50 protein-coding genes and 1 pseudogene (2 of these 51 cut by a window edge) are annotated in these 57,671 nt (G+C 38.7%); 42 read left to right on the top strand and 9 right to left on the bottom strand.

Annotated elements, in window-relative coordinates; all coding sequences use genetic code 11:
- The 21 genes from ssb to PO903_RS05500 form a co-directional block, all read left to right on the top strand.
- Window positions 1–71 carry the 3' end of a single-stranded DNA-binding protein gene (ssb, locus tag PO903_RS05600; protein WP_273592866.1) on the top strand. Its footprint begins 439 nt before the window's first position, so only the last 71 of its 510 coding nucleotides appear in the window; its start codon lies beyond the left edge, outside the window; its stop codon occupies window positions 69–71.
- 21 nt (window positions 72–92) lie between these two features.
- Window positions 93–368: a 30S ribosomal protein S18 gene (rpsR, locus tag PO903_RS05595; protein WP_069326395.1), complete on the top strand. Its 276-nt coding sequence runs from the start codon at window positions 93–95 to the stop codon at window positions 366–368.
- 225 nt (window positions 369–593) lie between these two features.
- On the top strand, window positions 594–1,616 hold the full coding sequence (locus PO903_RS05590) for an LCP family protein (protein WP_069326396.1): 1,023 nt from the start codon (window positions 594–596) through the stop codon (window positions 1,614–1,616).
- Window positions 1,617–1,784: 168 nt separating this feature from the next.
- Window positions 1,785–2,243 carry a CBS domain-containing protein gene (locus tag PO903_RS05585; RefSeq protein ID WP_069326397.1) on the top strand — a complete coding sequence of 153 codons (459 nt, stop codon included), beginning with the start codon at window positions 1,785–1,787 and terminating at the stop codon, window positions 2,241–2,243.
- Window positions 2,244–2,348: 105 nt separating this feature from the next.
- Complete coding sequence (locus tag PO903_RS05580) at window positions 2,349–3,287, top strand: DUF2232 domain-containing protein (RefSeq protein WP_069326398.1); 939 nt, start codon at window positions 2,349–2,351, stop codon at window positions 3,285–3,287.
- A gap of 11 nt (window positions 3,288–3,298) precedes the next feature.
- Window positions 3,299–5,293, top strand: a complete 1,995-nt coding sequence (locus tag PO903_RS05575; protein WP_069326399.1) for a DHH family phosphoesterase — start codon at window positions 3,299–3,301, stop codon at window positions 5,291–5,293.
- Entirely contained in the window at window positions 5,290–5,733 is a 444-nt protein-coding gene (rplI, locus tag PO903_RS05570) for a 50S ribosomal protein L9 (RefSeq protein ID WP_069326400.1), read from the top strand. Before PO903_RS05575 ends, rplI begins: the two co-directional genes overlap by 4 nt.
- 2 nt (window positions 5,734–5,735) lie before the next feature.
- Complete coding sequence (dnaB, locus tag PO903_RS05565) at window positions 5,736–7,097, top strand: replicative DNA helicase (protein ID WP_069326401.1); 1,362 nt, start codon at window positions 5,736–5,738, stop codon at window positions 7,095–7,097.
- 56 nt (window positions 7,098–7,153) lie between these two features.
- The gene (locus PO903_RS05560) at window positions 7,154–7,657 is read left to right on the top strand and encodes a hypothetical protein (RefSeq protein ID WP_273592865.1); all 504 of its coding nucleotides are present in this window, start codon (window positions 7,154–7,156) and stop codon (window positions 7,655–7,657) included.
- Between the two features lie 5 nt (window positions 7,658–7,662).
- Window positions 7,663–7,881 (top strand): hypothetical protein, encoded by a 219-nt coding sequence (locus PO903_RS05555; RefSeq protein WP_069326403.1) that lies wholly within the window; start codon window positions 7,663–7,665, stop codon window positions 7,879–7,881.
- A gap of 77 nt (window positions 7,882–7,958) precedes the next feature.
- Complete coding sequence (locus tag PO903_RS05550; protein WP_273592864.1) at window positions 7,959–8,348, top strand: GNAT family N-acetyltransferase; 390 nt, start codon at window positions 7,959–7,961, stop codon at window positions 8,346–8,348.
- A 316-nt stretch (window positions 8,349–8,664) separates the two neighbouring features.
- Window positions 8,665–9,951: an adenylosuccinate synthase gene (locus tag PO903_RS05545; RefSeq protein WP_069326405.1), complete on the top strand. Its 1,287-nt coding sequence runs from the start codon at window positions 8,665–8,667 to the stop codon at window positions 9,949–9,951.
- Window positions 9,952–10,261: 310 nt separating this feature from the next.
- Window positions 10,262–11,815: a peptidoglycan DD-metalloendopeptidase family protein gene (locus PO903_RS05540; protein ID WP_069326406.1), complete on the top strand. Its 1,554-nt coding sequence runs from the start codon at window positions 10,262–10,264 to the stop codon at window positions 11,813–11,815.
- 160 nt (window positions 11,816–11,975) lie between these two features.
- The gene (gene yycF / locus PO903_RS05535; RefSeq protein WP_137224800.1) at window positions 11,976–12,704 is read left to right on the top strand and encodes a response regulator YycF; all 729 of its coding nucleotides are present in this window, start codon (window positions 11,976–11,978) and stop codon (window positions 12,702–12,704) included.
- A gap of 1 nt (window position 12,705) precedes the next feature.
- Window positions 12,706–14,556 carry a cell wall metabolism sensor histidine kinase WalK gene (walK, locus tag PO903_RS05530; RefSeq protein ID WP_083243350.1) on the top strand — a complete coding sequence of 617 codons (1,851 nt, stop codon included), beginning with the start codon at window positions 12,706–12,708 and terminating at the stop codon, window positions 14,554–14,556.
- Window positions 14,553–15,884, top strand: coding sequence for a YycH family regulatory protein (locus tag PO903_RS05525; RefSeq protein ID WP_273592863.1), 1,332 nt, complete (start codon window positions 14,553–14,555; stop codon window positions 15,882–15,884). Before walK ends, PO903_RS05525 begins: the two co-directional genes overlap by 4 nt.
- A 21-nt stretch (window positions 15,885–15,905) precedes the next feature.
- A complete protein-coding gene (gene yycI, locus PO903_RS05520) occupies window positions 15,906–16,652 on the top strand; it encodes a two-component system regulatory protein YycI (protein WP_273592862.1) in 747 nt (248 codons plus the stop codon).
- Window positions 16,653–16,661: 9 nt separating this feature from the next.
- Window positions 16,662–17,468: an MBL fold metallo-hydrolase gene (locus tag PO903_RS05515; protein ID WP_069326410.1), complete on the top strand. Its 807-nt coding sequence runs from the start codon at window positions 16,662–16,664 to the stop codon at window positions 17,466–17,468.
- Between the two features lie 87 nt (window positions 17,469–17,555).
- The gene (locus PO903_RS05510; RefSeq protein WP_069326411.1) at window positions 17,556–18,809 is read left to right on the top strand and encodes a S1C family serine protease; all 1,254 of its coding nucleotides are present in this window, start codon (window positions 17,556–17,558) and stop codon (window positions 18,807–18,809) included.
- Window positions 18,810–18,859: 50 nt separating this feature from the next.
- Window positions 18,860–19,027, top strand: coding sequence for a CxxH/CxxC protein (locus PO903_RS05505; RefSeq protein ID WP_069326412.1), 168 nt, complete (start codon window positions 18,860–18,862; stop codon window positions 19,025–19,027).
- Between the two features lie 400 nt (window positions 19,028–19,427).
- On the top strand, window positions 19,428–21,386 hold the full coding sequence (locus PO903_RS05500; RefSeq protein ID WP_137224794.1) for an acyltransferase family protein: 1,959 nt from the start codon (window positions 19,428–19,430) through the stop codon (window positions 21,384–21,386).
- A 571-nt stretch (window positions 21,387–21,957) separates the two neighbouring features.
- On the opposite strand, the gene PO903_RS05495 is transcribed toward PO903_RS05500, so the two are convergent.
- On the bottom strand, window positions 21,958–22,503 hold the full coding sequence (locus tag PO903_RS05495) for a hypothetical protein (RefSeq protein WP_273592861.1): 546 nt from the start codon (window positions 22,501–22,503) through the stop codon (window positions 21,958–21,960).
- A gap of 182 nt (window positions 22,504–22,685) precedes the next feature.
- Here PO903_RS05495 and PO903_RS05490 point away from each other — a divergent pair, with 182 nt between their 5' ends.
- The 8 genes from PO903_RS05490 (at window position 22,686) to PO903_RS05455 (ending at window position 34,976) form a co-directional block, all read left to right on the top strand.
- Window positions 22,686–22,970, top strand: coding sequence for a TIR domain-containing protein (locus PO903_RS05490; RefSeq protein WP_273592860.1), 285 nt, complete (start codon window positions 22,686–22,688; stop codon window positions 22,968–22,970).
- A gap of 193 nt (window positions 22,971–23,163) precedes the next feature.
- The gene (locus tag PO903_RS05485) at window positions 23,164–24,702 is read left to right on the top strand and encodes a TIGR02677 family protein (protein WP_273592859.1); all 1,539 of its coding nucleotides are present in this window, start codon (window positions 23,164–23,166) and stop codon (window positions 24,700–24,702) included.
- A 22-nt stretch (window positions 24,703–24,724) separates the two neighbouring features.
- Entirely contained in the window at window positions 24,725–25,951 is a 1,227-nt protein-coding gene (locus tag PO903_RS05480; RefSeq protein WP_273592858.1) for a TIGR02678 family protein, read from the top strand.
- A 16-nt stretch (window positions 25,952–25,967) separates the two neighbouring features.
- A complete protein-coding gene (locus PO903_RS05475) occupies window positions 25,968–30,110 on the top strand; it encodes a TIGR02680 family protein (protein WP_273592857.1) in 4,143 nt (1,380 codons plus the stop codon).
- Window positions 30,111–30,136: 26 nt separating this feature from the next.
- A complete protein-coding gene (locus PO903_RS05470; protein ID WP_273592856.1) occupies window positions 30,137–31,549 on the top strand; it encodes a DUF2399 domain-containing protein in 1,413 nt (470 codons plus the stop codon).
- 401 nt (window positions 31,550–31,950) lie between these two features.
- The gene (locus PO903_RS05465) at window positions 31,951–33,384 is read left to right on the top strand and encodes a VanZ family protein (RefSeq protein WP_273592855.1); all 1,434 of its coding nucleotides are present in this window, start codon (window positions 31,951–31,953) and stop codon (window positions 33,382–33,384) included.
- Window positions 33,385–33,470: 86 nt separating this feature from the next.
- A complete protein-coding gene (gene rlmH, locus PO903_RS05460; protein ID WP_204825774.1) occupies window positions 33,471–33,950 on the top strand; it encodes a 23S rRNA (pseudouridine(1915)-N(3))-methyltransferase RlmH in 480 nt (159 codons plus the stop codon).
- 375 nt (window positions 33,951–34,325) lie between these two features.
- The gene (locus tag PO903_RS05455) at window positions 34,326–34,976 is read left to right on the top strand and encodes a DUF2306 domain-containing protein (RefSeq protein ID WP_273592854.1); all 651 of its coding nucleotides are present in this window, start codon (window positions 34,326–34,328) and stop codon (window positions 34,974–34,976) included.
- A gap of 129 nt (window positions 34,977–35,105) precedes the next feature.
- Here PO903_RS05455 and PO903_RS05450 read toward each other — a convergent pair whose 3' ends face one another.
- Window positions 35,106–36,080: a YndJ family transporter gene (locus PO903_RS05450; RefSeq protein WP_273592853.1), complete on the bottom strand. Its 975-nt coding sequence runs from the start codon at window positions 36,078–36,080 to the stop codon at window positions 35,106–35,108.
- A 230-nt stretch (window positions 36,081–36,310) separates the two neighbouring features.
- Between PO903_RS05450 and PO903_RS05445 the strand changes: the two genes are divergently transcribed.
- The 3 genes and pseudogenes from PO903_RS05445 to rlmH (PO903_RS05435) all read left to right on the top strand — a co-directional run bounded on the left by PO903_RS05445 (window position 36,311) and on the right by rlmH (PO903_RS05435) (window position 38,027).
- On the top strand, window positions 36,311–36,589 hold the full coding sequence (locus PO903_RS05445) for a hypothetical protein (RefSeq protein ID WP_273592852.1): 279 nt from the start codon (window positions 36,311–36,313) through the stop codon (window positions 36,587–36,589).
- Window positions 36,590–36,646: 57 nt separating this feature from the next.
- Window positions 36,647–37,366, top strand: coding sequence for an SDR family NAD(P)-dependent oxidoreductase (locus tag PO903_RS05440; protein ID WP_273592851.1), 720 nt, complete (start codon window positions 36,647–36,649; stop codon window positions 37,364–37,366).
- 196 nt (window positions 37,367–37,562) lie between these two features.
- Window positions 37,563–38,027: pseudogene (gene rlmH, locus PO903_RS05435) on the top strand (23S rRNA (pseudouridine(1915)-N(3))-methyltransferase RlmH).
- Between the two features lie 121 nt (window positions 38,028–38,148).
- On the opposite strand, the gene PO903_RS05430 reads toward rlmH (PO903_RS05435), so the two are convergent.
- Together PO903_RS05430 and PO903_RS05425 are read right to left on the bottom strand one after the other, a co-directional pair.
- Window positions 38,149–38,460: a nucleotide pyrophosphohydrolase gene (locus PO903_RS05430; RefSeq protein WP_273592850.1), complete on the bottom strand. Its 312-nt coding sequence runs from the start codon at window positions 38,458–38,460 to the stop codon at window positions 38,149–38,151.
- Window positions 38,457–40,103, bottom strand: coding sequence for a DUF2075 domain-containing protein (locus PO903_RS05425; protein WP_273592849.1), 1,647 nt, complete (start codon window positions 40,101–40,103; stop codon window positions 38,457–38,459). Before PO903_RS05425 ends, PO903_RS05430 begins: the two co-directional genes overlap by 4 nt.
- A 402-nt stretch (window positions 40,104–40,505) precedes the next feature.
- Here PO903_RS05425 and PO903_RS05420 point away from each other — a divergent pair, with 402 nt between their 5' ends.
- Together PO903_RS05420 and PO903_RS05415 are read left to right on the top strand one after the other, a co-directional pair.
- On the top strand, window positions 40,506–42,245 hold the full coding sequence (locus PO903_RS05420; RefSeq protein WP_273592848.1) for an ABC-F family ATP-binding cassette domain-containing protein: 1,740 nt from the start codon (window positions 40,506–40,508) through the stop codon (window positions 42,243–42,245).
- A 274-nt stretch (window positions 42,246–42,519) separates the two neighbouring features.
- Window positions 42,520–42,993: a DinB family protein gene (locus PO903_RS05415; RefSeq protein ID WP_273592847.1), complete on the top strand. Its 474-nt coding sequence runs from the start codon at window positions 42,520–42,522 to the stop codon at window positions 42,991–42,993.
- Window positions 42,994–43,027: 34 nt separating this feature from the next.
- Here the strand turns inward: PO903_RS05415 and PO903_RS05410 are convergent, their stop codons facing one another.
- A complete protein-coding gene (locus tag PO903_RS05410) occupies window positions 43,028–43,438 on the bottom strand; it encodes a MerR family transcriptional regulator (protein WP_273592846.1) in 411 nt (136 codons plus the stop codon).
- A 187-nt stretch (window positions 43,439–43,625) separates the two neighbouring features.
- Between PO903_RS05410 and PO903_RS05405 the strand changes: the two genes are divergently transcribed.
- The 3 genes from PO903_RS05405 to PO903_RS05395 all read left to right on the top strand — a co-directional run bounded on the left by PO903_RS05405 (window position 43,626) and on the right by PO903_RS05395 (window position 47,110).
- A complete protein-coding gene (locus PO903_RS05405) occupies window positions 43,626–44,738 on the top strand; it encodes an NADH-dependent flavin oxidoreductase (protein WP_273592845.1) in 1,113 nt (370 codons plus the stop codon).
- Window positions 44,739–45,008: 270 nt separating this feature from the next.
- Window positions 45,009–46,160 (top strand): PQQ-dependent sugar dehydrogenase, encoded by a 1,152-nt coding sequence (locus PO903_RS05400; RefSeq protein ID WP_273592844.1) that lies wholly within the window; start codon window positions 45,009–45,011, stop codon window positions 46,158–46,160.
- A 110-nt stretch (window positions 46,161–46,270) separates the two neighbouring features.
- On the top strand, window positions 46,271–47,110 hold the full coding sequence (locus tag PO903_RS05395; protein ID WP_273592843.1) for a P-loop NTPase family protein: 840 nt from the start codon (window positions 46,271–46,273) through the stop codon (window positions 47,108–47,110).
- 87 nt (window positions 47,111–47,197) lie between these two features.
- Here PO903_RS05395 and PO903_RS05390 read toward each other — a convergent pair whose 3' ends face one another.
- From PO903_RS05390 to PO903_RS05375, 4 genes are read right to left on the bottom strand one after another with little or no spacing between them, the layout of a single operon-like run.
- Window positions 47,198–48,010, bottom strand: coding sequence for an ABC transporter ATP-binding protein (locus PO903_RS05390; protein WP_273592842.1), 813 nt, complete (start codon window positions 48,008–48,010; stop codon window positions 47,198–47,200).
- A complete protein-coding gene (locus PO903_RS05385) occupies window positions 48,010–49,041 on the bottom strand; it encodes a FecCD family ABC transporter permease (protein WP_273592841.1) in 1,032 nt (343 codons plus the stop codon). The genes PO903_RS05390 and PO903_RS05385 overlap by 1 nt, the downstream gene beginning before the upstream one ends.
- On the bottom strand, window positions 49,038–50,078 hold the full coding sequence (locus PO903_RS05380) for a FecCD family ABC transporter permease (protein WP_083243353.1): 1,041 nt from the start codon (window positions 50,076–50,078) through the stop codon (window positions 49,038–49,040). The genes PO903_RS05385 and PO903_RS05380 overlap by 4 nt, the downstream gene beginning before the upstream one ends.
- The gene (locus PO903_RS05375) at window positions 50,071–51,147 is read right to left on the bottom strand and encodes an iron-siderophore ABC transporter substrate-binding protein (protein WP_069326431.1); all 1,077 of its coding nucleotides are present in this window, start codon (window positions 51,145–51,147) and stop codon (window positions 50,071–50,073) included. The genes PO903_RS05380 and PO903_RS05375 overlap by 8 nt, the downstream gene beginning before the upstream one ends.
- 343 nt (window positions 51,148–51,490) lie before the next feature.
- Between PO903_RS05375 and PO903_RS05370 the strand changes: the two genes are divergently transcribed.
- The 5 genes from PO903_RS05370 to PO903_RS05350 form a co-directional block, all read left to right on the top strand.
- Window positions 51,491–53,059: an SAM-dependent methyltransferase gene (locus PO903_RS05370; protein WP_273592840.1), complete on the top strand. Its 1,569-nt coding sequence runs from the start codon at window positions 51,491–51,493 to the stop codon at window positions 53,057–53,059.
- 527 nt (window positions 53,060–53,586) lie between these two features.
- Complete coding sequence (locus tag PO903_RS05365) at window positions 53,587–55,203, top strand: xylulokinase (protein ID WP_502921665.1); 1,617 nt, start codon at window positions 53,587–53,589, stop codon at window positions 55,201–55,203.
- Window positions 55,204–55,205: 2 nt separating this feature from the next.
- Window positions 55,206–55,901, top strand: a complete 696-nt coding sequence (locus tag PO903_RS05360) for an L-ribulose-5-phosphate 4-epimerase (protein WP_069326434.1) — start codon at window positions 55,206–55,208, stop codon at window positions 55,899–55,901.
- 90 nt (window positions 55,902–55,991) lie between these two features.
- Window positions 55,992–57,410 (top strand): L-arabinose isomerase, encoded by a 1,419-nt coding sequence (gene araA / locus PO903_RS05355; RefSeq protein WP_273592838.1) that lies wholly within the window; start codon window positions 55,992–55,994, stop codon window positions 57,408–57,410.
- A gap of 227 nt (window positions 57,411–57,637) precedes the next feature.
- Window positions 57,638–57,671 carry the start of a glycoside hydrolase family 43 protein gene (locus PO903_RS05350; RefSeq protein WP_273592837.1) on the top strand. It continues 962 nt past the right edge of the window, so the window shows 34 of its 996 coding nt (coding positions 1–34); it begins with the start codon at window positions 57,638–57,640; its stop codon lies beyond the right edge, outside the window.

Here is a 57,671-nt window from a genome sequence, read left to right as displayed (position 1 = left end):
GAGATAACCAGGACCCATTCTCTGATGACGGTAAACCGATAGATATTTCCGATGATGATTTGCCATTTTAATGAAAGAAAGGACTGAATGATATGAGCTTCAATAGACGCGAAAGCGGCGATGGAGAAGGCAGACGTCCAGGTGGACGCCGTGGCCGTAACAAACGTCGTAAAGTATGTTTTTTCACTGTAAACAAAATTAAGCACATCGACTATAAAGATACGGACTTGCTTCGTAAATTTATCAGCGAACGTGGTAAAATTTTGCCACGCCGTGTAACAGGTACAAGTGCAAAATACCAACGTATGTTGACTATCGCGATTAAACGTTCTCGTCAAATCGCATTGCTACCTTACACAACTGAGTAGTATATATTTATTACTATTATAAATATATGCAGATAAATCGTTGATTTGTCTGTTTCTATAGCGTACAGAATCATGTCTGGATTTCGAAGATGTGATCCTGTGCGCTTTTTATGTTGTAAAAATGTATTTTGAAGTATAATGAGCAAAACCATAAACCTGTGTCATAGTCGTTATCAAACGTTTAATGATGATAATACGGGTCTGTCTGAAAAGAGGAATGGATGAATGGCGAGAAAACGTAAAATAGCTATTGGAGCTGCAATTGCATTAGTGGTCGTAGCTGGAAGCCTGTTTCTGTTACGCAAACCTATCTCTGCATTGATGTTCGATTGGTTCGTAGCGGGCAGTATTGAAGATCAATTAGAGCAGACCTATCAACCTGTACGTCAAATTGGAGGCGAGCAAGAAGCCACCGAAGAACTTCCTGTACTGACAGAGCCGTTTTCGATGTTATTGGTCGGAAGTGATCAGCGAGATAACGAAACAGCACGTTCAGACACCCTTATCTTTGCTGTGATGCGTCCGTTGGAATCTAAAGTGTTATTGATCTCGATTCCGCGTGATACGTACACAGAAATTGTAGGCAAAGGCAAAAAAGATAAAATCAATCATGCTTATGCATTCGGCGGTATCGAAATGTCGATGGATACGGTTGAGAATCTAATGGATGAAAAGCTTAATTATTATGCAACGATTAACTTTCAAGGGTTGATCGATTCTGTAGATGCCTTAGGAGGCATAAAATTACCGATAGAAGAAGATATCGTCAATAAAGATCCTAACCATGAGCAGTTTACCATAGAAGGTGGTAAGCCTATTTATACAGGGCAGGATGCGCTTTATTATGTACGCTATCGAGAAGATAGTGATTTTAGACGTACCAAACGTCAGCAGATTTTTTTACAAGCCTTAGCAGATCAAGCGATACAACTTAACCAGATTGAAAAAATTCCTCAATTGTTGACTATCATGGGCAATAATTTCAAAACAGATATGCGCCCACAAACGATTACAGGCTTAGCGAGTCAAATACTGCGTAGTGGTAAGCCTGAAGTGACTTCATTTACGATTGCTGGCGATGGAGAATATGTAGATGGTGTCTATTACGAAGTGCCACGTGAAAGTGAAATTAAAGAAGCACGCGATTTGATCAATGAATGGATGAAATCAGACGCTTCTGATTCCGATATAAATAATAGGGATTCCGCAGACAGAGCCGCTGAGCCTGCTGACTCTCAGATTCACTAACTCGCTTTATTGTAGCGGCGATATCGCTTAAAATAAAAGAGAATCCTGAAACGAAGTATTTCTTATTACGTACTGTACAGGATTGAGCATAAACGTATGGAGTAAGAAATAAGGATTTAGAATAAGATCATGTTAGAGTTTTTGAGATGATGAGAGGAAGGATTTTTCATGAATATTGCGTTTTTTCTGCTACCGAAGCAGGAGGTCGTTTGTGTCACCCTTAATTCGACACTACGTCAGACGCTTGAAAGAATGGAATACCATCGTTATACTTCTGTACCTATGTTGAATAAAGATGGAGGCTACGCAGGTACAGTTACAGAAGGCGATCTGCTATGGTTTATGAAAAATTCAGAAGGTAAAGTGACTTTTGAGAACGCTTCTAAATTTCTCATGTCAGATGTACCTTTGCAAAAAGATAATAAACCTGTATCGATCGATGCCAATATGGAAGATTTGATCAATCTGGCAAAAGTGCAGAACTTTGTACCAGTTGTCGATGATATGAATCGTTTTATCGGTATTGTTAGACGTAGTCAGATTATAGAATATTGTGAGCAATTTGTACGTAGCGGGGAGTATAGCCCTGAAAAATCAAGAATGGCTAAGAATATGAAAGTTACGTAAGCGGTATTGATAAATCGATGTGTGTTTATTGGCGTTTATGCTATAATGATGAGTAAATCTTTTTTAGCTAATTGCTGAATAACATGTAGGTAAGAGGTGAATGTTTTGAAATTGCGCTGGACATCGGTGGCATGGAGTATAGCTTATTTGCTTCTGTTGCTGTCTTTATTAACTTCATTATCCATTATAACGATATTTTTTCTGATTGTGCCTGTAGTCGTGCTGTACTCGACACTAAACCTGCGCCAATTTATTATGCACCTGGTTCCGATCTGGTTGATTACGATGATCGTAGCGATTCAACTGGAAGGTAGGTTAGGCATTTATGTAGCGGTACTTGGTATATTCTTTATGGTACCTGGTATTGTTATGGGACGATTGTACAAGAAAAATGCTTCTGCTTTGCGAGTTATATTTACGACAGGCATCACCACCCTTGTAGAAATGTTGCTATTGCTCATTTTTGCTACTGTCGTTTATAAGTTTAATCTCGCCGTCTATGTTAAAGATATTGTAGAATTCTCTGTAGCTCCTATGCGAGCGATGGCAGATATCAATCCAGATATTGCTGATATTTTCTCACCGGAATTTGTGCGTGGATTATGGAACTATACGCTACAAATGATTCCTTTCGCATTGATTATTAGCTCATTTACAATGGTTGTGATCACCCATGCGATCTGTCGTCCAATTTTGGAAAGTATGAATTATTCGGTTTCTAAATTAAGACCTGCGCGTGAGTGGAGATTACCACGTTCTTTGATCTGGTATTATTTGCTTGCTGTACTTTTAGAGTATTTCGTAGCTAGCAATATAACAGGTGTATTGGCAGCGTTTGTGCTTAACTTTATGCCGCTGGTACATATTGCATTTACGATCCAAACGATCGGATTTGTATTCTTTATGGCGCATCATCGGAAATGGAATTCGTTTCTTCCGTTTCTATTATCTCTAGTGGTGGTATTGATTCCTCCACTTCGGATTGTTGGTATTATCGATCTAGCTTTCCCGCTCCGCGAATATATTACGAGACCGAAACGGTAAGGTGATGAATGATGCCTAATTTTTTGTTAAACCGCTGGCATGGTTATCGAACAGTATGGGCATCTCTGCTTATGCTGGTTCTGGTCATTTTGCTGTCTTGGTTCAATTGGATTATCGGACTGGCTGCACTTTGCTGTGTGATTTTGTTCGGTGTGTCTTTACTTCGTGCAGAGCTTACATTTCGACGGGAATTAGATGAGTATATTGCTGGATTATCTTTTCGGATCAGGCGTGTAGAAGAGGAAGCGGTCAGTACGCTTCCTTTTGGTCTTATTTTGTACGACAATCAATATACAGTTGAATGGCATAATCGGTATATCGGAAGTATGTTTGGACGCAAAACGTTGGTCGGTACATCGCTTGAAGAATGTTTTCCTCGATTTGTGGATGCTTATCAGCAGGCTAAAGAAGAAGCACGTAAAGAATCTTCGAAAGAAGTACGCTTTGAATTGCCACATGGACATTTGACGATCGAATTGATTATTTTACCGGATGAACGATTGATTTATTTGCAAGATGTAACGACATTTGCCGATCTGCGTGATCGTCATGAAGAAGAACGTCTAGCACTGGGTATTGTATTTTTAGATAATTTTGATGAAGCTTCACAAGGTATGGATGATCAACAACGAACTAGCTTAATCGCTCGTGTAGCGACACGAATTACTGATTGGGCTAAAAATTACGGCATTTATGTAAGACGATTATCCTCTGAGCGTTACTTATTGTTACTGAATCAGAAATCATTACGTGAATTGGAACAAAGTCGATTTGTGATTTTGGATGAGATTCGAGAAATGACAGCTGATCTCAAAGTGCCATTAACACTCAGTGTAGGTGTAGGATTCGGGGCAGGTAGTATCAGTGAGCTTGGTGAACTGGCACAATCCAGTCTGGATATGGCACTAGGACGCGGTGGAGATCAGGCAGCAGTCAAAGCAGATCAACGTCTATCCTTTTATGGTGGGAAGTCTAATGCAGTCGAGAAGCGTACCAGAGTGCGCGCACGTGTTATTGCTCATGCACTACGTGATCTCATGCTAGATAGTGATCAAGTTCTTATTATGGGTCACAAAATACCGGATATGGATGTTGTCGGTGCAGCGATCGGAATGCTCAAAGCAGCAGATATGTATGATGTAGATGCGTATATTGTGCTGGATAAAGTGAATCCATCAATTGAGAAAATGATGGAACGGATCGAACTGGATGAGCGCTTATCGGTACGCTTTATTACACCGGATGAAGCACTCAATGCGATGACTGAACAGACATTATTAGTTGTAGTCGATACGCATAAATCTTCGATGACGATTGAGCCGAAGTTAGTCGATCGGGCGAAGCGTGTTGTCGTAGTGGATCATCATCGTCGCGGAGAAGAATTTATCAATGATGCTGTTCTGGTCTATCTGGAGCCGTATGCTTCTTCTACCTGTGAACTTGTGACCGAGCTATTGCAATATATTCATGATAAAGTACAATTTACAACACTGGAAGCCACTTCGCTTCTAGCAGGTATTATTGTAGATACGAAGCATTTTGCACTACATACCGGTTCACGTACATTTGAAGCGGCAGGATTTTTACGTCGTAATGGTGCGGATACCGTATTGGTACAGCGAATGCTTAAAGAAGATTTAGGCGATTACATCGCCAAAGCTGAAATTATCAAACACGCCAAAATTATTCATAACCATGTGGCGCTAGCAGTAACCGAACCAGGTCATCAGGTTCCGCAATTGCTGATTGCACAGGTAGCAGATTCGCTGCTAAATATGAATAATGTACATGCTTCATTTGTGATTAGCGAGCGAATGGATGGCTTGATTGGAATTAGTGCCCGTTCTCTTGGTAAAATGAATGTACAGGTCGTGATGGAACGATTAGGTGGCGGCGGTCATTTGACCAATGCAGCTGTCCAGCTTGAAGGTAGTATTGAATATGCGGAGTCACGACTTCGTGAAGTACTAGATCAAATGGAAAAGGAAGAGGGGTTATTTGAATGAAAATTATTTTTCTGAAAGACGTAAAAGGTAGCGGTAAAAAAGGTGAAGTAAAAGAGGTGGCAGACGGTTACGCACAAAACTTCTTGATCAAAAACGGTCATGCTAAACCAGCAACAGGTGGTAATGTCAAAATTCTTGAAAACCAAGCAGCAGCGGTAGAACGCCAAAAGCAAGAAGAAAAAGAAGAAGCAGAAGTACTAGCTAAACAATTAGAAGCTTTGACGATTGATTTGAAAGCTAAATCAGGTGAAGGTGGACGCTTATTCGGAGCGATTACCAGCAAACAAATTGCAGAAGCTTTGAGCAAACAAGGACATAAAGTCGACAAACGTAAAATTGAATTGGATGAGCCTATTCGTACACTGGGTGTAACACAAGTTGCTGTAAAATTACATCATGATGTTAAAGCAACGCTCAAAGTCCAAGTTACTGAGGAGTAAAAATGGGCGGCGAAATGTTTTACGATCGGGTTCCGCCACAGAATGTAGAAGCGGAACAGGCGGCACTCGGAGCGATCTTGCTTCAGTCGGAAGCGTTAATTACAGTGATGGAACGGGTAGACAGCGAGGATTTTTACGATAAATCACACCAACTGATCTATGAAGCAATGGTTAATCTCGGTGAAGAAAATCAGCCGATAGATCTGATTACATTAACTTCGTTATTACAAGATCGATCACAGTTAGAAGATATTGGCGGCGTTAGTTATCTGGCGAAGCTTGCTCACGCAGTTCCAACAGCAGCTAACGTTGATTATTACGCTCAAATTATCGAAGAAAAGTCGATGTTACGTCGATTGATTCGAACTGCAACACAGATCGTAAGCGAAGGATATGGTGGCGGCGAAGATGTCGGCAGTATGCTTGGCGATGCCGAACGACGGATTTTGGAAATTTCTAATCGCCGTACAGGTAGTGGCTTTATTGCGATTCGTGATGTGTTGATGGAAGTATTTGAACGGGTTGAAATTCTACATCAGAACAGTGGAAATACAACAGGTATTCCGTCTGGATTCGTTGATTTGGATAAAATGACAGCTGGATTTCAGCGAAGCGATCTGATTATTGTGGCTGCTCGTCCTTCGGTAGGTAAAACGGCATTTGCACTAAATATTGCGCAAAATGTAGCGGTACGTGCCAAAGAAACGGTAGCTATTTTCAGTCTAGAGATGTCGGCTGCACAGTTGGTACAACGTATGATCTGTGCGGAAGCCAATCTGGATGCCAATGTAATGCGTACCGGTGAATTCAAAGGTGATGAAGATTGGGCGAAGCTCACGATGGGGATTTCTTCTCTGTCTGAAGCCGAAATCTATATTGATGATACACCCGGAATTACCGTTTCAGAGATTCGTGCTAAATGTCGTCGTCTGAAAAAAGAAAAAGGTCTGGGTATGATCGTAATTGATTATCTTCAGCTCATTTCGGGACGCGGTAAAGCAGGCGAAAACCGTCAGCAAGAGGTCTCTGAAATCTCGCGTACACTGAAGCAAATTGCTCGTGAATTGTCTGTACCGGTTATTGCCTTGTCTCAGCTGAGCCGTGGTGTAGAGCAACGTCAGGATAAACGTCCGATGATGTCTGACTTGCGGGAATCCGGTTCGATTGAGCAGGATGCGGATATCGTTTCTTTCTTGTATCGTGATGATTATTATAATGCAGATACAGAAAAGAAAAATATTATCGAGATTATTATCGCCAAACAGCGTAATGGTCCGGTAGGTACTGTTGAACTTGTATTTTTGAAAAACTTTAATAAATTCGTGAACTATGAACGTGTGCAATCGGATATGTTTGCAGGTTAGCGATAAATAATATTATTTTAATAGTGATTGAGTACAGATATAGAGGAGTGTATAGAGTGCCTTGGATTCTTGAAGATACAGCGGGTGTTATTATATTTGCTGAATTTTTTCCTTTAACTGAATCTGATCTTCCACACATTTCTGCTAAATTAGGTTGGGAATCTTCATTTGATTGGAGCCTTTACTTACAATCTAACTCTATATTTACCGCTCTGAAATTAGTCGACAGCCATGGTGTTATTCATGGCTGTTTGGCATATCGAAAAGATCAGAATAATTTGTTTGTAGAACTTGCTTTAGTTGAAAAATCTCCGCCACATCGACGTGGAGTTTCTTATATTAATATAGGTAAGGTTTTGTTTGCATGTGCTTATAAAATTAGTTTTGATGCAGGGTTTGATGGTTTTGTAGTGCTTACACCCAAAACAAATTTAATTGATTATTATGAACGTGTATATCGTGCTCAGTTCGTTGGACATATAGATCATCACCCACGTTATTTGCTTGATCCAGCTATAGGTAAATCTTTGATTATGGTATACTACAGAGAGAGGATGTGATGCCAATGACAAACAAAATACGACGTGGAAATTATGGATATTCTGCTTTGCAAAAGGCAAGATCAGTGATACCTCGTAGATACTCACGCCTATACGGTAAGTCGGAGCAAGACATGAATACTGTTCATACCCTTACTATGCATGCACCTTTATCTGAAGATGGAGCCAAACAGATCGGTTCCAAATTAGAAGAGCTACGCAAACAATTGAAAATCAATATATAAAAAGAACTGCTCAGGCGGTTCTTTTCTTTTGTAGAATCACTATTAAATGCTAACTTCCTTTTGAAGGAGCGTAATAAATGAAAAAACCAATAACCATCAATCTATCTATAGAACCTCACGAAGTACCAGATATGCGTGAAGCGGTAGGGTGGGAGCGTCGAGAGCAAGATTATCCTGCTTTATTAGAACGTTGTCAGTTTTATGCAGGCGCGAGAGATGAAAACCAGCGACTAATTGCATTTGGATATATCTCAGGTATGGGCTTACAACATGGTTATTTAGAAGATATTCTGATCCATCCGGATTACCGTCATCAGCATCTTGGGACAAGCTTGGTACGTACACTATTACAACAAGCCCGGTACAATCAAATTGAAATTGTAACGTGTACGTTTACAGAAGAACATGCTTATTTTTACCAAAAATGCGGTTTGACGTTGAGTAAAGGTGGAGTATGGAGAAGTTAAGCGAGTATTTCCGAACGATAATATTTTTAATTGAATGTATTGTTCGCTTTTCATTTGACTTTAAAAAAGCAGCCTGTTACACTGATAATGGTGTTGAAAAGCTTACATTGCTTTAGTAAGTCTTTGCGTTACAGCACTGCTACGCCCTTCCACTGCGAAACGGATCATTATCATTGGCGCACGTCTGACCGTTCCTCGCAAGGAAGTTTTCATGCTGTCTGGCTGTTTGCATTATATTCGCTGTTGATCAGTTGTTTTTTTGCAACGGACAGCTCAAATTCACGGTGTATAAAAACACCTACGGAGGAATGATTTCATGTCAACTGTAGTCGTTGTGGGAACGCAATGGGGAGACGAAGGCAAAGGTAAAATTACCGACTATCTTTCAGAGAGTGCTGATCTTGTTGCACGTTATCAAGGTGGTAACAACGCAGGTCACACCATCCTAATCAATGAGAAAAAATTCAAATTAACGATGATTCCTTCTGGAATATTTTACGAAGATAAAGCTTGTGTGATCGGTAACGGTATGGTTATTAATCCATCTGCATTGATCGAAGAAATTAAATATGTGCATGACAATGGGTTTACGACGAAGAACTTAACAATCAGCGATCGTGCTCACGTGATTATGCCTTACCATATGGTACTTGATATTTTGGAAGAAGATCGCAAAGGTCCTAACAAAATTGGTACAACTCGTAAAGGGATTGGCCCTTGTTATATGGATAAAACCGCTCGTTCGGGTATCCGTATTGCTGATTTGATGGATGCAGAAGAATTTGAAATTAAATTGCGTCATCAAGTGAAAGAAAAAAATCAAGTGATTACTCAAGTCTATGGCGGCGAGCCTGTAGAAGTCGAAGAAATCTTGAAAGATTACTTGGAATATGCAGAATTTTTACGTAAGTATGTACAAGATACATCTGTCGTATTGAATGATGCTATTGATGCTGGCAAACGTGTTCTTTTTGAAGGTGCACAAGGTGTGATGCTGGATATCGACCAAGGTACATATCCATTTGTTACTTCATCTAATCCTTCTGCTGGTGGAGTATGTATCGGTTCCGGTGTAGGTCCTTCCAAAATTCAACAAGTCATCGGTGTAGCGAAAGCATACACGACTCGTGTGGGTGATGGTCCGTTCCCTACGGAATTGAATGATGCAACAGGTGATACCATCCGTGAGAAAGGTCATGAATACGGTACAGTAACGGGTCGCCCGCGTCGTGTAGGTTGGTTCGATAGTGTGGTTGTTCGTCATGCTCGTCGTGTAAGTGGAATCACAGGATTGTCTTTGAACTCGTTGGATGTATTAACAGGTCTGGATACAGTGAAAATCTGTACAGGATATAAATACAAAGGTGAGTTTATTACCCACTATCCTGCAAGTCTTAAAATGCTTGCTGAATGTGAAGCAGTATATGAAGAAATGCCAGGTTGGAGTGAAGATATTACAGGCGTGAAGACATTGGACGAATTGCCAGAGTCTACACGTAACTATGTAAGTCGCGTATCTGAACTTACAGGTATTCCAATTGCTATTTTCTCAGTTGGACGTAACCGTGAGCAGACGAACCAAGTAGCACCGATTTATATCTAATATTGCTTTAATCCTAGTAAGTCTTATAGATGAAGCATAAACTATAGCTATATTCAGAGAAGGCATCCGTGAGGGTGTCTTTTTTGCTGTTCTTTAATCTAGTTCATTTAGAAGTGAAATGTTAATGAAGAGTAAAGTTGAAAATTTTGTCGAGATTATGGTAAAGTAAACGGGGAGTAGAAAAGGTTAATTTTTTGACACTTTTAAATGACAAATTTTAATAATTAGCATATATCATACACATAATTAACTGAACTTCACTAATAAAGTATCTAACCATGAACAGGGATAAAGATAAAAGGAGACGGTCATGAAAGGGTTTAAAAGTAAACTGGGGATGGGGAACACGCCCGAGCAAGATCAGTCGCGTGATCCACAGTTAGAAGTGCAGAGTGAACAGCAATCTACCGATCAGCCAGAAACATCTTCACCATGGTATACGATCACAGTAGATTCGATTCGTCAGGGAAAACATAAAATGCGTCGTCGGCTGATGATCGCTGCTGGAAGTCTAGTGGTTGTCGGGGGGCTTATTTGGGCAGGTACACAGTATGTGACTGCGAATACAATTCCATATTATGTGGTGTCTGTTAAAGGACAAGCGATTGGAACGATTTTGCATCAGGAAGAATTACAGCAACTCTTTACTACAAAGCGTGCTGCGTATCAAAAGAAATATCCAAAAGCGACAATGGTACTGAACACTAATGGTATAACAACAACTGAAGAACGTGCATATAAAGCACAGGTTAATTCTGCAAATACACTCAAAACACTGGACGGTATGCTAACGGCATATGCTAAAAGTGTAGATGTCAATATAGATGGTAAAGTGATCGGTGTTGTCAAAGATCAAAAAGTGATTGATGCAGCACTAGAACAGGTCAAAAAGAAGTATACGAAAAAAGCAGTATCTGCTAAAGCATCTACCAAAACCTCAAAGAAAGCTTATCCTAAACAAGTCACAGGCTTAGAATCAGTAACATTGAAACAAAAAGTATCAACGACTGAAATCAAAGCTAATCCAAATAAATTGTTAAGCAGTACTCAGTTAGCGAAAGTGATGATGACTGGCGTAGAATCACCAACTACTTATGTAGTGCGTGAAGGTGATACGATTAGTTCTATTGCAGCAGATCATGATATTACACAAGAAGAAATTTTTGCGAATAATCCGAAAATCGACGAAATGGCGATGCAGATCGGTGATGAACTGATGTTAACTGTGCCGCAACCTCCAATTACTGTAACTACATTTGAAGACTATTCGGAGCAAATTGTGACAGAACCAGCTGTAGAGATTCGCAAAAGCGAAACGATGCGTGAAGGAGAGTCTAAAGTTGTCGCTCAAGGTAGTAAAGGACTCAAACGAATCGATTATCGTGTGACCAAGCAAAATGGTCAAATGCTTCGCGAAGAATGGTTAGGTCAGGAAGTGACCAAGAAATCATCGCCTAAAGTGATCATCAAAGGAACTAAAGTGGTACAAGGCGAAGGTTCAGGTAATTTCATGTGGCCTGTATCCGGTGCGAGCGTGACCAGTCCGTATGGACAACGTTGGGGCAAAACGCATAAAGGGATCGATCTGGTAGGTAGTTCTTCGGTAATGGCAGCCGATGATGGCGTGGTCAGCTATGCAGGAACGATGACGGGTTATGGAAATGTCATTATTATTAATCATAACAATGGCTATGAGACGCTATATGGTCATTTGAGCCAGATTGATACAAGCACTGGAGCGATTGTCGAGAAAGGACAACATATCGGCGTCATGGGTAACACAGGGCATTCAACAGGAACTCATTTACACTTTGAAGTGCATACAGGTGGGGTGATCCAGAATCCACTAGGATACTTACCATAAATCGAATAGAATGGATTCCATACAGCTTCTATATACTTTGAGTATAGAAGCTGTATTTTTATATCTATAGATTGAAATTGCCTGATACCAATGATGTCGTGGAGTAAAGGGATATGTTAAAATGAAAGCATAACAGGCAGGCATGGGGTGAATAATACAAATGCAGGGAAAAATTTTGGTTGTCGATGATGAACAACCGATCGCAGATATATTAAAATTCAATTTAGAAAAAGAAGGTTACGAAGTTATCTGTGCATTTGATGGAATAACGGCTGTTGAATTAGCATTTGCAGAAGAACCAGATTTGATCTTATTGGATCTGATGTTACCGGGAAAAGACGGCATGGATGTATGTCGGGAAATACGCACACGTATGCATATGCCTATTATTATGTTAACTGCTAAAGATGCTGAGATTGATAAAGTGCTCGGGTTAGAACTAGGTGCAGATGATTATGTCACTAAGCCGTTCAGCACACGCGAATTATTAGCACGGGTCAAAGCACAGATTCGTCGTCAGCAAAAATTAACAGCTGTACCAACTGCACCAGCTGCCAAAGAAGAAGAGAAAAAAGGGCTCCGTTTGATCGAGCTATTTATTGATACCGATATGTATATGGTGTATAAAGAAAATCAGCCACTTGATCTTACTCATCGCGAATACGAATTGGTGTATTATATGGCGAAAAATGCAGGGCGAGTGATGACTCGTGAACATTTACTGCAAGCGGTATGGGGATTTGAATATTTTGGCGATGTACGTACAGTCGATGTGACGATTCGTCGTTTACGTGAAAAGATTGAAGATGATCCTAGTAAGCCAGAGTATATTTTGACGCGTCGTGGTCTAGGTTATATGATGCGTAGTCCCAAATCAGGAGGACTGTAACGTGAAGCGCAGATTTCCATTGCTTCCAGGGTTCAGCCGTACGATTCAAGCACGGCTGATCATTATTTATGTATTGCTTATTTTGATCGCCATGCAGTTAATCGGCGTTTATTTTGTGAGCGCTATGAAAAATTCATTAACCAGTAATTTTACTCAGGATCTCCAAGAACGGGCAGAATTACTTTCTGTACTGGCTGCGGATAAATGGTCAGGTAGCGGAGAAGCAGGTTCCAATGCGATCAACGATCTGAAGTTGATGGTGGATAATTTGTACAATATGAGTGGAACAGAGATTCAAGAAATCCAAGTGCTGGATATCAGCGGACGAGTTGTAATTTCCTCTCTGGAATCAGGTACCGATCTGGAAGGTCGGCGTAATACACAGACGGTAGTCAGTCGTGCGCTACAAGGGATAAGTGATAACGAAGAGTATATTATTGATGAGACAGGAGAGCGCAAACGTGTTGTTGCCAAGCCCGTAATTAGTGGTGGCAAAACAGTAGGTGCTGTCTATATTGTTGCTTCCATGAAAGAATTATATAGCACAATGAAGCGGATCAATAGTATTTTCCTTTCCGGTATTCTGATTGCACTGGCTTTAACAGCTGTATTAGGCGTGATTTTAGCACATACGATTACACAACCGATCAAAGAAATGACCCGCCGAGCCAAAGAAGTAGCGGAAGGGAATTTTGATCATCAGATGACCGTCTATAGTGACGATGAGATTGGTCAGCTCAGTGAAGCTTTTAATTATATGACCAGTCGTCTGCGTGATGCCCTCGCACAGAATGAAGAAGAAAAAGATAAACTGGCTTCTATTCTAAAAAATATGAGTGATGGTGTTGTCGCTACAGATGAGCAAGGACGCGTGATTTTGATGAATCGTGTGGCTGGAACGATGATGAATGTCAGTGAAGAAGAGATCGTAGGCAAAGAATTAGCAGACCTTCTATATCTTCCTGAAAATGAACGTACCAAACTTTTACAGGGTACACTGCGACGCACCGTATTGAAGCTTGGTGAAGAACATGAAGGTAATTCTTCGATTGTACGAGTCACATTCAGTCCGATTCATCGGCGTAAAGAAAGTATTACGGGTATTATTGCTGTTTTACAAGATGTCACGGAGCAAGAAAAGCTTGAAGGAGCACGGCGTGAATTTGTCGCTAATGTATCGCATGAATTGCGTACACCACTGACAACGATTAAGAGCTACACAGAAGCACTGGAGGATGGTGCTTTAGAAGAACGAGCACTTGCAGAGCGATTTATTGGTGTAATCCAAAATGAAACTCAGCGTATGATTCGTCTGGTGACCGATTTGCTTCATTTATCACGCTTAGATTCAAGTGAAGCGATGTTACGCAAACAGCGTACCGATGTACGAGAGTTATTAGAAGATACGATTGATCGCTTTTCTGTTCAAATGCAGCAAAAAGATATTAAATCGGCTACTGATCTGGATGCAGATGTAGGGAGTGTATGGATTGATCGAGATCATATGGATCAAGTGCTCGATAATCTAGTCTCTAATTCGTTAAAATACACACCGGATGGTGGTAAAGTGACACTGGGTGCATACGGTACAGAAGATGGAATGGTCGCTATAACGGTAACCGATACAGGAATAGGTATTCCAAAACAAGACTTAAATCGGATATTTGAACGCTTTTATCGGGTAGACAAAGCACGTTCTCGTAATATGGGGGGAACTGGATTAGGACTTTCTATTGCCCGGGAAATGGTGCTTGCTCATGAGGGACATATTTCTCTAGAATCTGAGTTCGGACAATGGACCAAAGTCACAGTTACGCTACCTTTGCATGAAGAAGGAGATGGAGCACATTGAGAGAAAATATCAAATCCATCTTACTTGTAGGCTTGATTGTAGTTAGTCTGGTGCAAAGTTATTATTTGATTTATCGGATGCCTGGAGCTGATTCGGTGGCTAATTCGGAAGCCAGTTATGTACAGACAGAAGATATAGGTCCACGTACTAGTATAGAGAATACTATTTTTCCAGATCAGATGATTTTGCATCTCAAAAATAACAAGCATACGGTGTTCTATCCAGCCTCATCGAATTATAATGCGATTTATAGTCGTCTAAAAGGCAGTAATTTTAGTCAGTTTAGACGTCTATCGGTACAGACAGTGAATTGGAATGAAGTTCGTAACGATGCAGGACTGGAAATGACATTCAGTAGTGGTATTCCTGTAAGTCTGTTAGAACGAACACTTGATATCAGCCCTGATTCACTATTTGAAGGGGATACCGTCAATCGAATCTGGATCTACAATACAGCCAATAGTACCAAGCCACGCGCTTTCTTTTTCAGTGCGAGTGGAGATGTGGTCTATGAAGCTACAGATCTAGATTGGACAAGCGCTGATATTCAGCAGATGACGTTAATGAATACAACAGCAACCAATTATCTGTATCAAACGAATGGTTATTATATTCCGCAGACAGCACTAGAGATTCAATCGCTAACTTTGAAGCTTGAAATGTACACCACTGAACAGATGCAACGCAATCTGTTTTTCGATCCAGGAGCTACACGTAATATTAATGAGGAAAATGGAACAGAAATCTATACCGATAGTAAGCGAAGTCTACAGGTCGATACCAAGCAGAAATGGATGACATATACCGATCCTACCGCTCCGACAACAGGTACCAATAATGTATCGGATAATGTATTGTCTGCGATTGACTTTGTGAATCAACATGGCGGTTGGCCGGGCTCTTATATGTTGCTGATGGATAATAACTCAAGTAATGATAAAGAATTTATTTTCCGTCAGTATATTCAGTCTTATCCAATCGTCGATACTGAGAAATTAAAGTTCGGGTATATGAAGCTAGTGATGGAACATGGAACGGTATCTTCTTATGAACGCTCGATGTTGTATACAGGTATCAACAATCCGCCCCTCAATGAATCGAATATCTCACGGGCGAAAGTGATTGCGTTACCTGGAGGGAAAGTGTTGCAAAATATGATCAAAGCCCAGATTCCAGCGGATCAGACGATTCGTGATATCTATCCAGCGTATCGTCCAACACTTGGTAATGGAGTGGTCGTACTCAATCCAGTCTGGATGGTGAAGCTACAAGATGGTCAAAGTATCGTCCTAACATCAAGCAATACGTCTATAAGTATGAAAAAATGAACATGATTTGGGAGGTCCACGATGGATTGGGGAAGAGCCAAAAGCGTACTGATCTGTGCTTTTTTATTGCTGAACGTTTTATTGGGATATCAGTTGTGGGTGGATGTACGTGATCAAGCCCAATCCAATCTGGACTTTACCTCATTAAGCGATAATGCGCAGCAAGCGATGGAAGACAAACATATTCAGGTGACTGCACAGATTCCAAGAGATACACCGATCTTGTCCAAAGTGATCTATCAATATACAGGGCAAGATGTTGTGCCAACACCCATTAAGCTCAAAAGTTCTGTAGATAGCCAATTGATCTTTAACGAAGATGAATTGCGCAATCAATTATCCAACGAAATTCCTGATATTGAAAATTATCGGTATGATCCATTAGTGAGCGAAGAAAGTGTCTTTATGATGCATCCGCTCATTAATAGTGATCTTCCTCTATTTAATATGAATTTACAGTTGTATTATAGTAATCAGAAGATTACCTCTTATATTGAGCCTCAATGGACGGTAAGTTCCAATCAAGACCAACCCAAGCAAGAAATTATATCGGCATCCAATGCACTGGGTACTTTAATCGAAAAAGAATTACCTGAAAGTTCGGTAGTGAAAGATATAGCGCTCGGCTTTTATGGGCAGACACTGGATACGACTCATCAGCTCGCTGTACCGGTATGGCGTGTTGCTCTGGATAGTGGAGCCTTTTATTATGTACAAGCAGTAAATGGAGAAGTGATTGTTCCTCCAGCGGCAGAAAATAAGGAGTAGAGTAGACACATGGGAATACAGTTTACAGTCTTATCAAGCGGATCAACAGGCAATGCGACCATTGTTCAAAATAAAGATGCAACGATATTAATCGATGCTGGATTAAGTGCACGCCGAATCGGTGAATTGTTACAAGAGCGTGATCTAACCGGTGAACAGATTCACGGGATTCTGATTACACATGAACATTCTGATCATATTAAAGGATTAGGCGCTGTCGCTCGTAAATATGAATTACCGATCTATGCCAATGAAAAAACATGGGGTGCGATGGAACGCTCGATCGGCAAATTATCACCTGAACAAAAACAGATTATGCAAACAGGCGATCATCTTACTTTTGGTTCGATGCGAATTGAATCGTTCGGCATCTCACATGACGCCGCAGAGCCTGTCGGTTATTTTTTTACAGATGGAGATGAAAAGCTCAGTCTAGCTACCGATCTGGGATATGTTAGTGATAAAGTGATGCAAAGTATCTCTGGCTCAGATGTATTAGTACTTGAAGCGAATCATGATGTTGAAATGTTGCGTATGGGCAGATATCCGTGGAATACCAAACGACGTATTCTTAGCGATATCGGTCATTTATCCAACGATGCAGCAGGCGAAGCATTAAGTGAGCTGTTAACACGCAAAACCAAGCGGACGTATCTGGCTCACTTGAGTCGTGATCACAATATGATGGAACTGGCAAAGTTAACTGTACGTGATGCGATGGAAAGTAGAGGGTGCTTTTACAAAGATCATGAATTTAAGCTATGTGAAACGTATTATGATCGCCCAACACCATGGGACACGATAAGCGATAAATAAATTTATGTTCACAAAATGGTTATTTTTGGTAAAATTGAAATCATATATTTGATCTGATTAGCATAGACAAGCGAAGGGGCGATCAGGATGAGCTTATTTGATGATGATTTCTACAATACCAAAGTATCACGACGATCCAAACGTAACATGTCTGTGCCCTTTTTATCGAGAAGAAAGCGTTCATTGACTCAACGTTCACGATCAGGATCTACTTTCAAAGTCATAGCAGTAAGTTCTATCAGCAGTGCTGTGACCGTAATGATTATTGTAAGCCTATTTGGATGGTATAGTAGCGATAGTTCATCATCTGTTGTAGCCAGTAGTATCGTACCGACCATGGCGCAATCAACAGACGGTAATCCCTATGAGCAGTTAATTCATGTCGCCAATGAAGTACGACCTGCGATGGTGAGTATTGTAAATTATCAGGATGAGTCGTCTACACTGAATGAATCGGCACTTGGATCGGGCGTTATTTTCCGCAAAGAAGGTAGTAAAGCTTATATCGTTACCAACAATCATGTGATCCAAGATGCCGATCAAGTGAAAACTGTTCTTAGTGATGGCACCACATTAGCTGCGACTGTAGTCGGAACCGACTTTATCAGCGATATTGCGGTGTTATCGATTAGCAGTAAAAACATCGACAAAATCGCTCAATTAGGCAACTCGGATCAGCTTCAACTGGGTGAGACGGTGATGGCTATTGGCAATCCACTAGGATTTAATGGTACGATGACATCAGGTATTATCAGCTACAACAATCGCTTAATTCCAGTATCATTGAATCAAGATGGTACATATGATTGGGAACAAAATGTGATCCAGACTGATGCTGCAATCAATGAAGGCAATAGTGGTGGAGCATTGGTGAACTTGAACGGACAAGTGATCGGTATCAATACGATGAAAATCTCGGATACAGGAGTCGAAGGACTTGGATTTGCGATTCCGATCAATGAAGTGATGAAAAATGTTGATTTATTGATTAAAAATGGCAAAATCAGTCGTCCTTATCTGGGTGTCTACACAACAGATTTTGATAATAAAAATGCCTATCGTTTATTCGATGAGCAAGAGAAAGACTATAAAAAGCCGGAGTTGCCGAAAGGCGTAACAGAAGGTATTATTGTGGTCGAAGCGAGTGGACCCGCCAAAGAAGCTGGTATTCTGGCAGATGATATTATTGTACAATTGGATCAAGAAAAAATGGCTTCAACACTTGATTTACGCAAGTATTTGTATAATCATAAGAAGGTCGGTGATTCGCTTGAGATCACCTATTATCGGGATGACGTGAAGAAGAGTGCTACACTTCAACTTCAGTCCAAGCCGGATTAACCACTTCACCTATATAGATATTGAACCAGTAAAGGAGCTTGACCCTATTGATGTATGTCGTATGTAAAGAACACATTGAAAAAGCATTGGAAGAATTCGTAGACGAATTGGAAGAAGCACCGGATGTTGTCGATCTAAAAGAGACCGAATTTTCGGACTGGGACCCGCCTGCAAAATGTAGTTATTGCGAACAACATGCTGAATTTTTAGTTGTCTGACCGATTAGGTAACAAGATCGCAACTACTATACAGTGACTTAAGCATTCATGAAATGACGTTGTAGATAGAGAAATCAAACGAATGTAATCATGAATTTATAACCAATAGGCATTCTAACCAGCACGTACAGATCATGAACGGATCAAAAGGGGCAGGAACCGTAAGCACGGTTCCTTATTTCCTTTTGCCCGAACAGAGTGTATGTGCTTTTTGATATGGTATGGTGATCAATACTTTGACGTTACTGTCATTATTTTTTAACTTTGCTGAGATTCTCTGCATAGTAGGCTTGTATATAATAAAAGAATAGAAAATGGGTAAATAAATGAGGAACATGTACAGAAAGGGTAGAAGAAATGAATAGGATCTGGGCACTTTTACATAAGGGGCGGTTCAGTCATGTCTAAGCCGCTTCAAGAACACCGTTACATGTCAGGACTGGATGGGTTACGTGCTTTTGCCGTTATGGCAGTGGTACTGTATCACCTCAATATAGATTGGGCACCGGGTGGGCTACTAGGTGTCGGTATATTTTTTGTATTATCCGGTTATCTTATTACAGATATTCTTGCAAGCCAGTGGGAACGTCATCAACGATTCGATCTGATCGACTTCTGGATGAGACGTGCTAGACGCTTATTGCCTGCGATGTTCGCTATGGTTATTCTAGTCGTCTTGTGGTGTCTGGTTGTAGACCATTCCCGTCTGCCTGCTCTAGTGGGAGACGTACCTGCCGCATTACTGTATGTGAGCAACTGGTGGTTTATTTTCCATAAAGTCTCGTATTTCGAAAGCTTCGGTCCAGCTTCACCGCTAGGTCATCTATGGTCGTTAGCTGTCGAAGAGCAATTCTATCTGATCTGGCCATTGCTACTTGCATTAGGGCTGAAATTCCTACCGAAGCGGATCAATCTAGCTGGTTGGATTCTGAGTCTAGCTGCAATCTCAGCATTGTTAATGGCTGTATTATACGAACCGGGTAGTGATCCAAGCCGTGTCTATTATGGAACAGATACACGCATCTTCGCTTTATTAATTGGAGCATCGCTTGCGATTGTATGGCCAAGTGCCAAGCTCAAAGCACGTGTCTCCAATCAAGCACGTACCGTATTAGATGTGGTCGGTGTCGGCACTCTATTCCTACTCGGCTGGATGATCTGGCATACGAATGAGTATCAGCCTTTCCTTTACCGTGGTGGAATGGTACTGATCGCAATCATCACAGCCCTGCTTATCGCTGTACTGGCACATCCAGCAAGTCGCCTTGCGATTGTACTGGGTTGCAAGCCTTTACGTTGGTTAGGTAAAAGATCGTATGGACTGTATCTATGGCATTTTCCAGTCATTACACTCTCGACTTCACAGGTCAGCACGACAGAGCCTTCCATTATCAAAAGTATGATACAGGTCGGAGTAAGTCTGCTACTGGCAGAGTTATCGTGGAGATATGTAGAACAACCGATTCGTCATCAGGGATTCCGTAGTCTTCGCTTAAGATATCGGTTACAGCATATGACGTCTCGAGGATGGTTGCATGGCGCTGTGATCGTCGTCGTGTTCGTCTTAGCTTCAACAGCCATTAGTCATCTAATTACAACAGATAAAGAAGAGACAGCCGTAGCGCAGAATGCAGTCAATCAAGCCCAAGTGATTACACCTGCACCTAAAAATGTATCGTCTCACTCAGCAACAACAGATCCTACTCCTACCGAATCATCGAAGTCAGGCACGTCAACCGATCAGCCTACAGCAGATCCGGAAGCAACAACAGAACATTCACCAGAAAGTAAACAACCAACAACCGAGACCAGTAAAACCGGTACCGAAGAGAAAAAATCAACATCTACCCATCAAGAGCCTGCCAAAACGCCAGAAATCGATACCATTTCCGGTAAAGGCATTAGCGCAATTGGTGATTCGGTAATGTTAGATGTAGCTCCTTATCTCAGTGAAGCGATGCCGGGTATTGTGATCGACGGCAAAATTGGACGACAGTTAACCGAAGCATCAGGCGTTGTTCAACAGCTTTCACGAAACGGACAATTGGGTCACAAAGTGATCTTGGAACTCGGAACCAATGGATCATTTACCAAAGAACAATTAGACGATCTTCTGGCTGATCTGAAAAGCGATAGTGTGAAGAAGATTATTGTAGTCAACACACGTGTTCCTCGTCCGTGGGAAAGTATGGTCAATCAAGCACTCAGCGATGCCGCCGCAGAAGATTCACGTATTACGATTATCGACTGGTATTCCGCAAGTGCTGGACAGGATTCGTACTTTGCTCCAGATGGTGTCCATTTGAATCCATCGGGTGCACGTGCCTATGCTGCATTGGTAGTCAAAGCATTAAAATAGTTATATGGGATATAAAGGAAAATAATACAAAAATGTTTTAAAAAGGTATTAAAAAACTATTAATAACTGCCGATAAAAGAAAAGATGGCTTCATAAGTGCTCCCTGCATGCCGACTGAGATACAGTTAGCGTGCGGGGAGTTTTCAATTATAGTAGCAATATAATTCATAAATCTGTTCAATGTAAATTAAATGATTTAAAAAGACATTATTCTTATTAAAATTCATATACATTTATAAAATTTTTACTTATAGATTCTATTTTTTCAAGGATTTTATTACTCCTTAATCTCTTTTCTAAGATTTGTACCACATATATTGGAATGTAATTACGAGTCAAGATCTGCGATATGAAGTTTTTGTAGACTATTGTTTCAAACAATTGGAATTATGCTATTTTAACTAAGTCCATTTAAAATATTACTGTCTTACTGACATAATTATATTCTTAGTTTTTAGATTGCAGACTAGCTTAACTAATATTAGAAAAATTTAAAAAGAGACTAATATTTAAAAGTTATTAATTTACATAAATTACATTTAATATATTATTTATTATTAATAAAAATATTTTACTTTAATGGTGAAAGGAAGAAATATGGTTTTTCAAAAAACTTCTTATTAAAATTATCTAAATGAGGGTAGGAATTCGAAGAAAGGCACTTTTTACGTCTATTTTTGAATCTAGATTCTAATTGCGGAAAGACAGAAATAATTTGTTTGCTCCATATATAATAGGTTCTTGAAGAAACATTTAAGTAACTTATAATTTCAGTGCTACTTTTTGATGTTGTACATATTTGGATTATTAGTTCAATTAGCTTAAGAGGATCCTTTTTTCCAAAATGAAGAAGATGCCGATTTAAGACATAAGGCTTCTTACAATCATGACAAAAAATACGTATTGAAGGTTTGTTATCATGCTTAGTGGTATTTTTAGATCCGCATATAGGACAGATTAGACCAGGCTTTTTAGTTTTATTATGTTGTTGTTCACATGTAGCTTTTGTCTTTATATGTAATGTATTAAGTACTGCTTGTAATTTCTTTAATTCAGAAGGATTTTTTCGTTCTAATATTTTTTCTATGCTATTCTCTATACAAATTAAATCTTCCATTAGAAAAAACACCACCTTTAGTTAATATTCTAATTCTAATTTCTTATTTGGAAAAAAACAACAATAAAGTAAAAAATATAGTCAAACAACTTAGTGTTAGTAGACTTTTGAGTAATTTTAACGTACTATCGAATCAAAATATCATTGTTGAGATTGATACAGGTCGGAGGCGTATGAGATAAATGCGGATTTTTATTGGAAGTTCAAGTACCGATCAATCCCAAAAAGATCTAAATGAATTGGCCATGCTTATCGAAAGAAACCGACATGAACCTGTTTCGTGGAATGAGATAGATGTCTTTCCGCCGGGAAATTATGCTTTAGAAAGTCTACGTATGATTAGCAAAAATGTAGGAGCAGCTATTCTGATTTTCAATGAAGACGATGAAGTATGGTATAGAAATGAATACGCTCTACAACCAAGAGATAATGTCGTATTGGAGTATGGTATTTTTTCACAATGCTAGGTAAAGAAAAAACAATAATTTGTCGTAGGGGACAGGCTAGAATTGCGACTGATTTAGATGGAATTACTTACTGTAATCTAGACCAAAAATGTGAAGCAAAAGTTGTTTTAATTAAATGGCTACAATCTTTGCATGATAAAGATAATTAACTTTTTGATTTTTTTGTTGGATATTTCTAATTTTGGAGGTAACTTTGAGCAAAATTCCTAACGTAAACTCATTACGTAGTGTATCAGAACTAAAGTATGTTAATGCTGATAATGTCAGTCGTTATCGAGCTATTATGCGGTTTTTATATGAACAATATCAGAAGCTAAACTACTGGCTAAAGCCTGAACAGATTTTTAAAGGGATAATGTCCTGGAATTTGCATGAAGGATATACATTAGAGCAATGTCAGATTGATCTGGAACAATTAATTGAGTGGGGAAATCTAAGCTCTAGACATGATGGAGGAAGAGCAGTCACAGTTGAAGAATACTTGCGTAAAAAGTATCAATATTTATTGACACCGTATTCAATTGAGATTGAACGGTTGCTTGAAGGGTTAGAGAGAGTACACGGATATGGGGGCTCTCTTGAACCAACACTTCTTGATAGAATTGCAGATATATTAATTGATATACATTATCATGCTGGTGCATACAAATTAGGAGAAGCTCTTGAATTATGGAAAAGCTTATATGATGCATTTCAACGGCTTCATAAAACATCGGTAGACTATATAGCGAGTCTTCAGACAAATAGAGCAGAAGAGTTAATGGCTACTGATGCTTTTTTGGTATACAAAGATTCGCTCACTCAATATTTGAGAGATTTTGTTCAAGCTCTCCAAAGGCGTTCTTTTAAAATTGAAGGAAACTTTGCGAAAATTAAATTTGATATTCTAAATTTGTTTTTTGAGGCTGTTATCGAAGATGAGTGGCAAATTCCTAAATTGGAAGAGACATTTACAAAACAGCAGTATGCTGAAGAATTACTAGAAAAATGGCATAGTGTGCAAAGATGGTTCATTGGAGAGAGTGGTTCAACAAGTGAGCTTGTGCTTTTGGAAAATGCTTCAAAAGAAGCTGTTGTCAGAATGATGCGTAGTGCCACCCGTATTCAAGAACGCAGACGTTCAACTATAAGTCGAAAAAAAGAACTTGAATATTTAGGGGAATGGTTTTACCGAAGCCCTAATCTTGATTCTGCGCATAAACTGGCAGCGTATGCGTTTGGGCTGTTCCCAACTAGACATCTTCAAGGACCAGATAATAGAGAATCTGATAGTTCTGAAATATCTATGTGGGAAGAACCTTCAAATACTAAGACTTTGAGATCTAAAAGTCGAAAAAAAAATGAACGGCTTGATACGGATTCAATTATAGACAAATCTGCCCAGAAAAAAATATTAAAACAAGAATACATTTTGAAACATAGGCAAGAGCTTCAGTTTGTAATCCAAATGGTGGAGAAGGAAAATCTTTTTATATCCGAGTTTGGTATTATTTCTGAGTTAGAGCGTATACAAATTTTACGATGGATTAGCTTATGCACAGCCGCTTCGCAATTTACTTTTTATATGCCAGAAGGGATTAGGGTTCGATTGAAACAACCGCTCAATCAGGAAAGAACTATTTTGCAGTGCGAAGATGGAGAACTAGAATTACTGAACTATGAACTACAGTTTCAAGTTGCCAATAAAGAAGCTTGGATCGAAATGAAGCATTGGATAGAGACAATAATATAAATTTGCATATAAAAGGTGAAAAATGGAGAGAATAAAAGTAGGCAAGCTTAATCGAGAAAAAAGGCGACATAGTTCTCTTATTAGTAAAGAAGAGCAAGAAGAACGAAAATTGATATGCATGAATGCACTACTAAATCGAACATGGATTACTAAAGAACTTGACCCGCAATTATATTATTGGATTAAAGAGAAGCAACCATCCTTAAAAGAATGGTTTATGGATTTTACGGGCTATTCATTATTTGTAAACGCAAAACTAGCTAAACTTGAAAAAATTCCTGCGGTTGCATACTCATGGATGGGATTTCAAGAATTCCGTGAGCCACTTGATTATGTATTATTCACGTATTCACTGTGGTTTTTAGAAAATAAGTTGGAACAAGAACAGTTTCTTTTAACTACATTGGTGAAGGAAATCCGAGAATATATGACTGAACAGAATATGATAGTAGATTGGAAAAATTATTATCATCGTTTGTCTATGGGAAGAGCTTTGAAGAAGTTGAAGGGAATGAACATCGTGCAAGCTGTTGACGGACAAGAGTTGCATTGGACGCAAAATAATGAAAGTAATGTCTTATACGAATGTACACCTTATTCTCGGTATATACTTCGTAATTTCCCAAAACCTCTTACACAATATACAAGCATGGACCAATTAAGTGAAAATTTAGATTACGGGAATGAATCAGAAGGACAAAAACAACGCAAGAAACATTATTTATATCGTCGTTATTTGTTAGAACCTATTGTGCAGGACGAAGCATGGAACGATGATTCTCTTTACTTTCATGGTCAGCGAAATAATGTGCTATCGCAAATTAAAAAGATGTTTGGCTGGGAAGGTAGCAGATATCGTGAAGGAACAGTTTTTTTTGAGCCTGAACTCACATCTGAAGCTGAAATTTTCCCGACATTATCAGCTATTTCTGACTTGACTCTCCTCGTATGTGGTGTTTTACGTGATGAGGCGCTAGCAACTAATTCTAATTTAACCATTGAAAGGGATGGAATTGTCAATGTTACTCTGGGAGAAATAGAGCGAATACTGACTCAATTACAAAATGATTATAAAAAATACTGGACAAATGAATATAACAAGAAAAAACCTGCTGAACTTGCAGTAGAAGTATTGAACCATTTAATTGAATGGGGATTCGGTGAATGGAAAGAAAACGGCTTGTTTGCATTGTATGCAATAGGAGGGCGTTGGGCAGCAAAATATGGGACTACTGAATTAGAGATTTAAAGGAGAGATATTGTATATGCAACTTGCTAATTCGGAAAATATAAAAAGTATACAAGTAAATCCCAATTCAAGATGGCATATGAATCGAGCTGGGGTTTTGAATTTTTGGCACTATGATGATGAAGAATTTTGTTTTGAAGAAGGGCGTCTTATTTTAAGAGGAACCAATGGATCTGGAAAATCAGTAACAATGCAGAGTTTTCTTCCTTTAGTGCTTGACGGGGATAAACGCCCACAGCGTTTAGATCCATTTGGGTCTCGAGATCGTCGCTTAGAATATTACCTATTGGGAGATACAGAAGAGGGACATACAGATCGGACAGGATATTTATGGTTAGAATTTTATCATACAGAGAAACAATTATATAAAACGATCGGTATTGGTTTAAGGGCACGTCGAGGCGTTGCTTCGATTGTTTTTTGGGGATTTTTATTAGATGATGGTAGGAGAATTAATCATGATATTTGGTTATATGATCACGAATTATGGTTAGAACGTGGAATCAAAATACCGATAAGTCGAAAGCGACTAGAAGAGGTTTTTGCAGGTGGAGGACAAGTTGTACAGGAACAAGGCACTTATCGAGATATGGTTAATAAGGCCTTATTTGGTTTTGAAGATGCAGACTCTTATCAAGATTTATTAAAATTATTATTAGAACTTCGAAGTCCCAAGTTATCGAAAGATTTTAAGCCTTCTTCTATGTATGAAATTTTAACACGAGCACTGCCACCATTACATGAGGCTGATTTAAGTCCACTCACTAGTGTTTTGGAAGATATGGATCAAATTACGGATCGTTTAGATGAACTGCAAGGGCACCATACTGATTTAACAAAATTACATCAAAGCTATGATCGTTATTGCAATTTCCTTTTACAAACGTATTCTAAGCGGTTGCTAGAGTCTTTGAATGAAAAAGTATCTGCTACAAAAGAGATTGATAATCTACGTTTAAAAAAAGCAGAAGTAGAAGCAGAAAAAAACGATATTATTAATCAATTAGAAAAATATCGTCAAAAACTTGTAAAAGTAGAAGAAGAATACGAACTCTTAACTAGAAGTGAAGCCATGGAGAAACAAAGGGAATTAGAGCTTTCAAATGAATCTTTATTAAATACAAAAAAACAGCTAGAAATAGTTAATGAGCGTATAGGCAACAATATTAAAAGATTAAACAAGATAGAGAGTGAAATAAATCACTTAAATGAAATAATGCAAGAATTATCGATTTTACAAAGTGAATATATTGAAGAACTTGAAGACTATGCACGTATGATTGAATTTCGTGAACATGATATTTATCAGAATATTTTTCAGCAAAGAGTAGAAGGAGAAGAGAAGTGGCTAGTTAATTGGAAAAATGATCTCAATAATCATAAGAATAGACTGTTAGCTGCTCAAAATGTAGCTAGACAATTAAATGAAGCTACTAAAGCTGTTGCAGAAATAGAAATTCAATTAGGTGAAGTTCATCAAGGTCGAGTTTTATTAGAAGAACAATATTCAGTTGAAGAAGACATTTTTGAAAAGCTAAAGCAATCTCTGAAAGAAGAATTACAAGTATGGCACAAACAATTGAAGCAATTGATGGTTGGAGGCGATCAATTGCGGGACTGTTTACGAGCAATAACTAATATATCTCCAACGATGCGAAACTATGATTCAGTTCGCCAACCGATTATAGAAGCATTTGAGCAACAAAATAATGAATTGATTCGAGTCTATGCTGATTTACAACATAGACAAAAGCGATTAAAAGATGAATACATTGAGATCGATCAAGAAATTCAGGAATGGCAAAATTTTAGAGAGCCAGAACCTATAAGAACAAAAGGTCGTTTATTTTCCAGAAAGCAACGAAAGGCTGAAATGGGGGCTCCACTTTATGCAGCATGTGAGTTTGAATCTTGGTTAACCGAAGATGAACAAGCTCAATTGGAAGAGACTTTAGTTCAAGCTGGATTACTAGATGCTTGGATTATTCCAGGCGGAAAAATTTCTTTATGGAATTCAGACAATGAAGAAGAAATATGGTTTGAGCCTAATCCTGTGAAGGGAACCACGTTAGCTAATGTTTTAAAGGGTATTCCACCTCTAAATAGTGGCTTATCTATGCAAGATATTCAAATGGTGCTTGAGAGTGTTCAATGGTCGCAAAATAAGTTTACTGATGATAGTAATTTAATAATTAGTCAGGCACATATTAATTCGAATGGTAGTTTTCGTTTGGGTCCATTACTTGGAGAAAATGTATCTAAAACTCGCGCTGAGTATATTGGAATCGAAACAAGACTCCGCACAAAGCAACTTGAAATCGAACGTCTTCAAATAGCTCTGCAGTACATTACTGAACAATTAAAAGCCGTTGAAAATGATATATGCGTAAACGATGAACAAAAACAACAACTAACTAAAGAGAAAGATAAATTTCCTGCAGATGAAGAATTGCAAATCCAAATTGATAAATTATTAAATCTTACCTCTCGGCTTTCAGAAAGTATAAAACAAGAACAAAAAGTAGAGGGTTGGTATAAGCAGAAGGTTACAACCAAAAATGAGATTCAGTTACAATTGATTAATTTAACTGAAGATTGGTCAGTTTTAAAGCAAGAAAAATCACTTGGTGAAGCAATCGAACTTTGTGGAAGTTATGGAAATTTAATTTCAGAATTAGCTTCAAATTTAAAGCGGATGAAAGACACAATGCGTAGTTTTGATACACAAAAAAATCAAAACACAGAAATTTTGGATCAGTTGGAAAGTGATTATGAAGAACAGAGCGAATACGAAGATCTTTATCGAAAATGCGTTACTCGAACCAATCAACTTCAACAACTTATCACAGATGTGGATCTTAAAACTGTGCATCTTCAAATCCAAAATACTAAAAGATTGAAAATTGAGATTCCACAAAAAATGGAAGAACTGAGAGAGAAAAAAGAACAACTAGGTAAAACGATAACTGAACACATTAAGGATTTAGAATATAAAAACGAGAAATTTCAGAGTTGTATGATGCAAATGGAAAAATTATTGCCACTTTGGTATAAAGAGATCGAACTTTCTCTCATATCAGAATTTAGAGAGCATGCATCCGATATTAATGATGAACGAATAATTTACAAACTCTGCAAACAAATTGGAACAGCATTTGGAACAGCATTTGATTCTGTTAATAAAGATATGATGATCCGGGAATTGATAACTAGCCATTCAGAAGTTAATGCTTCTCTAATAGAATATGTAATAAACATTGAATCCATTGATTCTGAAAGAATGGTGGTTGTATCGAGGCAAGATATCTCGCATGCTTTACCGTTAGTGCAATTGTTACAGGAAGTACAAGAATTAATACAAGAGCAACAGATTCTTTTAACAGAAAAAGATCGTGAGCTTTATGAAAAGATTATTTTGCAGAGTGTTGGTCGAGCGATTAGGCTTCGAATCCATCGCGCAAGAGATTGGGTTGCACAGATGAATGATTTGATGAAGCAGAGAGATACATCGAGCGGTCTACAACTCTCTTTGCAATGGAAGGCTAGATCAAGTGACACAGCAGATGAATTAGATACTACTGCATTGGTAGATTTATTGCTTCGAGACTCGCATCGATTAGATGATACGGAAATTGAACAAGTTGTTACTCATTTTAGAAATAGAATATTATCCGCTAAACAAAGTGCAGATGAAGAACAGGGTACTTTCCGAGATTATATTTATACGTTGCTTGATTATCGAACATGGTTTGAATTCACTTTACTATATCGCAAAAGTGAAAAGGCTGAATATAGAGAGTTAAAAGATGCTAAATTTAACGTTCTAAGCGGTGGGGAAAAAGCAATGTCGATGTATATTCCTTTGCTGGCTGCTACGTATTCTCGATATAGCGATGCAAATTTGGATGCTCCTAAAATTATTTCATTGGATGAAGCTTTTGCTGGTGTTGATGATATGAATATTCGTGATATGTTCTTGCTGCTTACAGATATGGATTTTGACTATATGATGACTTCGCAAGTGTTATGGGGTTGTTACAATTCTGTTCCAAATCTGGCTATTTATGAGATTTATCGACCGAAGGACTCTAATGTAGTGACATTATTTCATTATCGTTGGGATGGCAAAAAGCGGATCCTTGTAGATAAACAAGTATAGTTGAGAATAAGAGAGGCGTTTAAGCAATGGAATCTAGAGATAGAAAATCTGCTAAAGATTATTATAACGATGTACTATTAAAAAATTTGTTGAATGCTGTGTTTGAGAAATACAAAGGATACAATGGTGTAAGAGGAATAATAAAATTCAAAGTAGATTCTAAAGAAGAAGCTACCCGACTGCAAGAATTTTTTGGTGCTCGTTTAAAAAGAATGATTCGAGTAGGTATGGTCGTTGAAGTGCCTATGAAATTATTCGCAGAAGATATAGCTCAGGGATACAATTTAGATATCCCTGAGTTATATGAGCTATTATATGAAGAAGTTTTATTAACCAAAGCAGAACAAAAATTGTTGAAAGAGCAAGATTGGCATTTGGTATTTGAGCAAGCAAAAATAAACTTTTCAGAATATACAAATTCCAGTGAAACTATTCAATTTTTAGAAAGTAAAACATTCAATTGGTACCAAAGATTATATGATGGAAAAGCACCGGGTTATAGAGTTGTTCAGCACGCTATTCGAACTGGATCTAATCCTGCTGAACTTATATTCTGTTGTTTAAAAGCGCTATGGTATTTATTTGTGAAATACGAAGAAATGTTAGAGATAAAAGGAATTCATGTTACATGGATACGTCTTCCTATATTTGCTGAATTTATTACAGGTAATGATGCTCATGCGTTTGACAAAAACTTTGCAACAGGCAGATTATTGGAACATGCTTTGGAAGATATGTATAGACTTCGATTAAATAGTGGTGAGATCATAGCAAATGCTGAATTATTAGTTCCTGATTTTTTGAGACGTCGCAACATCTATCAACATTCAGGAATTAGGTTAGACGATGTAAGTTCACGGGTAGATGTATTTATTATTGATAATTATTATGGAAAAACAGTAAGAACATTTAATTTAAATGAACTAAATAATCGTCAGAACTGGCTAAACCATGCAGATTTGTACGTTTTTGAGAACCCTTCTATTTTTTCATATCTAGTAGATGAAACTCTTCACTTTCTAGAGACAAAGCAAATCAAATTAGAACAAATTCCAGAACATTTTCCTATTCTTGTTTGTACTTCTGGACAAGCTCACGATGCTGCGAAAATTTTTATTGATCAACATATAAAAGTTAATCCAAATTGTAAAGTTTATTATTCTGGTGACTTCGACACTCCGGGATTACAAATGTTAGAAACATTACAACGTTTAGGGAATATTCAAGTGTTGCGTATGGATGCTGAAACTTATCAGAATAAAGTACATCTTCGAAATCTTTCACTTCACGAACAAGATATAAGAACGCTTAAGGCAACGAAAGGTGATTTACCGAAAGCAATGGTAAAAGCAAGAAAGAAAGTTTACCAAGAAGCTATAACAAAAGAATTGGGAGAAGATTGGATACAATTAATAGAACAAATATTTAGCGATCAATAAAGAAAGTATTCTAACTCCTTATATCAAGTTCCAGACGATTATAATAAACGATGAAGTCTTAGAAACATGAATCCATTTGTACAGATTGAAATCTTCGATTTGTATCATCATCGACTATACAGCTCTGAAATGTTCGAAATTAGAAGCCTTATTCCTTGCGGAATAGGCTTTTTTATTTTGGATATGAATTGAAGTTGCTCTAGATGAATTACTTACGTGTATACTTCATTTTTCAAAATAAAGACTACCAGCTACCATACTAGATCGCTAGCTTTGATCACGGTAGTGCGGAAGCATCTAGTCATTTTTTGTATACGTTGTTACAAAATACGAGTAAGCAGTGTCTTACTTGTGGCAAAACGTATTATTATTCATACAGTCAAAATGAAGGGAGTACACACATGGATATTCAAGGGATAATTGGCACGCTATTACCTCTTCTACCAAAGGTAATCATTATAGCGTTAGTGCTTTTAGGCGTTACCTTCCTTTTTTATGTTCTATATCGAAAAAGAGGTGGCAAGAGAAAGTTCTCGGTCACACAGTTTATAGCAGGTTATTTGCTCATTATGTGGTTTGGCTTGGTTATGATTTTAACTACATTTAGTAGAGGGGAAAACTTTGAGGGGTGGGTGAATTTTCGACTGTTTAGCGGCTATCTAAGTGCGTGGAATCAATGGTCTCTCAGCGAGCTTCAACTCATTATTTTTAATATGATGATGTTTATGCCACTTGGCTTTTTGCTACCATTGCTGAGCATTCGAACGCGGCGTTTTACTCCTGTGCTAGTGATTTCTCTAATCGTAACTATTGGTATTGAGCTGACTCAGATGCTTAGTAGAAGGGGTATTTTTGAGTTAGACGATATTTTTCACAACACACTAGGCAGTATAGCAGGCTACTTGATCATGCAGGCTATTCTAAACAGTGTGAATCAGCGAAAGCTAGACTTCAAATCGACAGGTTTTGCGCTGTGCATTCCCATAGCGTTTGTTCTATTGTTTACCGGTGCATTAGCTGTCTATCAGGCAAAAGAGTTGGGTAATCTCTCAATTCGACCAGCAATCAAGCAGAATATGGAAGGGGTCGAAGTTAATATAGCTACCAAGCTTCCAGAGAAGGCGGAACCAGTTTCACTCTATGTTAATCATAGGATTTATAATCTGGAGTATGGCAAGCATATAACTGCGCTTATTCAACCATCTTTCCATCTTCAGCAGAAGCAAGGAAAACGAGTGGATGGAATGAATCGAATATGGTCATTTACCGATAGTAATGGCAACTCGTATACGTTCAACTATAACGTACAGGATGGTGTATGGCAGTTGTATAATGCGAGTGGTGAAGAGGTTAAGCTCAGTAAAGAAGAACTAACAACGCAAAGAGAGTTCTATGAAAAATGGATGCTGGACAATGATATTTTGCCTGCAGATACCGTATTTAGCATACAGAACGAGGATACGCTGAGATGGGATATCCAAAAATCAGTAGATGCTGTTGCAAAGGACGAAAAGGATTTTGCCGACGGCATGATTATGATTATACCTTCTGCTGATGATCAGCAGGCGCCTCGTGATTTATTTGATGCGATGAATAAGAATGAGTATGTGCGTAAAGTAGACGTAATAAGTCCAGCACAAGCCTATGCGTACATCCTTCAAGGAGATTTCTACATGTATAATCATCTGAAGAAAGGCGACGTGCTAACCGTTGAGAAATATGAGCTTGCATATAACTATGATTCAAAAGGATATTACCAACCAGTGTATCGCTTCACTGGAAAGGTGAACAAAGAACAGTGGGAAACGCTTGTACCCGCAATGTCTATTTCTTAAGGGGGATGCTCGCCCAAGGCTAGATAGTGTACACTTAACAGTAAACAGGCTCACGATCAGCCAAAGGATAGTCAAAGGAGAACGTTATGCATATACAGATTATTGGGGTCGGCAAATTAAAAGAAAAATATCTAGTACAAGGAATTGCAGAATACAGCAAAAGGCTTACACCGTATATCAAGTTCCAGACGATTGAAGTGAACGACGAGAAAGCACCGGATACGTTAAGCGATGCAGAAGTACGGATTGTGAAGGACAAAGAAGGCGAACGGATACTGGCTCAGATCAAGCCAGATGCGCATGTGATTGCGTTGACATTAGACGGGAAGCTATGGAGTTCGGAAGATCTAGCGAGTGAACTGGATCGGTTAGGCACGTATGGCAGCAGTCATGTGGTGTTTGTGATCGGTGGGAGTCACGGGCTTGGGGATGAAGTATTGAAGCGAGCGCAGCAGAAGTTATGTTTTGGACGCATGACGTTACCGCATCAGTTGATGAGGTTGGTGCTTGTGGAACAGGTGTATCGGGCGGTGAAGATTAACCGTGGGGAGCCTTATCATAAGTAAGGCGAACTTTTGAGGATTACCGCACAGCTAGCGACTGCAAAACAGGTTAGAACTATTATTCTAACAACAAACAGTCCCTCCAACTAGAGATATCACAAGGTGGCATTAGGACTAACAACAGTTGAAGTGAAACGCACATGTAAACTTATTTTCAATTTCCGCAGGCATGGAGCCTAGCGGATTTTTTTTATTAAACGATGAAATCTGTTGAATTAGGCAAAGACTCCGACGAAAAAGGCAAATACCACAGTATTCAATCCCCTATACTTAGAGTAAACATCCTACCGATAGGAAAGAAGCTTTTTGAAAATGCGTGTATGGGTTACACAAACGACAGGATTCATTGACATACAATAACAGAGGAGGGTCATTCATATGGGAAATAAAATGATTAGGGGACTCGTGTTCATTCTTGCATTTGCGATTGCCGGATACGCCATTGTTCAGTATGGCTTTCTTAACGCTAGTAATGCTGGACTTGTGTCTTTCAAATTGCAAAAGCCAAATTTTGAACTCGAACCATGGATATATGTGCTATACATCCATATTTTCACCGCGATATTTGCTTTGATTATAGGACCCTTTCAACTATTTATAACTCCAACAAATGCCAGAAAACGTTGGCATCGCCTGTTCGGGTACGTATATGTTTTTTCAATTATAGTTAGTGGGATCGTAAATGTGTATTTATCCATTTTTGCGACAGGAGGTTGGATTGCCGGGCTTGGGTTCATGTCGCTCGATGTACTGTGGGTTACGACTACGCTTATTGCAATAAGAAAAATTATAGCCAAAGACATCCAAGCTCATAAAGAATGGATGCTTCGCAGTTATGCGCTTACTTTTGCAGCGGTCATGCTTCGAATCTGGTTAACGCCGCTGATTATCCTGTTTGGCGATTTCGAGGCAGGCTTTCGGGCTGTTGCTTGGGTTTGTTGGGTTCCTAATCTGCTCGTCATAGAAGCTGTGATTTACAGAATGAGGTTGCGGCGGGAACAAGGATTTACAACTGCCACGCCAAAATGATCCATAAAACTGCGCATCCATAGCGCAGTTTTATTTTGTGTACGGTGAAATAGGTATGAGGATGGAATTGATTTATATTTGCTATTTCTAAGCTACGAGAAAATTTAAATTTCGCTATTGCCTATAAAGCTACTGATAGTTATAAAGCTTTTTTTCCTTAAGAAAGTCTAACATGTATATCCACCCGATTAATCCAAATAAAACAAATCCAAATGCATACAGCGATCCGTAAACGGGAATGAAATCAAGTATGGTTAAAGCAAATCTCTTTTTTAGCAACGGATAGAACATCGAAACGATAATAACGATGTAGAAAGCGAGACAAGAAAGAACTAAAAAGTAGGTTGCTTTTTTATATAATGTTTTTCGCTTCAAATAGGTAAGGAGATATGTGGTGTAAAGCACAATATTGCAAGCAAACAAAGTGACACCAATGTACTCGATAGGCTTGGAGAAAATCATACCGATCGCGATCAAGATGGGTCCTATAATATCGATAGCGACGACCCATGGATACCAGCTTTTCTTCGTCATGATCCGTCCCAGCATACCAATAAAAATCGGAACAATAGCAGATGAAAAATGAAAGTGAATCGAACTTAATGCATGGGTGTCAGGATTAGCTTGAAAGACGTTCAATTGATACTGATAAAGAGTAAACCAAATACCCCCGATAAAAAAGTAGATGAGTCCCGCGCCAATCGCCGTTTCTGCTATTTTTCCCTTATGTATCACTATATTGATTATCCCGTACATACAAAGCAGCCCTGTGAGCAATAGCCAACCCAGAGAAAGTGCGCCCGGTATAGATGTACCTTGTAACTCCCAAACTTTACTGCTCATCATAGAGGCTAGAACAAAAAGCGCGGCAGGGAATTGAAACAGCTTCACAGTAGTAAATATGATCCGTTGAGGAGTATTCTTTTCATCATATTTCAACAATAAAATAACTAGAGGTACAATAACAAAAGCGGCAAACAGTAAAAATTTTTCAACGAGTTCAAATTGGAAATAATCAAGAGAAAATATTACAATAATGATGATTGCACCTGGAATTATGGGTACGAATAATGATGTCATCCGTTTTTTCTGGAAACGACGCATGGAAGCTCCTTTCTAACTAGGCTTAACGTTATACTTACATCTATTTGGTTGTAAAGTATTCTTTGTAATAGTTGGAAGATGCTTTTTTAATAGTTTACCATAGTTATTCGCCGATAGACCTGTCCTATCGAGTCGTAGTGTAAGCAAGGATAAAGCCATCGCTAACCAGAACATTATAATTTCATGCGATATAAGATTATAGAGAATTAATAAAAGGATGAGTGATAACTATGAGTATCAGATATACCGACTATGTACGTATGAAAACAGGTCAATACCAGTCTGTAGGGAAATTTGGCGAAGATATTTATGTATTTGAGATGTTAACAGGTATAACGGACACCTCAGAGTTTCATCAGATTTCGAAGGAAGAATTCGATTCTTTTGAAATCTGGTCTGAAGAAGCACCCGAGTATCCAAAAACGTATGAAATCCTTGCACGTCCTGTGCTCTGTAGTGGTTATTTGGGAAAAGCGTATTTAGATCCTTCGTTGCTTCGTGATATGTAAATGGGTAAAATGATGTTTAATCATAAGCCATAAAAAATGATGTCGAAAGGATACGTTATGAAAAATTTTATTATTTTTGGAGCCAGTAAAGGATTAGGTGAAGCATTCGTTAAAGGACTACCCGAAAAAGGTGATCGTGTGTGGGTGGTTTCTAGAACGTACCCTAACCATTTGAATGTTGAAGATGGTATTGAAAAATATTGGATTGAAGCTGATTTGGCGAAACCTGATGCAAGCCATATCATTGCGAATACATTGAACGATGTTACTATAGATATATTGATATACAATGTAGGCATATGGGAGAGCAAAGGGTTCAGAGACGATTATGATTTTGAGCAAGATGATCCCGCTGAAATTGCGAACATTATCAATATCAATGTTACTTCTGCGATTACCTGTATACAGAAGCTTTTACCGAATCTGAAAAAGTCAGATAACGCCAAGATTTTCTTGATTGGTTCTACAGCAGGTCTGGAACATAATGATTTCACACAAGTCTCATTTACAGCTTCTAAATTTGGCTTGCGTGGTATTGGAAATTCGATCAGAGAGCATGTGAAGAAATATGGAATCGGTGTAACTTGTATAAATCCGGGTGAAATTGCAACCCAAATTCCCTTAGAAGATGGAATTGAAAAAGTATTGTCTACATATGGTGGAACCCAAATTCCCCTTCAAGATTTGATTTCTTTAGTCAAATGCGTGATGAATCTGTCCAAAGCTTCTTGTGTCAAAGAAATCAACATGCCGGCAATGTTAGATACAAATGGGTGATTGGCTCTAAAGAGAATGATCGTACGATAAAAGTAAAATTCTTTTTAAATAAACCACTCTATATTTATGAGTGGTTTTTATTTTATGGAAATCAATAAAAGGAATACTTGCTAAAGACTAGATAGGATACACTTAAAAGTAAATATGCTTACGACGAGCTAAAGGATAGTTAAATGAGAACGTCATGCATATATAGATTATTAGTGTAGGAAAATTGAAAGAAAAATACTTAGTACAAGGGATTGCGGAATACACCAAACGGCTGACACCTTATATTAAATTCCAGACGATTGAAGTGAATGACGAGAAAGCACCGGATATGTTAAGCGATGCGGAAGTGCAGATTGTAAAGGACACAGAAGGCGAATGGATACTGTCCTAGATCAAGCCAGATGCGCATGTGATTGCGTTGACGGATGGAAAGCTATGGAGTTGGGAAGATCTAGCAAGTGAACTGGATCGGTTAGGCATGTATGGTAGTAGTCATGTGGTGTTTGTGATCGGTGGAAGTCACGGGCTTGGGGATGAAGTGCTGAAACGTGCGCAACAGAAGTTATGTTTTGGACGTATGACGTTACCATATCAGTTGATGCGGTTGGTGTTAGGGGAGCAGGTGTATCGAGTGGTGAAGATTAATTGTAGGGAGTCTTATAATAAGTGAGTACAAATCAATATATTGTGAAAATTAAAAAATAGTAACTTAAATTTTAGTTACTATTTTTTAATTTTAGTTCAGTTATTAAGATCAAACATGATAATTAGTTAAAATAAACGTAAAAAATCTATTTAATGTTAATTACTGGATACTTCTTTGCATTTTTTATAATTTTTTCTTCTATAATCTGTTTTACGTCTAAGTCTAAATCAGAGCATAACATCAAAGAATAAATCAATACATCTGCAATTTCTTCACGAATGTTTTCTTTGTTTTTTTTGAGCGCTTCTTCATTATTTATCCACTGAAAGTCTTCTAGCAATTCTGCAGCTTCGATTGAGATAGAAATAGCCAAATCTTTCGGATTATGATATTGTCTCCAATCTCTTTCGTCTCTAAATTCATTAATTTTATGAATTAAAAATTGGATATCACTCATAAATGTTTTCTCCTTTTCAACTCTAGTAGTCTCTGTCTTAATTTAGGATCAGTTGCATAAATATATAGACCATAGATACCTCTTTTCATTAAAATATTTATATGATTTAAAATAATTTCTTCCTTAATTTTCTCGTTCTTCTCAAAAGAATAATCTGTTCTCGAAGCGAGTGCACCCTTGTCTTTATATTCAGAAATATTGATAATTAGTTCATTAATAGTTTCATCATAGCTTACTGAAGGACCTAAAATTACACCAACATAATTTAAATCAAAGCCTTGCACAGTATAAGTAGATCCAGTTTCGTTAATCGAATCAGCATTTTCAGCCCATGTCTTATCATAGCTAGTGCTATTCCAAGGCATATTGATGCCTTCCTCGTCAACTATATAAGTTGCTCCATCCTTTTTGTGTAAATAATCAAAAGTAGAGACTATACGGGCAAGACCAAATTCATTATCTTTATTTTTAATAGCTGTTTTAAAAGTTTCATTATCTTCAAAGATTTCAAGTTCGAAAGAGAAGTCTTCTACTATTGGTAAAGGAAGTATTTTTTTAGCTACAAAGTTATTAATCCAATCTATTGTTTCTCGAGTAGCATTCATTCTCATTTGGTTGGTAAGCTGTACAGTTTTTGTATGATAAGGATGTAAAATTTTATTTAATAGTTCTTTATTCCAATGGCTTTTAATTTTCAATACTTGTTTTAAGTCAAAAATTACAATAACTATTTTACTAAGTTTAATAATCTCATCTAATTGATTTGAATAATTAGAATTATTATAAGGATCTTCTTTTGTTAAAAGTAAATGAGCTTCGTCAATCAATACAATATCTGCAGATTGTCCTATTTTAATATTCTCATTAATAAACGATGTTGGCTTCATAAAATTTTTTTTCTTTAAGTTTGGTAAGCTATTAGCAATGTTTTTATATGTTTTTAACATTTCTGAATGATTTACCACTAGATAATTATTTGTTTTATATATAGAGGAGCTTGGATCTTTAGTTAAATCTTGGAGTGTATTGAAAAGAGAACTTAGTAACACACTTTTACCTGTTCCAGCATCCCCTTCAATTACAATTACATGTTTTCCCTCTTTTTGTATGAATTTTTTACAAAAATCGAGAATTTCATCTTTAATTTGTGCTTGCTGAGAAGAGAGTTCCTTATAAGGAGATAACTTATAAGTATCTTTGTTTATGAGATTTTCAAGAGTATCACTAACAATTTTTTCATCTCTAAGTCTTTGCCAAATTAAACTAAACAATTCCTGATCGTAAAATGATTTTTGATAATAGTCATGCATAACTCTAGATCGAGTTTGACTTATATTTTGAAGCTCATAATGATTATCTGCGATGAAGTAATTAATGAGATTGGTCTCAATATTATAAGTAGCTGACTGATTGAATTTACGATGTCCAATTAAAATGGAACGATTTAAACTTTTTCTTTTCTTGCTATCTTTATGATTTTTAAGACGTTTTATAATTTGAACAGTTTGTCCAATGTAAGCAGTTCGTCTTTTTTTATCCGTATAAAGTATATATACAATTGGATAATTGATTAAGTGTGGTAGTGTTACAATATGGCTATTGGGGAGAGGGAATTCTCCCTTTTCAAATATAAGTTTATCCATAATATTCTTAAATTCCTCGTTTTTTTAATGTAATAATATCATATTTTATAATCGAACGTTTTGAAGTTAAGTTTCTTTGCCTAAATGCTCTATTTTTTAATTTATAATAGTTATAAGAAAAGAAAAATCAGTAAAATAATAAGTAATATACTGGAAAATTAATGAATTTTACAAAAAAATAAGTATTAAAAACTTAAATAATTATAGGTTACAGAATAAGTAAAGAATAGTCTTGTTATCTCAGAAAAATATTATTTTCAATCTCTAGTGATGATACAATCACAAATCAATTGTACTTACCCGTAAACCGTGTTACTCTGAGGAGTGGCAAACTCCAAAGTTACGGTCGGCAAGACTTCTTATACAATCATCACCATTTTAGCTATACAGAAAGGTAACACTATGATAAAAGTTGAAGATTTATCCTTCTCGTTTCCTCAGAAAGAGCTTTACAATCATATTTCATTTACGCTTGAAGAAGGACAACATTGTGCTTTTATCGGAACAAGTGGCAGTGGAAAAAGTACCTTGATCGATATCCTGATGGATGTGGAAAGGTATTTGTTTGAAGGCAAATTAGAGATTGATCCAGATTGCAAAATCGGGCTGGTCAGTCAGTTCTCGCAAGTCGATAAAACCAAAGAAGTGACGGTTTTTGAATATATCGCAGAAGAATTTATAAAGATACAAGATGAGATTACGGCGATTTATGCTGAAATGGCAACGACATCCGATATGGAAGCGCTGATGGAAAAGCATCAATTGGCTTCAGACGCATTCGATGCGATGGATGGGGACAACTTTGAAAGTACAATTAATAAGCAGTTGAATCTAGCGAACCTCATGAAGATCAAAGATCTAAACGTATCCGACTTGAGCGGTGGCGAATTCAAATTGATTCAAGTGATGAAGGAAATGCTTCAGCGTCCAGACTTGATGATTATGGATGAACCGGATGTATTTTTAGACTTTGAAAACCTGAATTCATTGAAAAAATTGATCAATTCTCACAAAGGTATGCTACTTGTGATTACGCATAATCGCTACCTATTGAATCATTGTTTTAACAAAATCATCCACCTTGAAAATACAGAACTGCAAGAGTTTGACGGGCGCTATATTGATTATAACTTCTCCCTTCTTCAGACTAAAATCGAGTTACAAGAATTGACTGTTGCTGAAGCAGAAGAGATTGAGCGCAACGAGAGCATCGTCGATAATCTTCGAGAAATCGCAACGTACAATTCAGAAGCATCCCGTGGTAGAGCGCTCAAAGCTAGAGTGAGGTTTACTGAACGATTGGAAGCACGTCGACTCAAAGCACCATTTGTAGATATTAAACAACCGGATATTCGTTTAGATATCGATCATGAAATTGAAAGTAGATTTGCGATCAATGTTCGTGATTATAGCGTTTCTTTTGACGAACTGCTTTTGGAAAATGTAAGCTTCAAAATAAAACCTAGAGATAAAGTCGCTCTAATCGGTCCCAACGGTACAGGGAAAACGACGTTGCTTCGAGACATTTTCCATAATAACAAAGAGTCTATTGATATCAAACCAGATGCCAAAATGGCGTATTTATCTCAATTCCAGGGCGAAATGCTTCAAGATTCCAATACAATTTTGGATGAATTTATCGAAGCAGGATTTAAAACGTATGAGGAGATTATAGCGTATCTTGCAGACTACGGTTTTGCAGGCGAAATTCTGAATCAGAAGATCGAATCGTTATCCGGTGGCGAAAAAAACTTGCTTCAATTGGCTAAAGTCTCTGCTAGTCATGCAAACATCTTGTTTTTAGATGAGCCGACAAGCCATTTAGACACCTATACACAGATTGCACTGGAAAAAGCGATTGCAGATTATAAAGGTGCTATTATTATGATTTCGCATGATTTCTATTCGGTTGTAAATGGTATGGATTACGTGTTGATCATTGAAGATAAAACGGTTAAAAAAATGAGTATGGACGAGTTCAAACAGATGATTTATGATAGCCATTTTGATAAAGGCTATTTGGAAGCGGAAAAAAATAAAAAAGCAGTTGAAATGAAAATAGAATTGGCGTTAAAAGATACGAATTTTGAACTGGCTAAACGTTTGGCAGATGAACTAGAAGAATTAATTAAGTTGGTTTAATGGATAGCGATATGATTAGAGTGAATAAGCTCTAGTTCCACTATGAAATAAGATAATAGAACAACCTCTATACAACAAAAAGACACTGGTACATCACATCGCAGTGTCTTTTTGCTATATACATTTAGTTATAGCTTTAATGCCATTTTTTCGTTATATATTCGATCATACAGAGTATAGTAGAGTAAGTATATTGCGATTGTTTTCATACAGAAAAGCAAACTGCATCCGTAGAATGTTGAACATTCTTTTTTAAGAAAAGAGGGATATACCAATGAACATCTATTGTCAGGGGATTTTTAAGCAGATGGATATGGCTGTCGATTCTGTGATTAAGCTAATGAACACATTGAGTAATGAAGATCTGAACATTAGACCCACCGCAGAGAAAATATCGATCGGCGAATTGCTTGCGCATATGTCTGTACTTTGCAAAGCGGACTTTCTGATCGGGAAAGGTGTCTCTGAGGAAGAGATCGATCTTTTTTACGAAGAAGCAGAACCTGCACCTAATCTGAATGCGATCGCAGAGGCGTTATTGCATCATTATGATTTTCTCAAAGAAGGCATAGCACAGCTAGAAGAATCAGAGCTTTTGCAACAAACTACAGCATTCTGGGGTGGAACGCATTCCCGTTATGAATGGCTTCTGGATACCCAAGCACATTTCTACCATCATCGTGGACAGTTGCATGCAATGCTAGTGCATGTGTTGAAGCGGGAGCCGAATGTGCAGTTGTTTGAATAAAATAAGGTTTTGTATATTTACCGATATCCTTAGATTAATTCATCGTACTTACTTCCAGACCGTGACATTTAAAAACATGATCAGGATTATTTTTGACTTCGTGTTCCTGAAGATCGTACATCGCTAGTTTGTAGTTGATTTCTTCTAAATGTTTTAGTTCTTTTTCAATATGCTTTTGTATTTCTAATTTATGATCTTTCAACATGTCTTGTCTTTCTACAAAAGTGATATTCCCCGCTTCAAAAAGCTCTTTATATTCTTTTATTTTAGCAATAGACATGCCAGTTTCTCGAAGGCAACGAATAAAAGAAAGCCAGTCTATATTTTGTTCAGTGTAGATTCGTCTTCCTTTTTCATCACGAGATATGTTTGGTAGTATGCCCTGATCTTCATAAAAGCGCAGTGTTTTTGCAGATATATTTACATTTTCGACTACATAATTCATAGAATACCTCATATTATTTGTCTCCACCTTTAGTTACAGTTACTGTAACCTAATCATAGCACGAAAATGAATTAGAAAACTAAAATAGTTATTATAGCGCTATAAAAAATTATCCTTTACTTGCCCTTAGGACAACCTAATACAATAAGTATTGTTCAGAAAATAAAAAACAAAGAGGGCTAAACATATGAATAAAAAATATAGCAAGTTATTTGATTCCTTTACTTTTAAAAGTGGAGTGACTATCAAGAATAGAGTGGTTATGGCACCAATGACCACATGGGCAAGTAATGAGGATCTTACTGTTTCGGATGAAGAAATTAGGTATTACCAACAACGTGTAAATGGTGTTGGACTTGTGATTACAGGATGTACGCATGTGACACCGAATGGACAAGGATTTACACATGAGTTTGCTGGATACAGTGATGAATTTATTCCTAGTTTGCATCAATTAGCGAACGCCGCTAAAAGTGGAGGAGCCCCTGCGATCTTACAGATTTTCCATGCAGGCAATAAAGCTTTGCCTGGATTGGATGTGGTTAGCTCGAGTGAATCGCTACCTGAGGTAACGGCTCTTGGATCAACAGTAGCAGCAAGAAAATTATCACACGAAGAAATTCTTGAGATGATTCAAGCCTTTGGAGATACCACAAGAAGAGCGATTGAAGCAGGATACGATGGTGTTGAGATTCACGGAGCGCATGGATTTTTAATTCAAAACTTCTGGTCGCCTTCGACTAACCAACGGACAGATCAATGGGGTGGTACGCTTGAGAAAAGGTTGCGTTTTCCATTGGCTATTATTGAAGAAATTAAATCTGTTATTGCAAAGCATGCTACCAAGCCTTTCATGCTAGGATATCGCTTATCGCCAGAAGAATCATCTAAATCAGATGGATTGCGTATGCAAGATACGTATGAATTAATCGATTTTCTGGTAGAACAAGATCTGGATTATATCCATGCTTCGTTAGATCATTTGTCTTCCAAGCCAGTAGATGCTCAAGATGATAAAACAAGACTTGAATTGATTCTGGAAAAAGCAAATGGTAGAGTTCCTGTAATGGCAGCTGGTTCTGTTATTACAGCAGATCAAGCAATGGCAAATGTAGAATCAGGATTACCATTAATTGCGCTTGGACATACATTACTTATGAATCCTGATTGGGTAGAAAAAGTAGAAAGCGGACGTGAGTCTGAGATCACTTCCGAACTCGATCCTTCCCAAGTACAACTTCCTGAAAAACTTTGGAATATTATTCATGGTATGCCCGGTTGGTTTAATGTTCGTTCATAACGTAAGATAAATATAACAAGTATATGAAAAAGAGAACTTTCTTAGGTGAGTTCTCTTTTTTATTGTTTACTGAGATACATAAATTTGACTACGATTGGAGAAAATAATAGGGGATGATGAGGATTTAGTAGAGATTGATCCTGTAAATGAAGTAAATGAATAAATACGAATGAGCGAATAAAAAATAAGTAAAATCCATATTTCTCTATGTTTTCCGATTAGATACCTCCTCAACGGGTAAAAAATAACAAAAGGAAGAGGAGGAATATAATGCTTAATATGAAATCAAAAGGGAAAATGATTACAGTTGCTTTATTACTCGCTTTACCTCTATCTACAGCTACAGGAACGATCCAATCGTTAACTTTAGGACAGACGGCTGTTGCGGCTTCATCTTCTACAACTGCTACTACAGCGAAGCTTACAGACTCTTTGAAAGGTGGCTATACCGTTGCAGCTACCAAGCTAGATGTACCTTGGTCTATACAGTTCTCTGGCAATACCGTCTATATCACACAACGTGGTGGAGGCATTGTCCAGATTAAAAACGGTAAGCAAACGGTACAAAAAGTACAGACTAAAAAGCCACTTCGTGTTGTAGGTGAAGCAGGGCTGACAGGCTTCGTACTCGATCCTAAATTTACTAAAAATAAAATGGCTTACATCTACCATGCGTATGAGAAAAATGGTGAAGGATTCAACCGAATTGTCAAAGTGAAGTTAGTCGGCAATGTCTGGAAAGAACAAAGCAAGCTAGTGGAAGGCATTCCCGGCGGGCGTATTCATGAAGGTGGACGTTTAGCGTTTGGCCCAGACGGTATGTTGTATAGTACAGCCGGTGAAACGAATCGCAGAGAGCTTTCTCAAGATCTGAAAAGCTTAGGTGGCAAAATTCTGCGCATGACATCTACAGGCAAAATCCCTAAAGACAATCCGATCAAAAATTCATATGTCTATGCTTATGGACTACGCAACTCGCAAGGGATCGCATGGACATCTGACGGCAAGTTATATGCATCCGATCATGGTCCAAGTGGCGCTCCCATCCCGGGCGGTGGCACAGATCGCACAGGTCTGGATGAGATGAATCTGATTAAGCCCGGTTCCAACTATGGCTGGCCTAAGGTTATGGGCAACGAAACCGCACCAAATATGGTTTCTCCGCTCTATGTCGCTAGTTCCAAAGCGATCGCTCCATCCGGTATCGCTACAACACCAGATGATACGATACTTGTTGCGACACTGGCAGGTAAAAGTCTGAAAGAATTTGACCCTGTTTCCAAAAAAATGACTGATATCTTAACAGATGTAGGACGTGTCCGTGATGTAGCGGTACACAACGGTAAGATTTATGTGATCACCAACAACACCGCAGGCGGAACACCAGAGAAGAATGATGATCGCTTGCTGATTTTAAAATAAACCATAAAAAGAAGCGATTAGGGTAGATTATCTTGCTCTGATTGCTTCTTTTTCATTTTATTTAGGTGAAGTGTTATGATGAAATTTAATACAGTCTGAAAGGAGTACCTATGAAGAGCACAAAATTAATTATGGTTGAAGGTCTTATGGGTGCAGGCAAAACGTCTACTGCTTCTTTTCTCCAAAAATACTTGGAGCAACAGCATATACAAGCGAGTTTATTTCTTGAAGGCGATCTGGATCATCCTGTGGATTTTGAAAGTGTAGCTTGTCTAAATGAGGACGAATATCAATCGTTGTTACAACAGTTTGGACATGATAAAGAGTGTATTCAGCAAATGGTTCATTCGCAAGGATCCAATCATTTTTTCTTTTATCAAAAAGCAAAACAGATATTAAACGATACATTTCCAGATGATCTATATACATATATAGCAACTTACGATATTTACGAATTACCATTAGCTAGACATTGCGAATTGCTTTTACAGAGTTGGAGAGACTTTGTAGATCGTGTAGCTGACAAGGATGAAGTGGTTGTTTTGGAATGTTGTTTTTTTCAAAATCCAATGTGTATGTTATTAGCCAAAAGTAATGCCGATCAGGCAGTCATTACGCAGTATATTCTTGAGCTTGCTGATATTGTTAAGCGACTTCAACCTGTGCTTATTTATCTATATCAAGAAGATATCAGTAGAACACTACATCGAGTGAGTGCAGAACGATCCTCTGAATGGTTAGACTTTGTCATCTGGTATTATACAGAACAAGAATATGGCAAAGCCCATCAATTAAGCGGGGTAGAGGGACTGATAGAATGTCTGCAAGTGCGAAGAAGATTGGAATTAGAGATTTTGGAGCAGTTACATATAGACAAACTGTTCATCGATAACTCAGCACTGAATAGGGAACAAACAGAGCAAGAACTTATCGATTATTTAGATAAATAATCGATAAAAAAAGAGATTCTCCTAAATCCAAAGCGTAGGAGAATCTCTTTTTTATATTGAATGACTTTATTCTACATAAAATAATCACTACACCGTAACACCACTTCCATGATACCGTCCCTTCGGCACGACCAATGGCGAACCTGAGATGGGATCTTCGATCACGGTACAATCCAATCCGAAAATCTCTTTCACCCGTTCACTGGTGACCACTTCCATAGGAGAACCTTCTGCAACCAGCTTGCCCGTATGGAGAGCAAAGATATGATCTGCATACCGTGCCGACAAGTTGATATCATGAAGTACCATCACAATCGTAGTGCCATGCTTGCGATTCAGATCGGTCAACAGATCGAGAATCTCTACTTGATAGGTGATATCTAGAAACGTGGTCGGTTCATCCAGAAATAAAATATCCGTTTGTTGCGCGAGTGCCATCGCGATCCAGACCCGTTGACGTTGTCCGCCAGACAGCTCGTCGATATTATGATTAGCGAATTGCGTAATATCCATAATCGTCATCGCTTCTGCAACAGCTTCATAATCTTTTTTACTCCAGCTTCCGAACATCTTCTGATGAGGGAACCGTCCTCTACCGACTAGATCAGCAACAGAGATGCCTTCTGGCACGATAGGAGACTGGGGAAGCAGTCCGATAATGAGGGCTAAGGCTTTGGCAGGGAATTTACTTATCGGCTTACTATCCAGTGTTACGTGACCGGAAGTAGGCTTGATCAATCGAGCTAATGTTTTGAGTAGCGTCGATTTACCACAACCATTTGAACCGATGATTACACTGATTTGGTGACTCGGTATCGTGAGGTCTACGCCGTGAATAACGGTTTTATTTTCATATCCTGCTACTAATTGTTCCGCTTGAAAAAGATGTGTCGGCTTCATTATAGTTCCCCCTTTTGATTCATTCGGATCAGCAAGAAGATCAGATAAGGCGCTCCGAGTAATCCAGTAATGATACCTACGGGGAATCTGTACTCAAACGCAAATTGTCCGATCAGATCGGCAGCTAGCACTAGATTCACACCGACCAATCCTGCGGGCATAATATTAGACGAACCTACGCCTACTAATCTTTTGGCAATTGGCCCAGCTAGAAAGGAGACAAAAGCAATCGGCCCTGTAGTCGCTGTCGCAATCGCCACCATACAGACCGAGCTCACAATCAGCGCAATCCGTGTGTGATCCGTGTTCACACCTAATGAGAAAGCAGATTGCTCTCCTAATTCTAAGATGCTCAAGTGCTTGCTAAGTCCAATAATTAGCGGTGAACAGATCAGCACAATAATGATCAGTGGCGGTAATTCACGCATCTGCGAACCGTTCAGACTACCTGTTAACCACCGAAGGGCTGAAGGAATATCTTGTTGAGCACTGATCAATAACAGATAAGAAATCACTGCATCCAACATTGCCTGAATACCGATACCAATCAGAATTAAACGTCCAATCGAAAAGACTTTGCCTCTAGATAATACATAAATAAAAATAACGGTAATCAGCCCTGCAACCACAGAAGCAATCGAGATCACTGCATTACTAGCATGAAGAATCACAATACAGAATACAGCCGCGGCGCTTGCACCTGAGGTAATCCCGATCACATTGGGATTCGCCAGCGGATTACGTAATATCGTCTGAAACGTATAGCCAGCTACGCCAAAAGCAAAGCCTGCAAACAGCCCTGCTAACATACGTGGTAAACGAATCGTACTGACTGCAAAGGATACACCTTTGATCTTTTCTCCTGACAATGCGCGGAGAACATCTCCAAGTGGATAAATCGTATTGCCAAGTAACAACATCGCGACACATAAACCAACAGCAATCATAGCGAGCAGACTTGTCACCATTAACCAGCGGCGATGTCTTTGCCGTCTGCCTGCTTGGATAAATTCAATCGCAGCTTGGCTCATAATGAACGCACTTTCGAGCGCATCGCTACTACGATTAAGATAGGAGCCCCTATAAAGGCAGTGACGATTCCCACTTCAAGCTCACCCGGATTACTGATCAGTCTGCCGCCGACATCAGATACCGTCAAAATAATAGCGCCTGTGATCGCAGACATAGGAATCACAAACCGCAAGTCGGCTCCCAGAATCAGCCGTATCACATGAGTAGCAAGTAGACCAACAAATCCTATCGGGCCAGCAAGTGCAGTCGCTGCTCCACATAATAAAACTCCTGCCAAAGCGGCGATCAATCGTAGGGTGCCCGTACGTACACCAAGACCTGTAGCCACATCATCACCAAGTGCTAACGCATTTAGTGCAGGTGCAGTGATAAAGCCAATCAATAAGCCGACCGCCAAAAACGGGATAAAGGTAGCTATCGCACTCCAATTTGCAGAGCCGACGCTACCTACTTGCCAGAATCTAAATTGATCCATCACATACGAGCGAGGAATCATAATCGCTGTTACGAGTGAAGATAGAGCCGCACTGGTTGCTGCCCCGGCTAAGACCAGCTTGATCGGTGTAGCTCCGCCACGACCCATCGAACCAATCCCGAATACAAATACCGCGGTGATCGCTGCTCCAGCCAGAGCTAACCAGATATACTGATTAGCATGACTGATATTAAGAAAAGCGATCCCAAAAACCACAAACAAGGACGCCCCTGTATTCACTCCTAATATACTGGGATCAGCAATCGGATTACGGGTGACTGCTTGCATCAATGCACCGGATACGCCAAGAGCTGCTCCACAACATAAGCTGAACACTGTGCGAGAAATGCGTTTACGTACAATATTAGCGCCGTAACTATCGACATTCGGATAAAATAACCCGTCTATTAATTCGTGCCATCCTATTGATCTTGAACCCAAGACCAGAGAGGCAATAGCAGTGAACCCGAGCAAGATCAAGCAAATGATCAGCACCCATACGAAGTTTTTAGGCATATGTGAGTGTAAGTGTTTCTCATTTGAAAGAGTTGAACTATCCATTTACTTTATCAGCAGCAGCACCGATTAATTTCAAATATTCATCGATGGTGTATGAAATCGAAAGTGGATTAGGTGTTCCAGCAGCTACCAAAGGAGTATCGCTTGTGATAAATGCTACTGAACCTCTTTGAATCGCAGGAATTTTACCAAGCAATGGATCTGCTTTGACGGCTTGATACAATTTGTCATCGCCATATCCAATTAAGATATCGGCATCATTTAATACTTCTGCATTTTCAGCACTCAAGTTTAAAGAATAGCTTTTTGGATCTTTGATTTCTTTTGTGATACTTGCTGGAGCATCCATGCCTAATTCTTTTAAGAACGATACACGAGAATCAGCAGGTGTATAAATATGAAGTTTGGACATATCCGTATCGGAGAAATTCACCCATACGACTGTTTTACCTTTGATTTGCGGATAAGCACTTAGCTTGTCGTTGACTAATTTTTCGGTATCTTTGATCAATTGTTCGCCTTGCGCTTTCATACCCATTCCTGTCGCATTGAGCAATACTTGTTCACGCCAAGTGGTTGCCCAAGGAGCTGTTGGATAAGCGACAACAGGAGCAATCTGACTGAGTGTATCGTAATCTTCTTGCGTAATACCAGAGTATGCTGCAAGAATAACATCTGGATTAGAATCGGAAATCGCTTCAAAATCTAGACCATCGGTATCTTGGAAAACGTTCGGATTTTTCACACCAAGCTCATCTAGCTTTTTGGCTGTCCATGGCAAAAGTCCACTACCATCTTGAACTCCAAAGTTCGCTGCTGAAAAGCCGACAGGGACCACACCTAGAGCCAATGCTACATCTTGGTTCGCCCATTGTACTGTAGCTACACGTTCAGGTTTGCTTTCGATCACAGCCTCGCCTAGAGCATGCTTGATCACGATTGGATACTCTGTTGTATCTGCTGGTGTAGCGGCTGCCTCTGTATTCGTTGTTTCTGTTGGAGCTGGAGTTGTTGTAGAAGCCGCTTGGTTGTTGGAACAACCAACGAGAGCAACAATCGACATGATTAAGATCAGTACCGCGGTAAAAGATAATTTCTGTCTAGTATTCATAGTGATCCCCTTTCGTACCCGAACATGATTGTTAATGGTACTTAGTCTCTGATTTTGGTGTTGATTATCTTAAATGAGTAAACTCAAATGAAATATAAGCATATGTAATACATGATAATGATTATCAACCTCAATAATATAGCGTTTTATCTCTAGTAGTGTCAATGAAAAAGTGGCAATTTAATAAGGAAATTCATCATATTTCTTCACTTTTCGCTAAAGTATGTAAGCATTGTTATAATAAACTTTTTTACATCATAAGCAGGTAGTGGTTTACAATATATTTATAGATATTTCAATGAAATCGTAGATGATTAATCTCAAGAAAGCAGGATATTATAAAATGACAGAACAGCACCAACAACGTTACCGTTTTAGTGAAGCACCGATATGGAGTCTGCAACGCAAATATTACGAGGATGCAGGCTTAGAAGCATGGAGAAATGATCAAGTTCCTCAATACATTACAAGTAATCCTGCTACAGCGATTGCTTATGCTGAAATGATTTTTGCTTTTTTACAAGATCAGATGAATCAAGGATTAGGTGCAGAACCTGTCTATATTGTCGAACTGGGAGCAGGAGCAGGTCGTCTGGCTTACCATGTCTTATATGAATTGCAGAAGTTAAAAGAATACGCAGGCATTGATGTACCAGAGTATCACTATGTCATGACAGATCTGGCAATGAATAATGTGATCGGCTGGAGAGAACACTCTGCATTACAGCCATTTATCGAGCAAGGGATTCTTGATTTTGCTCAATTTGATGCCGTGCAAAGTGATTCGCTTCATTTAACCGTATCAGGGAAAGTCATTCAACAAGGTGATCTTACACAACCGCTCCTGATTATTGCAAATTACTTCTTCGATGCGATTCCGCAGGAATTGATCTACGTGGACGAAGGCAGTATTTATGAAGCTGATGTGTATATTGAATATTCCAAAACAGGTGCTGAATTTGAAGCACTGACTACTTCTCAACAACTCAATCATATTCATTTGAGTTATGAATATCGCAAAGCACCGGAGTATGAGCAAGATGATTATATCTATCGTGATCTAATTGCGATCTATCAAGAACGTCTGGAAGATGCACATATCTTATTTCCCAAAGTGGGACTGGAGTGTCTGGATCGTCTGGATGCTTTATCTCAATCAGGCTTTATGTTGCTGACCGCAGATAAAGGCGATCATTTGATCGAAAATTGGGAATTTGCAGAACCGCCTGAATTGGTGTTGCATGGTAGCTTTTCTTTAATAGCGAATTACCATGCTGTCCAGTATGTGTTCGAGCAAAAAGGAGCAGAGATTCTATTTGTTCCGCATCATTACAACAACATCAATGTGGGTTGTATTTTACATGTAGCACAGCCCAAAACATATACGAATACACGATTAGCCTATCGCCGTTCAGTCGAACGCTTTGGCCCAGACGATTTCTTTAGTCTAAAAATGTGGATCGATCGTCATCTGGATGAGTTAGGGATGCAACAAATTTTAAGCTTTTGGCGCTTAGGTGGATATGATGCGGAGTTCTTTATTCAGACGACCAAGCAAATTTCTGCATTATTACCCGAAGCCAATGACGAAGAGAAGAAAGACCTCTGGATGGGGATTCAGAAAATGTGGTCAGCATTCTATGTGATGCCACAACGATATGATCTGGCACTGGATGCCGGTCTGATTTTATTTGAAATGGATATGTTCCAGGAAGCGAAGCAGTATCTAGAAATATCGGTTGCTCAAGAGCAAGAGGAAGTCGTGTCTACTGTATATTACTGTCTGGCGATTGCGTGTCTGGAACTGGATCTAATGGATCAAGCCGAAGAGTACTTGAAGCAACTACTTGTTCTTGAACCGGATCATGAAGAAGCATTGGCATTAATGTCGGTATTGATGGCGGAAGAATAATTACGAATCTAACCCGTTATAGAGCTACAACAAGAAGAAGCATTGAAGAGTGTTTTAATCTCTTTGATGCTTCTTTTATTTGTCTATAAACAGACAATGTTATGTATTATGTCGAACTTGTACGTACATATTTTAAAGATTTGAGTACTTGTCTAAAATTATTACGATTTATACATATATCAACTTATATAAGTCGTTAAATGATCCGAAAAGGCTTGAATAAAGCATTTAATTAAGGATGTATATTTTATTTTTACTATAAAAAGAGTGTCTATATCACTTCTCATAGAAGACAAAGAGATATTTTTTATCTTTTTTTGATTTAAAAAGGGATCTTACATTGACAAATGTACGTACAAAAAATATACTGTAACTGTTACAAAAAGAAAACGCATTCTTTTTAAAAAGAATATTGGAGATTACCATACTTATAGATAATGTAGCGACTTTATTTTGAAATATATGCTTAATCCGTACGACTAACGTATCAACACCAAACTGCACTATAGAGAGGGGACTACATGAGCATGAGTCATGTGGATATGAAAGAAGCGATTATGAACGGAGAGACTTCGCTCGGGATTGAATTTGGCTCCACACGGATCAAAGCGGTCTTGATCAATAAGCAATTTGAGACTATCACATCGGGAAGTTATGAATGGGAGAATTTGTTGAAAGACGGATTCTGGACATACGATCAAGCGGATATTATTACAGGGATGCAGACAGCTTATCGTGAAATGAAGCAAGAAGTAGAGCGTCAATATGGAATCACGCTACAGACGGTAGGTTCAATTGGATTCTCTGCCATGATGCACGGCTATGTAGCACTGGATCAACAAGGCGAATTACTGGTTCCTTTCCGCACATGGCGTAATGCGACAACAGGTGTAGCAGCCAAAGAATTAACTGAACTGTTCCAATTCAATATTCCAGAACGTTGGAGTATCGCCCATCTGTACCAAGCGATTCTGAATCAAGAAAGTCATGTACCTCAGATTGCATCGTTAACGACATTAGCAGGATACATACACTGGTTGTTAACAGGCAATCAAGCGGTGGGAATCGGCGATGCGTCCGGTATTTTCCCGATTGAAGAGTCTGCGCATAATTACCATCCATCCATGTTGGCTCAATTTAATGAATTGATTGCAGATAAAGGATACGCATGGAAAATCGAAGATTTGTTACCGAAAGTGTATCGTGCAGGAGAGCAAGCGGGTCTGTTAACAGAAGCAGGTGCTCAATTACTCGATACTACCCAAACGTTGCAGGCGGGTATTCCATTTTGTCCGCCAGAAGGCGATGCAGGTACAGGAATGGTTGCCACCAATAGTGTAAGAAAGCGCACTGGTAATATTTCTGTTGGTACTTCGGTATTTGCGATGATCGTACTGGAAAAAGAATTGTCTAAAGTTCATCCAGAGATTGATATCGTAACGACACCAGACGGTAGCCCTGTCGGAATGGTGCATGCTAACAACTGTTCTAGTGATATCAATGCATGGTTAGGATTGTTCCGTGAATTTTCCGAAGCGATGGGATACGAAGCCGATAATGCCAAGCTATTCAGCGTAATGTTCAACAAAGCGCTTGAAGCTGATCCAGATGGCGGTGGACTTCTTAGTTACGGTTATTATTCTGGAGAAAATATTACAGGTATTGAAAAAGGTCGTCCGCTATTTGTCCGTTCACCTGAAAGTCGCTTCAATCTAGCGAACTTTATGCGTACTCATCTATTCTCTGCATTTGGTGCATTGAAGATCGGAATGGATATTTTGACCAAAAATGAAAATGTAGCGATAGATAGTATTCTTGCTCATGGCGGTCTATTCAAAACACCTGTAGTCGGACAGCGAATCGTTGCAGCAGCAATGAATGTACCGATTTCGGTAATGGCGACAGCTGGTGAAGGTGGAGCATGGGGAATGGCACTATTAGCTTCTTATATGATCAACAAAGACGAGCAGGAAAGTCTGGATATCTTCTTGGAACAAAAAGTATTTCATGATGTTGTCGGTGAACAAGTACAGCCAGATGCAACCGATGTGAAAGGGTTCGAAGCCTTTATCGAGCGTTATCAGCAAGGATTGGCTATCGAACAAGCGGCTGTAGATCATTTGTTAGAGAACGGGAGGAACTAAGCATGTTAGAGCAGTTAAAAGAAGAAGTCTATCAAGCAAATCTAGAATTACCGAAGCATGGATTGGTCAAATTTACATGGGGAAATGCCAGTGCTGTCGATCGGGAAAGTAATCTATTTGTGATCAAGCCAAGCGGTGTCGATTATGAAACGATGAAGCCTAGCGATATGGTGGTTGTTGATCTGGATGGCAATGTGGTTGAAGGCGATATGAGACCTTCTTCGGATACAGCGACTCATGCAGTTCTGTACAAGCATTATCCGCAAATTGGCGGCATTGTGCATACCCATTCCACATGGGCAACAATTTGGGCACAAGCGGGTCTGGATGTGCCTGTAATGGGAACGACACATGCAGATACATTCTATGGTGCTGTACCTTGTGCACGCTTCTTGAACCAAGCAGAGATTGATCGTGGATATGAAGCGGAGACAGGGAATGTCATTATCGAAACGTTCGAACAACGTGGACTTGATGTCATGGCGATTCCAGCTGTATTGCTTCATGGTCATGCACCATTTACATGGGGGAAAGATGCGAAGTCTGCTGTAGTGAATAGTGTTGTGCTTGAAGAAGTCTGCAAAATGAATCTATATGCACGTCAATTGAACAACTTTGCTAAAGAATTGCCACAGAATATTCTGGATAAACATTATCTGCGCAAACATGGTAAAGATGCGTATTACGGGCAAAAATAATCCACTGGAATTTTTAGGCATACAGAAAATACAGGATCAGTTAGAGGTCTATTAACTTTAATCATATTAATGAAAAGAGGATGAAATCATATGTCAGCAACTAAACAATTTTGGTTCGTAGTCGGTTCACAGCATTTGTACGGAGAAGAAGCACTAGGACAGGTTAAAGCAAATGCACAAAAAATCGCAGACTCGTTAAACGCTAGCGGAGTATTGCCGTATCCATTGGTATTGCAAGATTTGGCAGTAACCGCAGACAAAATCACCAGCATTATGAAAGAAGTCAATTACCGTGATGAAGTCGCTGGTGTAATCACATGGATGCATACTTTCTCTCCTGCAAAAATGTGGATTCGTGGTACGAAATTGCTACAAAAACCATTGCTTCATTTGGCAACACAATACAATGAGAGTATTCCATGGTCTACGATTGATATGGACTTTATGAACTTGAACCAAGCGGCGCACGGTGATCGTGAATACGGATTTATCAATGCTCGTCTAGGGAAACAAAACAAAATCGTGGTTGGATATTGGGAGCGTCCAGAAGTGCAACAACAGATCGCAGACTGGATGGATGTTGCGTTTGCTTATAACGAAAGCTTTAATATTAAAGTTGCTCGTTTTGGCGACAACATGCGTAATGTGGGTGTAACCGAAGGCGACAAAGTTGAAGCACAAATTCAATTTGGCTGGACAGTCGATTATTACGGTATTGGCGATCTTGTAGAATACGTTAATGCTGTGACTGAACAAGAAATCGATGAATTACTTGCTCAATATAAAGAATTGTATGACTTTGAATATGGTACGTACAGTCAAGAAGCTTGGGAAGCAAGTGTACGTGTACAAGTAAGTTATGAGATCGCAATCAAGCGTTTCTTGGATAATGGTGGTTACACAGCATTTACGACTAACTTTGAAGACTTGCACGGCATGAAGCAACTTCCAGGTCTTGCGGTTCAACGTTTGATGGCGCAAGGGTATGGTTTTGCAGGTGAAGGGGATTGGAAAACAGCAGCATTGGATCGCCTGATGAAAGTGATGAGCCACAATGAAAATACAGGCTTTATGGAAGATTACACGTATGAAATGGCTGAAGGTCAAGAAGCGATCTTGCAATCTCATATGTTAGAAGTTGATCCGACTCTTGCGAGTAGCAAACCGAAAGTAGTTGTATCTCCACTAGGCATCGGCGATCGCGAAGATCCAGCTCGTCTTGTATTTGATGGTAAAGCAGGCGAAGGTGTTGTTGTATCCATGGCTGACTTTGGTACTCATTACAAATTGTTGATCAACGAAGTGTCTGCATTCGAGCCTACGGTTCCTGCACCGAACTTACCGGTCGCACGTGTACTATGGCAAGTAAAACCTAACTTCCAAGACGGCGTACGTGCTTGGATCGAAAATGGTGGCGGTCATCATACAGTTGTATCGTTGAACCTTACAACAGACCAAATCGTAACCTATGCGAAATTAGTGAACTTGGATTACGTTATTATTAAATAAAAATGGTAAATAGCTGATTGATCTATGGATGAATTATAAAAAGTAAGATCACATGCAAAGTCGGAGTTCATCTCCGACTTTTTGCGTTTTGTTGTTAGTATTGAGAATAGGATGATGGATATACCGATTGCTTGCAGACTATATTTGATTTGAATAGACTTCAACATCTATAAAGGGTATACTTTATCTATTTTTGAAAGCGTGTTCAATCAAAGGAGCTGATCGCTATGACTGTTTATAATAGTGCTTGTGATGTAAGTC

Origin of the sequence: Paenibacillus sp. PK4536 (genome assembly GCF_028594455.2) — a bacterium.
Taxonomy (GTDB): domain Bacteria; phylum Bacillota; class Bacilli; order Paenibacillales; family Paenibacillaceae; genus Saccharibacillus; species Saccharibacillus nuruki.
The sequence above is the reverse complement of the archived record's forward strand: the minus strand, read 5'-3'. Positions and strand labels throughout refer to the sequence as shown.

Excerpts from the sequence above, each read along its gene's own strand:
- rpsR (WP_069326395.1), top strand. The coding sequence starts at position 93 with ATGAGCTTCAATAGACGCGAAAGCGGCGATGGAGAAGGCAGACGTCCA.
- PO903_RS05590 (WP_069326396.1), top strand. The coding sequence starts at position 594 with ATGGCGAGAAAACGTAAAATAGCTATTGGAGCTGCAATTGCATTAGTG.
- PO903_RS05585 (WP_069326397.1), top strand. The coding sequence starts at position 1,785 with ATGAATATTGCGTTTTTTCTGCTACCGAAGCAGGAGGTCGTTTGTGTC.
- PO903_RS05575 (WP_069326399.1), top strand. The coding sequence starts at position 3,299 with ATGCCTAATTTTTTGTTAAACCGCTGGCATGGTTATCGAACAGTATGG.
- rplI (WP_069326400.1), top strand. The coding sequence starts at position 5,290 with ATGAAAATTATTTTTCTGAAAGACGTAAAAGGTAGCGGTAAAAAAGGT.
- dnaB (WP_069326401.1), top strand. The coding sequence starts at position 5,736 with ATGGGCGGCGAAATGTTTTACGATCGGGTTCCGCCACAGAATGTAGAA.
- PO903_RS05555 (WP_069326403.1), top strand. The coding sequence starts at position 7,663 with ATGACAAACAAAATACGACGTGGAAATTATGGATATTCTGCTTTGCAA.
- PO903_RS05550 (WP_273592864.1), top strand. The coding sequence starts at position 7,959 with ATGAAAAAACCAATAACCATCAATCTATCTATAGAACCTCACGAAGTA.
- PO903_RS05545 (WP_069326405.1), top strand. The coding sequence starts at position 8,665 with ATGTCAACTGTAGTCGTTGTGGGAACGCAATGGGGAGACGAAGGCAAA.
- PO903_RS05540 (WP_069326406.1), top strand. The coding sequence starts at position 10,262 with ATGAAAGGGTTTAAAAGTAAACTGGGGATGGGGAACACGCCCGAGCAA.
- yycF (WP_137224800.1), top strand. The coding sequence starts at position 11,976 with ATGCAGGGAAAAATTTTGGTTGTCGATGATGAACAACCGATCGCAGAT.
- yycI (WP_273592862.1), top strand. The coding sequence starts at position 15,906 with ATGGATTGGGGAAGAGCCAAAAGCGTACTGATCTGTGCTTTTTTATTG.
- PO903_RS05515 (WP_069326410.1), top strand. The coding sequence starts at position 16,662 with ATGGGAATACAGTTTACAGTCTTATCAAGCGGATCAACAGGCAATGCG.
- PO903_RS05510 (WP_069326411.1), top strand. The coding sequence starts at position 17,556 with ATGAGCTTATTTGATGATGATTTCTACAATACCAAAGTATCACGACGA.
- PO903_RS05505 (WP_069326412.1), top strand. The coding sequence starts at position 18,860 with ATGTATGTCGTATGTAAAGAACACATTGAAAAAGCATTGGAAGAATTC.
- PO903_RS05500 (WP_137224794.1), top strand. The coding sequence starts at position 19,428 with ATGTCTAAGCCGCTTCAAGAACACCGTTACATGTCAGGACTGGATGGG.
- PO903_RS05495 (WP_273592861.1), bottom strand. The coding sequence starts at position 22,503 with ATGGAAGATTTAATTTGTATAGAGAATAGCATAGAAAAAATATTAGAA.
- PO903_RS05490 (WP_273592860.1), top strand. The coding sequence starts at position 22,686 with ATGCGGATTTTTATTGGAAGTTCAAGTACCGATCAATCCCAAAAAGAT.
- PO903_RS05480 (WP_273592858.1), top strand. The coding sequence starts at position 24,725 with ATGGAGAGAATAAAAGTAGGCAAGCTTAATCGAGAAAAAAGGCGACAT.
- PO903_RS05475 (WP_273592857.1), top strand. The coding sequence starts at position 25,968 with ATGCAACTTGCTAATTCGGAAAATATAAAAAGTATACAAGTAAATCCC.
- PO903_RS05470 (WP_273592856.1), top strand. The coding sequence starts at position 30,137 with ATGGAATCTAGAGATAGAAAATCTGCTAAAGATTATTATAACGATGTA.
- PO903_RS05465 (WP_273592855.1), top strand. The coding sequence starts at position 31,951 with ATGGATATTCAAGGGATAATTGGCACGCTATTACCTCTTCTACCAAAG.
- rlmH (WP_204825774.1), top strand. The coding sequence starts at position 33,471 with ATGCATATACAGATTATTGGGGTCGGCAAATTAAAAGAAAAATATCTA.
- PO903_RS05455 (WP_273592854.1), top strand. The coding sequence starts at position 34,326 with ATGGGAAATAAAATGATTAGGGGACTCGTGTTCATTCTTGCATTTGCG.
- PO903_RS05450 (WP_273592853.1), bottom strand. The coding sequence starts at position 36,080 with ATGCGTCGTTTCCAGAAAAAACGGATGACATCATTATTCGTACCCATA.
- PO903_RS05445 (WP_273592852.1), top strand. The coding sequence starts at position 36,311 with ATGAGTATCAGATATACCGACTATGTACGTATGAAAACAGGTCAATAC.
- PO903_RS05440 (WP_273592851.1), top strand. The coding sequence starts at position 36,647 with ATGAAAAATTTTATTATTTTTGGAGCCAGTAAAGGATTAGGTGAAGCA.
- PO903_RS05430 (WP_273592850.1), bottom strand. The coding sequence starts at position 38,460 with ATGAGTGATATCCAATTTTTAATTCATAAAATTAATGAATTTAGAGAC.
- PO903_RS05425 (WP_273592849.1), bottom strand. The coding sequence starts at position 40,103 with ATGGATAAACTTATATTTGAAAAGGGAGAATTCCCTCTCCCCAATAGC.
- PO903_RS05420 (WP_273592848.1), top strand. The coding sequence starts at position 40,506 with ATGATAAAAGTTGAAGATTTATCCTTCTCGTTTCCTCAGAAAGAGCTT.
- PO903_RS05415 (WP_273592847.1), top strand. The coding sequence starts at position 42,520 with ATGAACATCTATTGTCAGGGGATTTTTAAGCAGATGGATATGGCTGTC.
- PO903_RS05410 (WP_273592846.1), bottom strand. The coding sequence starts at position 43,438 with ATGAATTATGTAGTCGAAAATGTAAATATATCTGCAAAAACACTGCGC.
- PO903_RS05405 (WP_273592845.1), top strand. The coding sequence starts at position 43,626 with ATGAATAAAAAATATAGCAAGTTATTTGATTCCTTTACTTTTAAAAGT.
- PO903_RS05400 (WP_273592844.1), top strand. The coding sequence starts at position 45,009 with ATGCTTAATATGAAATCAAAAGGGAAAATGATTACAGTTGCTTTATTA.
- PO903_RS05395 (WP_273592843.1), top strand. The coding sequence starts at position 46,271 with ATGAAGAGCACAAAATTAATTATGGTTGAAGGTCTTATGGGTGCAGGC.
- PO903_RS05390 (WP_273592842.1), bottom strand. The coding sequence starts at position 48,010 with ATGAAGCCGACACATCTTTTTCAAGCGGAACAATTAGTAGCAGGATAT.
- PO903_RS05385 (WP_273592841.1), bottom strand. The coding sequence starts at position 49,041 with ATGAGCCAAGCTGCGATTGAATTTATCCAAGCAGGCAGACGGCAAAGA.
- PO903_RS05380 (WP_083243353.1), bottom strand. The coding sequence starts at position 50,078 with ATGGATAGTTCAACTCTTTCAAATGAGAAACACTTACACTCACATATG.
- PO903_RS05375 (WP_069326431.1), bottom strand. The coding sequence starts at position 51,147 with ATGAATACTAGACAGAAATTATCTTTTACCGCGGTACTGATCTTAATC.
- PO903_RS05370 (WP_273592840.1), top strand. The coding sequence starts at position 51,491 with ATGACAGAACAGCACCAACAACGTTACCGTTTTAGTGAAGCACCGATA.
- PO903_RS05365 (WP_502921665.1), top strand. The coding sequence starts at position 53,587 with ATGAGTCATGTGGATATGAAAGAAGCGATTATGAACGGAGAGACTTCG.
- PO903_RS05360 (WP_069326434.1), top strand. The coding sequence starts at position 55,206 with ATGTTAGAGCAGTTAAAAGAAGAAGTCTATCAAGCAAATCTAGAATTA.
- araA (WP_273592838.1), top strand. The coding sequence starts at position 55,992 with ATGTCAGCAACTAAACAATTTTGGTTCGTAGTCGGTTCACAGCATTTG.